Annotated in this window: 75 protein-coding genes (1 of these 75 running past the window's edge); 16 read left to right on the forward strand and 59 right to left on the reverse strand. The window is 54.1% G+C overall.

Translation table 11 applies throughout. The features are described 5' to 3' along the window. The first annotated feature begins 294 nt into the window (after positions 1 to 294). The gene (locus FHW76_RS13555; protein WP_008807065.1) at positions 295 to 849 is read left to right on the forward strand and encodes a gamma carbonic anhydrase family protein; all 555 of its coding nucleotides are present in this window, start codon (positions 295 to 297) and stop codon (positions 847 to 849) included. Here FHW76_RS13555 and FHW76_RS13560 read toward each other — a convergent pair. From FHW76_RS13560 to dprA, 6 genes are read right to left on the reverse strand one after another with little or no spacing between them, the layout of a single operon-like run. After that, positions 825 to 1,082, reverse strand: a complete 258-nt coding sequence (locus FHW76_RS13560; protein ID WP_008807064.1) for a DUF1488 domain-containing protein — start codon at positions 1,080 to 1,082, stop codon at positions 825 to 827. The two genes, FHW76_RS13555 and FHW76_RS13560, sit on opposite strands and share 25 nt — an antisense overlap. Beyond that, the gene (gene aroE / locus FHW76_RS13565; protein ID WP_008807063.1) at positions 1,079 to 1,897 is read right to left on the reverse strand and encodes a shikimate dehydrogenase; all 819 of its coding nucleotides are present in this window, start codon (positions 1,895 to 1,897) and stop codon (positions 1,079 to 1,081) included. Before aroE ends, FHW76_RS13560 begins: the two co-directional genes overlap by 4 nt. 3 nt (positions 1,898 to 1,900) lie before the next feature. Beyond that, entirely contained in the window at positions 1,901 to 2,473 is a 573-nt protein-coding gene (gene tsaC / locus FHW76_RS13570) for an L-threonylcarbamoyladenylate synthase type 1 TsaC (protein WP_008807062.1), read from the reverse strand. Positions 2,474 to 2,477: 4 nt separating this feature from the next. Next, positions 2,478 to 3,020, reverse strand: a complete 543-nt coding sequence (locus tag FHW76_RS13575) for a type I DNA topoisomerase (protein ID WP_004145330.1) — start codon at positions 3,018 to 3,020, stop codon at positions 2,478 to 2,480. 26 nt (positions 3,021 to 3,046) lie between these two features. After that, entirely contained in the window at positions 3,047 to 3,520 is a 474-nt protein-coding gene (gene smg / locus FHW76_RS13580; RefSeq protein ID WP_008807060.1) for a DUF494 family protein Smg, read from the reverse strand. Next, positions 3,492 to 4,616 (reverse strand): DNA-protecting protein DprA, encoded by a 1,125-nt coding sequence (gene dprA, locus FHW76_RS13585; protein WP_012967155.1) that lies wholly within the window; start codon positions 4,614 to 4,616, stop codon positions 3,492 to 3,494. Before dprA ends, smg begins: the two co-directional genes overlap by 29 nt. A 128-nt stretch (positions 4,617 to 4,744) precedes the next feature. Between dprA and def the strand changes: the two genes are divergently transcribed. The 5 genes from def to mscL all read left to right on the forward strand — a co-directional run bounded on the left by def (position 4,745) and on the right by mscL (position 9,508). Next, complete coding sequence (def, locus tag FHW76_RS13590; protein WP_008807058.1) at positions 4,745 to 5,254, forward strand: peptide deformylase; 510 nt, start codon at positions 4,745 to 4,747, stop codon at positions 5,252 to 5,254. Positions 5,255 to 5,268: 14 nt separating this feature from the next. Continuing rightward, positions 5,269 to 6,216 carry a methionyl-tRNA formyltransferase gene (gene fmt / locus FHW76_RS13595; RefSeq protein ID WP_008807057.1) on the forward strand — a complete coding sequence of 316 codons (948 nt, stop codon included), beginning with the start codon at positions 5,269 to 5,271 and terminating at the stop codon, positions 6,214 to 6,216. Positions 6,217 to 6,268: 52 nt separating this feature from the next. After that, positions 6,269 to 7,564 (forward strand): 16S rRNA (cytosine(967)-C(5))-methyltransferase RsmB, encoded by a 1,296-nt coding sequence (gene rsmB / locus FHW76_RS13600; protein ID WP_008807056.1) that lies wholly within the window; start codon positions 6,269 to 6,271, stop codon positions 7,562 to 7,564. A gap of 13 nt (positions 7,565 to 7,577) precedes the next feature. Then, positions 7,578 to 8,954, forward strand: coding sequence for a Trk system potassium transporter TrkA (gene trkA, locus FHW76_RS13605; RefSeq protein WP_008807055.1), 1,377 nt, complete (start codon positions 7,578 to 7,580; stop codon positions 8,952 to 8,954). A 140-nt stretch (positions 8,955 to 9,094) separates the two neighbouring features. Then, positions 9,095 to 9,508: a large-conductance mechanosensitive channel protein MscL gene (gene mscL, locus FHW76_RS13610; RefSeq protein ID WP_004145325.1), complete on the forward strand. Its 414-nt coding sequence runs from the start codon at positions 9,095 to 9,097 to the stop codon at positions 9,506 to 9,508. Here the strand turns inward: mscL and FHW76_RS13615 are convergent. The 31 genes from FHW76_RS13615 to rpsJ all read right to left on the reverse strand — a co-directional run bounded on the left by FHW76_RS13615 (position 9,444) and on the right by rpsJ (position 24,342). After that, a complete protein-coding gene (locus FHW76_RS13615) occupies positions 9,444 to 9,722 on the reverse strand; it encodes an alternative ribosome-rescue factor A (protein WP_008807054.1) in 279 nt (92 codons plus the stop codon). The two genes, mscL and FHW76_RS13615, sit on opposite strands and share 65 nt — an antisense overlap. A 57-nt stretch (positions 9,723 to 9,779) precedes the next feature. Next, the gene (gene zntR, locus FHW76_RS13620; RefSeq protein WP_008807053.1) at positions 9,780 to 10,205 is read right to left on the reverse strand and encodes a Zn(2+)-responsive transcriptional regulator; all 426 of its coding nucleotides are present in this window, start codon (positions 10,203 to 10,205) and stop codon (positions 9,780 to 9,782) included. A 2-nt stretch (positions 10,206 to 10,207) separates the two neighbouring features. Then, a complete protein-coding gene (locus tag FHW76_RS13625; RefSeq protein ID WP_008807052.1) occupies positions 10,208 to 10,576 on the reverse strand; it encodes a DUF1992 domain-containing protein in 369 nt (122 codons plus the stop codon). A 108-nt stretch (positions 10,577 to 10,684) separates the two neighbouring features. Beyond that, positions 10,685 to 11,071 carry a 50S ribosomal protein L17 gene (gene rplQ / locus FHW76_RS13630; RefSeq protein ID WP_002919206.1) on the reverse strand — a complete coding sequence of 129 codons (387 nt, stop codon included), beginning with the start codon at positions 11,069 to 11,071 and terminating at the stop codon, positions 10,685 to 10,687. A 40-nt stretch (positions 11,072 to 11,111) separates the two neighbouring features. Further along, positions 11,112 to 12,101, reverse strand: a complete 990-nt coding sequence (locus FHW76_RS13635; protein ID WP_002919219.1) for a DNA-directed RNA polymerase subunit alpha — start codon at positions 12,099 to 12,101, stop codon at positions 11,112 to 11,114. 25 nt (positions 12,102 to 12,126) lie between these two features. Beyond that, positions 12,127 to 12,747 carry a 30S ribosomal protein S4 gene (rpsD, locus tag FHW76_RS13640; protein ID WP_002919224.1) on the reverse strand — a complete coding sequence of 207 codons (621 nt, stop codon included), beginning with the start codon at positions 12,745 to 12,747 and terminating at the stop codon, positions 12,127 to 12,129. Between the two features lie 33 nt (positions 12,748 to 12,780). Beyond that, complete coding sequence (gene rpsK, locus FHW76_RS13645; protein WP_004388621.1) at positions 12,781 to 13,170, reverse strand: 30S ribosomal protein S11; 390 nt, start codon at positions 13,168 to 13,170, stop codon at positions 12,781 to 12,783. Between the two features lie 16 nt (positions 13,171 to 13,186). Next, positions 13,187 to 13,543, reverse strand: a complete 357-nt coding sequence (rpsM, locus tag FHW76_RS13650; RefSeq protein WP_002919259.1) for a 30S ribosomal protein S13 — start codon at positions 13,541 to 13,543, stop codon at positions 13,187 to 13,189. A gap of 146 nt (positions 13,544 to 13,689) precedes the next feature. Next, entirely contained in the window at positions 13,690 to 13,806 is a 117-nt protein-coding gene (gene rpmJ / locus FHW76_RS13655) for a 50S ribosomal protein L36 (RefSeq protein WP_000868187.1), read from the reverse strand. A gap of 33 nt (positions 13,807 to 13,839) precedes the next feature. After that, positions 13,840 to 15,171, reverse strand: coding sequence for a preprotein translocase subunit SecY (gene secY / locus FHW76_RS13660; RefSeq protein WP_008807050.1), 1,332 nt, complete (start codon positions 15,169 to 15,171; stop codon positions 13,840 to 13,842). A 7-nt stretch (positions 15,172 to 15,178) separates the two neighbouring features. After that, positions 15,179 to 15,613 (reverse strand): 50S ribosomal protein L15, encoded by a 435-nt coding sequence (rplO, locus tag FHW76_RS13665; protein WP_002919516.1) that lies wholly within the window; start codon positions 15,611 to 15,613, stop codon positions 15,179 to 15,181. Between the two features lie 3 nt (positions 15,614 to 15,616). After that, a complete protein-coding gene (gene rpmD, locus FHW76_RS13670) occupies positions 15,617 to 15,796 on the reverse strand; it encodes a 50S ribosomal protein L30 (RefSeq protein WP_001140434.1) in 180 nt (59 codons plus the stop codon). 3 nt (positions 15,797 to 15,799) lie between these two features. Next, positions 15,800 to 16,303, reverse strand: a complete 504-nt coding sequence (gene rpsE, locus FHW76_RS13675; RefSeq protein ID WP_000940121.1) for a 30S ribosomal protein S5 — start codon at positions 16,301 to 16,303, stop codon at positions 15,800 to 15,802. Positions 16,304 to 16,317: 14 nt separating this feature from the next. Next, positions 16,318 to 16,671 (reverse strand): 50S ribosomal protein L18, encoded by a 354-nt coding sequence (gene rplR / locus FHW76_RS13680; protein WP_006817270.1) that lies wholly within the window; start codon positions 16,669 to 16,671, stop codon positions 16,318 to 16,320. Between the two features lie 9 nt (positions 16,672 to 16,680). Then, positions 16,681 to 17,214 (reverse strand): 50S ribosomal protein L6, encoded by a 534-nt coding sequence (gene rplF, locus FHW76_RS13685; protein WP_008807049.1) that lies wholly within the window; start codon positions 17,212 to 17,214, stop codon positions 16,681 to 16,683. Positions 17,215 to 17,226: 12 nt separating this feature from the next. Beyond that, positions 17,227 to 17,619 (reverse strand): 30S ribosomal protein S8, encoded by a 393-nt coding sequence (gene rpsH / locus FHW76_RS13690; protein WP_008807048.1) that lies wholly within the window; start codon positions 17,617 to 17,619, stop codon positions 17,227 to 17,229. A gap of 33 nt (positions 17,620 to 17,652) precedes the next feature. Further along, complete coding sequence (rpsN, locus tag FHW76_RS13695) at positions 17,653 to 17,958, reverse strand: 30S ribosomal protein S14 (protein ID WP_002919667.1); 306 nt, start codon at positions 17,956 to 17,958, stop codon at positions 17,653 to 17,655. Between the two features lie 14 nt (positions 17,959 to 17,972). Next, positions 17,973 to 18,512, reverse strand: coding sequence for a 50S ribosomal protein L5 (rplE, locus tag FHW76_RS13700; RefSeq protein WP_003031123.1), 540 nt, complete (start codon positions 18,510 to 18,512; stop codon positions 17,973 to 17,975). Positions 18,513 to 18,526: 14 nt separating this feature from the next. Further along, a complete protein-coding gene (gene rplX, locus FHW76_RS13705; protein WP_003031122.1) occupies positions 18,527 to 18,841 on the reverse strand; it encodes a 50S ribosomal protein L24 in 315 nt (104 codons plus the stop codon). 10 nt (positions 18,842 to 18,851) lie between these two features. Beyond that, positions 18,852 to 19,223 carry a 50S ribosomal protein L14 gene (rplN, locus tag FHW76_RS13710; RefSeq protein WP_002919748.1) on the reverse strand — a complete coding sequence of 124 codons (372 nt, stop codon included), beginning with the start codon at positions 19,221 to 19,223 and terminating at the stop codon, positions 18,852 to 18,854. Between the two features lie 165 nt (positions 19,224 to 19,388). Continuing rightward, entirely contained in the window at positions 19,389 to 19,643 is a 255-nt protein-coding gene (rpsQ, locus tag FHW76_RS13715; protein WP_004106347.1) for a 30S ribosomal protein S17, read from the reverse strand. Beyond that, positions 19,643 to 19,834 carry a 50S ribosomal protein L29 gene (gene rpmC / locus FHW76_RS13720; RefSeq protein WP_002919754.1) on the reverse strand — a complete coding sequence of 64 codons (192 nt, stop codon included), beginning with the start codon at positions 19,832 to 19,834 and terminating at the stop codon, positions 19,643 to 19,645. The genes rpsQ and rpmC overlap by 1 nt, the downstream gene beginning before the upstream one ends. After that, positions 19,834 to 20,244: a 50S ribosomal protein L16 gene (gene rplP / locus FHW76_RS13725; RefSeq protein ID WP_002919759.1), complete on the reverse strand. Its 411-nt coding sequence runs from the start codon at positions 20,242 to 20,244 to the stop codon at positions 19,834 to 19,836. Before rplP ends, rpmC begins: the two co-directional genes overlap by 1 nt. Before the next feature lie 12 nt (positions 20,245 to 20,256). Further along, on the reverse strand, positions 20,257 to 20,955 hold the full coding sequence (rpsC, locus tag FHW76_RS13730; protein WP_002919766.1) for a 30S ribosomal protein S3: 699 nt from the start codon (positions 20,953 to 20,955) through the stop codon (positions 20,257 to 20,259). 17 nt (positions 20,956 to 20,972) lie between these two features. Next, complete coding sequence (gene rplV, locus FHW76_RS13735; RefSeq protein WP_002919773.1) at positions 20,973 to 21,305, reverse strand: 50S ribosomal protein L22; 333 nt, start codon at positions 21,303 to 21,305, stop codon at positions 20,973 to 20,975. Between the two features lie 14 nt (positions 21,306 to 21,319). After that, positions 21,320 to 21,598, reverse strand: coding sequence for a 30S ribosomal protein S19 (gene rpsS, locus FHW76_RS13740; protein ID WP_001138115.1), 279 nt, complete (start codon positions 21,596 to 21,598; stop codon positions 21,320 to 21,322). Positions 21,599 to 21,614: 16 nt separating this feature from the next. Beyond that, positions 21,615 to 22,436 (reverse strand): 50S ribosomal protein L2, encoded by an 822-nt coding sequence (gene rplB, locus FHW76_RS13745; protein ID WP_002919786.1) that lies wholly within the window; start codon positions 22,434 to 22,436, stop codon positions 21,615 to 21,617. A 17-nt stretch (positions 22,437 to 22,453) separates the two neighbouring features. Continuing rightward, entirely contained in the window at positions 22,454 to 22,756 is a 303-nt protein-coding gene (gene rplW / locus FHW76_RS13750) for a 50S ribosomal protein L23 (RefSeq protein ID WP_000617546.1), read from the reverse strand. Continuing rightward, entirely contained in the window at positions 22,753 to 23,358 is a 606-nt protein-coding gene (gene rplD, locus FHW76_RS13755; RefSeq protein WP_002919794.1) for a 50S ribosomal protein L4, read from the reverse strand. Before rplD ends, rplW begins: the two co-directional genes overlap by 4 nt. 10 nt (positions 23,359 to 23,368) lie before the next feature. Further along, positions 23,369 to 23,998, reverse strand: a complete 630-nt coding sequence (gene rplC / locus FHW76_RS13760) for a 50S ribosomal protein L3 (RefSeq protein ID WP_002919796.1) — start codon at positions 23,996 to 23,998, stop codon at positions 23,369 to 23,371. Positions 23,999 to 24,030: 32 nt separating this feature from the next. Beyond that, positions 24,031 to 24,342 (reverse strand): 30S ribosomal protein S10, encoded by a 312-nt coding sequence (gene rpsJ / locus FHW76_RS13765; protein WP_001181005.1) that lies wholly within the window; start codon positions 24,340 to 24,342, stop codon positions 24,031 to 24,033. Positions 24,343 to 24,723: 381 nt separating this feature from the next. On the opposite strand from rpsJ, the gene FHW76_RS13770 reads away from it, so the two are divergent. Next, a complete protein-coding gene (locus tag FHW76_RS13770) occupies positions 24,724 to 25,209 on the forward strand; it encodes an A24 family peptidase (protein WP_087732043.1) in 486 nt (161 codons plus the stop codon). Here the strand turns inward: FHW76_RS13770 and bfr are convergent. From bfr to fkpA, 11 genes are all read right to left on the reverse strand, one after another. Next, positions 25,193 to 25,669, reverse strand: a complete 477-nt coding sequence (gene bfr, locus FHW76_RS13775; RefSeq protein WP_004206792.1) for a bacterioferritin — start codon at positions 25,667 to 25,669, stop codon at positions 25,193 to 25,195. The genes FHW76_RS13770 and bfr overlap by 17 nt on opposite strands. A gap of 73 nt (positions 25,670 to 25,742) precedes the next feature. Further along, entirely contained in the window at positions 25,743 to 25,937 is a 195-nt protein-coding gene (gene bfd / locus FHW76_RS13780; protein WP_004152415.1) for a bacterioferritin-associated ferredoxin, read from the reverse strand. Positions 25,938 to 26,116: 179 nt separating this feature from the next. Beyond that, positions 26,117 to 27,301, reverse strand: coding sequence for an elongation factor Tu (gene tuf, locus FHW76_RS13785; protein ID WP_012540432.1), 1,185 nt, complete (start codon positions 27,299 to 27,301; stop codon positions 26,117 to 26,119). Positions 27,302 to 27,370: 69 nt separating this feature from the next. Next, positions 27,371 to 29,485, reverse strand: coding sequence for an elongation factor G (gene fusA, locus FHW76_RS13790; protein ID WP_008807045.1), 2,115 nt, complete (start codon positions 29,483 to 29,485; stop codon positions 27,371 to 27,373). 96 nt (positions 29,486 to 29,581) lie between these two features. After that, on the reverse strand, positions 29,582 to 30,052 hold the full coding sequence (gene rpsG, locus FHW76_RS13795; RefSeq protein WP_008807044.1) for a 30S ribosomal protein S7: 471 nt from the start codon (positions 30,050 to 30,052) through the stop codon (positions 29,582 to 29,584). A gap of 96 nt (positions 30,053 to 30,148) precedes the next feature. After that, complete coding sequence (rpsL, locus tag FHW76_RS13800; RefSeq protein WP_002920115.1) at positions 30,149 to 30,523, reverse strand: 30S ribosomal protein S12; 375 nt, start codon at positions 30,521 to 30,523, stop codon at positions 30,149 to 30,151. Positions 30,524 to 30,647: 124 nt separating this feature from the next. Beyond that, the gene (gene tusB / locus FHW76_RS13805; RefSeq protein WP_008807043.1) at positions 30,648 to 30,935 is read right to left on the reverse strand and encodes a sulfurtransferase complex subunit TusB; all 288 of its coding nucleotides are present in this window, start codon (positions 30,933 to 30,935) and stop codon (positions 30,648 to 30,650) included. Positions 30,936 to 30,942: 7 nt separating this feature from the next. After that, positions 30,943 to 31,302 carry a sulfurtransferase complex subunit TusC gene (gene tusC / locus FHW76_RS13810; protein ID WP_012540431.1) on the reverse strand — a complete coding sequence of 120 codons (360 nt, stop codon included), beginning with the start codon at positions 31,300 to 31,302 and terminating at the stop codon, positions 30,943 to 30,945. Further along, positions 31,302 to 31,688, reverse strand: a complete 387-nt coding sequence (gene tusD, locus FHW76_RS13815) for a sulfurtransferase complex subunit TusD (protein ID WP_008807041.1) — start codon at positions 31,686 to 31,688, stop codon at positions 31,302 to 31,304. Before tusD ends, tusC begins: the two co-directional genes overlap by 1 nt. Then, positions 31,688 to 32,410: a transcriptional regulator gene (locus FHW76_RS13820; RefSeq protein ID WP_002920130.1), complete on the reverse strand. Its 723-nt coding sequence runs from the start codon at positions 32,408 to 32,410 to the stop codon at positions 31,688 to 31,690. The genes tusD and FHW76_RS13820 overlap by 1 nt, the downstream gene beginning before the upstream one ends. A gap of 168 nt (positions 32,411 to 32,578) precedes the next feature. Then, on the reverse strand, positions 32,579 to 33,409 hold the full coding sequence (gene fkpA, locus FHW76_RS13825; RefSeq protein WP_012540430.1) for an FKBP-type peptidyl-prolyl cis-trans isomerase: 831 nt from the start codon (positions 33,407 to 33,409) through the stop codon (positions 32,579 to 32,581). A 222-nt stretch (positions 33,410 to 33,631) separates the two neighbouring features. On the opposite strand from fkpA, the gene FHW76_RS13830 reads away from it, so the two are divergent. Then, a complete protein-coding gene (locus FHW76_RS13830; protein WP_002920136.1) occupies positions 33,632 to 33,850 on the forward strand; it encodes a protein SlyX in 219 nt (72 codons plus the stop codon). Between the two features lie 58 nt (positions 33,851 to 33,908). Here FHW76_RS13830 and slyD read toward each other — a convergent pair whose 3' ends face one another. The 4 genes from slyD to kefG form a co-directional block, all read right to left on the reverse strand. Continuing rightward, positions 33,909 to 34,499 (reverse strand): peptidylprolyl isomerase, encoded by a 591-nt coding sequence (slyD, locus tag FHW76_RS13835; protein WP_008807039.1) that lies wholly within the window; start codon positions 34,497 to 34,499, stop codon positions 33,909 to 33,911. Between the two features lie 93 nt (positions 34,500 to 34,592). Beyond that, entirely contained in the window at positions 34,593 to 34,793 is a 201-nt protein-coding gene (locus FHW76_RS13840) for a YheV family putative zinc ribbon protein (protein WP_002920143.1), read from the reverse strand. Between the two features lie 11 nt (positions 34,794 to 34,804). After that, positions 34,805 to 36,610: a glutathione-regulated potassium-efflux system protein KefB gene (gene kefB, locus FHW76_RS13845; RefSeq protein ID WP_023323333.1), complete on the reverse strand. Its 1,806-nt coding sequence runs from the start codon at positions 36,608 to 36,610 to the stop codon at positions 34,805 to 34,807. Further along, the gene (gene kefG, locus FHW76_RS13850) at positions 36,597 to 37,160 is read right to left on the reverse strand and encodes a glutathione-regulated potassium-efflux system ancillary protein KefG (protein ID WP_008807037.1); all 564 of its coding nucleotides are present in this window, start codon (positions 37,158 to 37,160) and stop codon (positions 36,597 to 36,599) included. The genes kefB and kefG overlap by 14 nt, the downstream gene beginning before the upstream one ends. A gap of 173 nt (positions 37,161 to 37,333) precedes the next feature. On the opposite strand from kefG, the gene FHW76_RS13855 reads away from it, so the two are divergent. The 4 genes from FHW76_RS13855 (at position 37,334) to FHW76_RS13870 (ending at position 41,583) form a co-directional block, all read left to right on the forward strand. Beyond that, on the forward strand, positions 37,334 to 39,238 hold the full coding sequence (locus FHW76_RS13855) for an ABC transporter ATP-binding protein (protein WP_008807036.1): 1,905 nt from the start codon (positions 37,334 to 37,336) through the stop codon (positions 39,236 to 39,238). A gap of 225 nt (positions 39,239 to 39,463) precedes the next feature. Further along, positions 39,464 to 40,462 (forward strand): hydrolase, encoded by a 999-nt coding sequence (locus FHW76_RS13860; RefSeq protein WP_162499952.1) that lies wholly within the window; start codon positions 39,464 to 39,466, stop codon positions 40,460 to 40,462. Further along, positions 40,459 to 40,677, forward strand: coding sequence for a YheU family protein (locus tag FHW76_RS13865; protein WP_002920151.1), 219 nt, complete (start codon positions 40,459 to 40,461; stop codon positions 40,675 to 40,677). The genes FHW76_RS13860 and FHW76_RS13865 overlap by 4 nt, the downstream gene beginning before the upstream one ends. 36 nt (positions 40,678 to 40,713) lie before the next feature. Continuing rightward, positions 40,714 to 41,583: a phosphoribulokinase gene (locus FHW76_RS13870; protein ID WP_032740264.1), complete on the forward strand. Its 870-nt coding sequence runs from the start codon at positions 40,714 to 40,716 to the stop codon at positions 41,581 to 41,583. A 55-nt stretch (positions 41,584 to 41,638) separates the two neighbouring features. Here FHW76_RS13870 and FHW76_RS13875 read toward each other — a convergent pair whose 3' ends face one another. Beyond that, positions 41,639 to 42,043 (reverse strand): OsmC family protein, encoded by a 405-nt coding sequence (locus FHW76_RS13875; RefSeq protein ID WP_004202200.1) that lies wholly within the window; start codon positions 42,041 to 42,043, stop codon positions 41,639 to 41,641. A gap of 306 nt (positions 42,044 to 42,349) precedes the next feature. Here FHW76_RS13875 and crp point away from each other — a divergent pair, with 306 nt between their 5' ends. After that, positions 42,350 to 42,982 (forward strand): cAMP-activated global transcriptional regulator CRP, encoded by a 633-nt coding sequence (gene crp / locus FHW76_RS13880; protein ID WP_000242758.1) that lies wholly within the window; start codon positions 42,350 to 42,352, stop codon positions 42,980 to 42,982. Between the two features lie 51 nt (positions 42,983 to 43,033). Continuing rightward, entirely contained in the window at positions 43,034 to 45,112 is a 2,079-nt protein-coding gene (locus FHW76_RS13885; RefSeq protein WP_012540426.1) for a YccS/YhfK family putative transporter, read from the forward strand. Here FHW76_RS13885 and FHW76_RS13890 read toward each other — a convergent pair. From FHW76_RS13890 to ppiA, 5 genes are all read right to left on the reverse strand, one after another. Next, positions 45,102 to 46,322 carry an aspartate aminotransferase family protein gene (locus FHW76_RS13890; protein WP_040968920.1) on the reverse strand — a complete coding sequence of 407 codons (1,221 nt, stop codon included), beginning with the start codon at positions 46,320 to 46,322 and terminating at the stop codon, positions 45,102 to 45,104. The genes FHW76_RS13885 and FHW76_RS13890 overlap by 11 nt on opposite strands. 90 nt (positions 46,323 to 46,412) lie before the next feature. Beyond that, positions 46,413 to 46,976 (reverse strand): aminodeoxychorismate synthase component 2, encoded by a 564-nt coding sequence (gene pabA / locus FHW76_RS13895; RefSeq protein WP_012540425.1) that lies wholly within the window; start codon positions 46,974 to 46,976, stop codon positions 46,413 to 46,415. 32 nt (positions 46,977 to 47,008) lie between these two features. After that, positions 47,009 to 47,611 carry a putative adenosine monophosphate-protein transferase Fic gene (locus FHW76_RS13900; protein WP_012540424.1) on the reverse strand — a complete coding sequence of 201 codons (603 nt, stop codon included), beginning with the start codon at positions 47,609 to 47,611 and terminating at the stop codon, positions 47,009 to 47,011. Beyond that, positions 47,601 to 47,768, reverse strand: a complete 168-nt coding sequence (locus FHW76_RS13905; protein WP_012540423.1) for a YhfG family protein — start codon at positions 47,766 to 47,768, stop codon at positions 47,601 to 47,603. Before FHW76_RS13905 ends, FHW76_RS13900 begins: the two co-directional genes overlap by 11 nt. Positions 47,769 to 47,874: 106 nt before the next feature. Beyond that, positions 47,875 to 48,444, reverse strand: a complete 570-nt coding sequence (ppiA, locus tag FHW76_RS13910) for a peptidylprolyl isomerase A (RefSeq protein ID WP_002920238.1) — start codon at positions 48,442 to 48,444, stop codon at positions 47,875 to 47,877. Positions 48,445 to 48,721: 277 nt separating this feature from the next. Between ppiA and tsgA the strand changes: the two genes are divergently transcribed. Continuing rightward, on the forward strand, positions 48,722 to 49,909 hold the full coding sequence (tsgA, locus tag FHW76_RS13915) for an MFS transporter TsgA (protein ID WP_002920240.1): 1,188 nt from the start codon (positions 48,722 to 48,724) through the stop codon (positions 49,907 to 49,909). On the opposite strand, the gene FHW76_RS13920 is transcribed toward tsgA, so the two are convergent. After that, positions 49,906 to 51,228: a cytosine deaminase gene (locus FHW76_RS13920; protein WP_183476781.1), complete on the reverse strand. Its 1,323-nt coding sequence runs from the start codon at positions 51,226 to 51,228 to the stop codon at positions 49,906 to 49,908. The genes tsgA and FHW76_RS13920 overlap by 4 nt on opposite strands. Positions 51,229 to 51,466: 238 nt before the next feature. Here FHW76_RS13920 and nirB point away from each other — a divergent pair, with 238 nt between their 5' ends. Next, positions 51,467 to 52,538, forward strand: the 5' portion of a protein-coding gene (gene nirB / locus FHW76_RS13925) for a nitrite reductase large subunit NirB (protein ID WP_008807025.1). The gene runs 1,472 nt beyond the window's last position; the window shows 1,072 of its 2,544 coding nt (coding positions 1–1,072); the start codon lies at positions 51,467 to 51,469; its stop codon lies beyond the right edge, outside the window.

Raw genomic sequence — 52,538 nt, forward strand, 5'->3', positions numbered from 1 at the left:
GGCGTATATTACGCTTTCCTCTTTCAGAGTCAACCCTGAATTTCAGGATTTTTCTCTTCAACCGAACCGGCTGTTTGTGTGAAGTGATTCACATCTGCCGTGTCAGTGGGAGCGCATTATAGGGATCCCATTTTTTTGCACAAGCCTTTTTTCGATCTTTTTTTCTGAATGGTGATTTTTCACCCTTTTCGTCGCGTAATTGCACGATTTGCTCAATTTTCACCGTTTTCAGGGGTTGCACAGGGAGATAAAAGCCACCAAAGTCTTCTTACATTCCGGTATTTTGAGGTCTATATGTCTGCTCAGCTGCGCCCCTATAAAGCATTTTTCCCACAAATCGGTCTTCGCGTCATGATTGACGCATCCAGCGTTGTCATCGGTGATGTCAGAATTGCCGATGATGTCAGCGTCTGGCCTCTGGTGGCCATTCGCGGCGACGTCAACTATGTATCGATAGGTCAACGCAGCAATATTCAGGACGGTAGCGTTCTCCATGTGACCCATAAGTCCTCTTATAAGCCGGAGGGAAATCCGCTGATCATTGGTGAGGATGTAACTGTTGGTCATAAAGTGATGCTGCACGGCTGCACTATCGGCAACCGCGTGCTGGTTGGTATGGGTTCGATCTTATTAGATGGTGTCGTCGTTGGCGATGACGTCATGATTGGTGCAGGCAGTTTGGTACCGCAGAACAAACAACTGGAAAGCGGCTACCTTTACTTTGGCAATCCGGTCAAACAGATCCGCCCCCTGACGGAGACGGAACGGGAAGGACTGAAGTATTCAGCAAATAACTATGTGAAATGGAAAAATGAATACCTGGATCAGGATAACCAGATCCAGCCCTGAGCATCTTCCTGACCATCGCGGATCAATGCTTCCACCTCTTCCTCTAGATCCCAACGATGTTCCTGGAAGGCGGCCAGCCACTGCGCTGGCCCCTCTGCACCAAAACGCTGCTGCAGGCTCTGTCCTGAAATTGCGCAGGTTAATTGCATCCCATTGACCAGCACAGGAAAAACCACACCCTGCCGTTCGGCATCCCATGATTCCCGGTCAGGAAACTGAATCGCCTGATTCATGCATTCAGTTCCTGCTGCAGCGTTTCGATGACCGGAGCGATAGCCGGCAGGACGCCGTGCCATAGCAGAACAGCATGGGCGGCTTGCGCCACCAGCATTCCCAGCCCATCAGCACAGTGGACTGCGCCATACTGCTGGCACCAGTGAAGAAACGGTGTTGGCCCTTTCTGGTAAAACATGTCATAGCAATACACGTCAGCGTGGACAACAGATGCCGGGATAGCCGGTACATCACCGTCTATTCCACTGGACGTCGCATTGATGATCAGATCGAATGTTTCCCCGGATAAGGTATCCATCTCTCTTGCGCTGACGCTACCGGTATGGGCGAAGAGAGTGGCTAACTCATGGGCACGAGAATAGGTTCGATTCACGATCGTGACGGCACATCCCAGCGACAGAAGCGGCAAAAGAACCCCGCGTGATGCGCCACCAGCACCTACCAGCAGGATCCGCTGGCGCGGCTTAATGAACCCCAGGCGTTCCAGATCGCTCAGGAGGCCAATACCGTCGGTGTTGTCCCCCAGTAAACGGCCATCTTCCAGGCGTTTCAGGGTGTTTACTGCTCCCGCCAGCGCAGCGCGTTCTGTCAGCTCGTCCGCGCGCGCAAAAGCTTCCTCTTTAAAAGGAACGGTGACGTTGGCCCCCTTTCCTCCTTCTGCAAAGAACTGATTCAGAGAAGAGACAAAATCGTCCAGTGGCGCCAGCACACGTCCATAAGGATGAGTAATCCCTAACTGGCGGGCAAACAGCTGATGAATAGAAGGCGACTTGCTGTGCGCGATCGGATTACCAAAAACGGCATAGGTTTCCATGGTTCACCCCTGGCGGAACAGTTTACCCGTCAGGGCATCACGGATTTCAGATGGATTTTGCCGTCCACCCGTGGCGCCATCCACAACCGGGAAGCTGTCACCAAACTGAGCATGAACCTCTGCGGTGGTACGACACGGTGGTTGCCCGGTGAGATTGGCGCTCGTCGAGACCAGCGGTTTCCCGTAAGCTTCGCACAATTCAATCACCAGCGGATGGTTGGTCACGCGTACGGCCAGCGAATCAAAACGCCCCGTCAGCCAGCGCGGCGTTTCAGGACGCGCCGGGAATACAAACGTCACCGGTCCCGGCCAGCAGGAAAAGATAGCGTCCCGCTGCGAGTCACTTAACCGTGAATCATCAACATAAGGCTTCAACTGCTCAAAGCTGGCGGCGATAAGGATCAATCCCTTGTCAACAGGACGCTGCTTCAGCTCCAGCAGACGCATGACGGCCGTTTCGCTGTCTGGATCGCAGCCAACGCCAAAAACGGCTTCTGTGGGGTAGGCGATGACATGTTCATTTTTCAGTACCGCCACGGCATGGGCGACGGTTTCTGAGGGCAGGTTATTGTTCACTGATTTATTCCGCCGGGATCGGCTTTCCACATTGTTTACTGGCACAGAAGCGTCTGAGCCCCTGCGCCGTCTTCTTTTCAATTAACAGCGGGTAATGGCATTCAGGGCATTCGCCCGCTACCGGTTTAAAATTGATAACGAACTGGCAATCAGGGTAGCGATCGCAGGAATGAAAGGTTTTACCGAAACGAGAGCGACGCTGGACCAGATGCCCTTGTCCGCATTGCGGACAGGCGATAGCGGTCTCATCGGGTTTATCAATCAGCTCGGTATGCTCGCATTCGGGATAGCGACTGCAGCCGATAAACATACCAAAGCGCCCCTGGCGTAACACCATGACAGCGCCGCAAGATGGGCACTCCTGTCCCTCCAGCACCTTAACGATATGACCGTCCGCCTGACTTTTCAGGGGACGGATATAGTCACAGTCCGGATAATGCGAACAGCCGAGAAACGGGCCATGTTTCCCGGAACGGATCACCAGTTCAGCCCCGCACTGCGGGCAGGGCTCATTTTTACGCACCGAAAACAGTGCTGATTTGGTCATAACAACTCGATGTTGCTGCAAAAAGATTAATGCAGCATACCTTCATTTACTTCGAAGAGTAATTCTTCCATTTGCTGATAGGCGTTTTCACAGCCCGGAATGTTGAACAGTACCATCAGGATGACCCATTTCAGGTCTTCCAGTTCAAATTCTGCTGTATCCAGCGCCAGGACGCGCTCTATCACCATTTCTCGCGTTTCGAGGTTCAACACCTGAATCTGCTCGAGGAAGAGTAAAAATCCCCGGCAACTGGCATCCAGACGCTGGCACTCCTCTTCGGTATACACCCGAAGCGACAGCGGGTCGGAAGCGAGCTGCATGGGTTCAACGAGACCTTCCTGATAATCAGCCAGTTTCTCGAGCCACATTAACGCGTTATAGATATCTTCCCGCTCAAAGCCTGCATCGGTAAGATCCCGCGTCAGTTTGTCCTGATCCACGCGCATTTCTGCTTCGTTATGGATGTAAGTTTCAAACAAATACATGAGTACGTCGAACATGGCTTGCCCTCCTTAATCGGACATAGCCGCCGGGTACAGCTGCGATCCAGCCTGCTAACTCCAGTTCAAGTAGCTGAGCTACGGTTACTGGCACAGATTGGCCGGCACGTTCAGCGACAACGTCAACAGGTGTTACCTCATCTCCTACGTTAGCCAGGAGCTCCGGAAATGGCAATGCTACAGACGGCTGATCGGCGCAATTATTTATCGAATCAGACGTATCAGTAAGCCAGGCCAGCTCGTTTTGCCAGTACTCCACGATATCCTCTGGCGAGGTCACCGGTACCGCGCCTTGCTTGATTAACCAGTGCGGACCTTCAGATCCCGGATTACCAATCGGGCCAGGCAGGGCGAACACATCTCTTCCCTGCTCCAGGGCGCAACGGACGGTGACCAGCGATCCGCTTCGCAACGCCGCCTCAATCACCAGCACGCCCAAACTTAAGCCGCTGATAATACGGTTACGTCGGGGAAAATGAGCGGGAAGCGGCGGCGTAATGAGTGGAAATTCAGAGACCAGCGTACCGCCATTGTCGATGATCTGTTGGGCGAGGTTTGCATGGCGCCGCGGATAAACCTGTTCCAGCCCGTTGCCCAGCACCGCGATGGTTTTCCCCTCCGCGGCCAGCGCGCCGCGGTGCGCAACGCCATCAATGCCTAACGCCAGCCCACTGGTGATGGTGATCCCTCTACGCGCCAGCGTTTCGCTGAACAGTTTTCCCCAGCGGGCGCCATACCAGGAGTGCAAACGGCTGCCAATAACGGCAAGCTGCGCGCTGTGAAGCAGGGCGGGGTCGCCACTGACCAGCAACGCGCCGGGGTAATCAGCGATAGCCCTTAGCCGCAACGGATAGCGCGGATCGTCAGCCCGTAACAGATGATGATCCGGGTGTTCCAGCCAGCGCTGCGTCTCGTCAAGCTCTCGCTCGTCAAACCGTAAAAATGGCTTCACCTGCGCCGCGGTCATCCCAACGGCATGTAGCGCTTCACTATCCACGAAAGCGGCTGCGCATAACCGCTGCGCAATATCCAGCATCCTGTCGCCATACAAATTATTGACCTTCATCAGCCGCAGCCAAATCTCGTCGGGCGTCATCCTTACCCCCTGCCATAAGCGGCATTGACAATCTTTGCGATTGGACAGTGAGACTGTCAATTGCAGGGGGTTTTGTCTAGAATAGAGCTAATAATCTTATCAACTCCTGAATACGACTCTGGAACTTTATGGCAGTTTTGCAAGTGTTACATATTCCGGACGAGCGCCTTCGCAAAGTCGCCGAGCCGGTCAAAGAAGTGAATGCGGAAATTCAACGTATCGTCGATGATATGTTCGACACCATGTACGCCGAGGAAGGCATCGGTCTGGCCGCAACCCAGGTCGATATCCATCAGCGCATCATCGTGATCGATGTGTCGGAAAATCGTGAAGAGCGGCTGGTGTTAATCAACCCGGAGCTACTGGAAAAAGACGGCGAAACCGGTATTGAAGAAGGCTGCTTGTCCATTCCGGAACAGCGTGCTCTGGTACCCCGTGCGGAAAAAGTGAAGATCCGTGCGCTGGATCGCGACGGTAAGCCGTTTGAGCTGGAGGCCGATGGCCTGCTGGCGATCTGTATCCAGCATGAAATGGATCACCTGGTTGGCAAACTGTTTATTGACTATCTGTCACCGCTCAAACAACAGCGCATTCGTCAGAAGGTTGAGAAACTGGATCGTTTACGTTCCCGTGCCTGATAACAAGGAATACCGTGTCACATTCACTACGTATCATTTTCGCCGGCACCCCCGATTTTGCAGCGCGTCATCTTGACGCGTTGTTGTCGTCTGAACATCAGATCGTTGGCGTGTTTACTCAGCCAGACCGTCCCGCGGGACGCGGCAAAAAATTGATGCCGAGCCCGGTAAAAGTGCTGGCTGAAGCCCATGACGTCCCCGTATTCCAGCCATCGTCTCTTCGTCCGCAGGAGAACCAACAGCTCGTCGCCGATTTAGGCGCCGATATCATGGTGGTGGTGGCGTATGGTCTGATCCTGCCAAAAGCGGTGCTTGAGATGCCGCGTCTGGGCTGCATCAACGTTCATGGCTCCCTGCTGCCGCGCTGGCGTGGCGCCGCGCCGATCCAGCGTTCGCTGTGGGCGGGCGATAGCGAAACCGGCGTGACCATCATGCAGATGGACGTCGGCCTTGATACGGGTGACATGCTGTATAAGCTTTCCTGCCCCATTACCGCTGAGGATACCAGCGGCAGCCTGTACGATAAGCTGGCCGGCCTCGGCCCACAGGGACTGCTGACAACCTTAGCGCAACTGGCAAACGGAACGGCACAGCCTGAAGTCCAGGACGAGTCACTCGTCAGTTATGCCGAGAAGCTGAGTAAAGAAGAGGCCCGCATCGACTGGTCGCTTTCCGCTGCACAGCTGGAACGTTGCATCCGGGCGTTTAATCCTTGGCCAATGAGCTGGCTGGAGATTGACGGGCAGCCAGTCAAAGTCTGGCGGGCATCGGTTATTGCCGAAGCCACGCACGCCGAGCCGGGAACAATAGTGGCAGCAACCAAGCAGGGTATTCAGGTCGCCACGGGTGATGGGATCCTCAGTCTGGAATCACTACAGCCAGCGGGTAAAAAAGCGATGAGCTCGCAGGACTTACTCAATTCCCGCCGGGAGTGGTTCATCCCTGGTACCCGTCTCGCCTGACGGTTGTCTCTTTAAAAGCCCGGGTTAGCCGGGCATTTTTATTTTTGCGCTTATGAAAAACAAAATAAACTTACGCAGTCTGGCCGCCCAGGCTATCGAGCAAGTGGTAGAACAAGGTCAGTCTTTGAGCAACGTTCTGCCCCCTCTGCAGCAGAAAGTCAGCGATAAAGACAAAGCGCTGTTGCAGGAGCTGTGCTTTGGCGTATTGCGTACGCTCAGTCAGCTTGAGTGGCTTATCAACAAGCTGATGGCGCGTCCGATGACCGGCAAACAGCGCACCGTGCATTTTCTGATCATGGTTGGGCTTTATCAGTTGCTCTATACCCGTATTCCTCCGCATGCCGCACTGGCGGAAACGGTAGAAGGCGCGGTGGCCATTAAACGCCCGCAGCTTAAAGGGCTGATCAACGGCGTGCTACGCCAGTTCCAGCGCCAGCAGGAAGCGTTATTAGTCGAATTTGCTGAGCATGAAAACCGCTATCTTCATCCCAAATGGCTGCTGAAACGCCTGCAGCAGGCCTGGCCGCAGCAGTGGCAGGAGATCGTCGATGCGAACAACCAGCGCCCGCCGATGTGGCTGCGCGTTAACCGCAACCATCATTCCCGGGATGAATGGCTTGCTCTGCTTAAAGAGGCCGGCTTAGAGGGCTTCACCCATCCTGACTATCCCGACGCCGTGCGTCTGGCCACCCCTGCCCCAGTCCATGCGTTGCCAGGTTTTGCCGAAGGCTGGGTCACCGTCCAGGATGCCTCGGCCCAGGGCTGTATGCGCTACCTGCTGCCGGAAAATGGCGAACGCATTCTCGATCTTTGCGCCGCACCGGGCGGCAAGACGACGCATATTCTGGAGGTTGCCCCGCAGGCTCAGGTCATGGCGGTGGATATTGATGAACAGCGTCTGTCACGCGTCTATGACAACCTGAAACGGCTGGGCATGAAAGCCGAAGTCAAACAGGGCGATGGTCGCTTCCCTGAGCAGTGGTGTGGCAACGAACAGTTCGATCGTATTCTGCTGGATGCCCCCTGCTCCGCCACCGGCGTCATTCGCCGCCATCCGGATATCAAATGGCTGCGCCGGGATCGGGATATCGCCGAGTTAGCCCAGCTGCAGGCCGAGATCCTGAATGCCACCTGGGAGCACCTGAAACCAGGCGGTACGCTGGTTTACGCTACCTGTTCTATTCTGCCGGAAGAGAATAGTCAGCAAATTTCCGCCTTCCTCGCACGAACCCCGGATGCTGAACTTCATGCAACCGGTACGCCGGCGAGCCCCGGGCAGCAAAATCTGCCGGGCCCGGAAGAAGGTGATGGCTTCTTTTACGCTAAGCTAATCAAACGTCGGAATTAATGGGTCACTGCAGATGAAGATTATTATTCTGGGCGCCGGCCAGGTCGGCGGCACGCTGGCGGAAAACCTTGTCGGCGAGAACAATGATATTACGCTGGTTGATACCAATGGCGACCGTCTGCGCAGCCTGCAGGATAAGTTCGACCTGCGTGTCGTCCAGGGACATGGCTCTCACCCTCGCGTACTGCGCGAGGCGGGGGCCGATGATGCCGATATGCTGGTAGCGGTCACCAGTTCGGATGAAACCAATATGGTGGCCTGTCAGGTCGCCTACTCATTATTCAATACCCCAAACCGTATTGCGCGTATTCGTGCGCCAGATTACGTTCGTGATGCGGATAAGCTCTTCAATTCTGAAGCGGTGCCTATCGATCACTTAATCGCTCCGGAACAGCTGGTCATCGACAATATTCACCGGCTGATCGAATATCCCGGCGCGCTGCAGGTCGTGAACTTCGCCGAAGGGAAAGTCAGCCTCGCCGTAGTAAAAGCCTATTACGGTGGTCCGCTGGTAGGGAATGCGTTGTCCACCATGCGGGAGCATATGCCGCATATCGATACGCGTGTGGCCGCTATTTTCCGCCACGATCGTCCTATTCGCCCACAGGGTTCGACGATTGTGGAAGCCGGCGATGAAGTATTCTTTATTGCCGCCTCGCAGCATATTCGCGCGGTCATGAGCGAACTGCAGCGACTGGAAAAGCCGTATAAGCGTATTATGCTGGTCGGCGGGGGCAATATTGGCGCGGGTCTGGCCCATAAGCTGGAAAAAGATTACAGCGTCAAGCTTATCGAACGTAATCAGCAGCGAGCCGCTGAGCTTGCGGAAAAGCTGCAGCATACAATCGTCTTCTACGGTGATGCATCGGACCAGGAGCTGCTGGCTGAAGAGCATATTGACCAGGTGGACCTGTTTATTGCCGTCACTAACGACGATGAAGCAAACATTATGTCGGCGATGCTGGCAAAGCGAATGGGCGCGAAAAAAGTGATGGTGCTGATCCAGCGCAGAGCCTACGTGGATCTGGTCCAGGGCAGTGTCATTGATATCGCGATATCACCTCAACAGGCCACAATTTCCGCACTCCTCAGCCATGTTCGTAAAGCCGATATTGTCGGCGTCTCCTCCCTTCGCCGCGGTGTTGCCGAAGCGATTGAGGCCGTGGCGCACGGTGATGAGAGCACCTCCCGGGTGGTCGGGCGTTCGATCGATGAGATCAAGCTGCCGCCAGGTACGATCATCGGCGCCGTTGTGCGGGGCAACGACGTAATGATCGCGAATAATAATCTGCGGATCGAGCAGGGCGATCATGTGATCATGTTTTTGACCGATAAGAAGTTTATTTCCGATGTAGAAAGGCTGTTCCAGCCAAGTCCTTTCTTCCTGTAATTCCCAGGGCGCCGAACAGGCGCCTTTTTATTATCCCTTATTATTCAAAGGTTAATATTTTGCGGTAACTATCTACTGGGAATGGCAAATGAAAATACATTTGTTAAACTTACAACGTCAGCTGGCACAAGGAGAATAAAATGAGTTTTTTAAAAGAGTTTCGCGAATTCGCGATGCGCGGGAACGTTGTCGATTTGGCAGTGGGTGTGATCATCGGTGCAGCATTCGGTAAAATTGTTTCATCGCTGGTCGCAGATATTATTATGCCACCACTCGGCCTGTTGATTGGCGGGATCGATTTTAAACAGTTTGCCGTCACGCTACGTGATGCCCAGGGCGATGTCCCGGCTGTCGTGATGCATTATGGGGTATTCATTCAGAACGTTTTCGATTTCATCATCGTCGCGTTTGCCATCTTCATGGCGATTAAACTGATGAATAAGTTAAATCGTAAGAAAGAAGAGGCTCCGGCGGCGCCGCCAGCTCCTTCTAAAGAAGAAGTCCTGCTGAGCGAAATTCGCGATCTGCTGAAAGAGCAAAACAACCGTTCTTAATCAGCACCGAAAGCAGAAGGCCAGTGGTAAAAAAGCGATTCGCTTGCTTGCCACTGGCCTCCCGGTCAATCCTTCCTGCATGTTTATCTTTACGTTGATAGCTTCCTTTCCCTTTCTTGTTTTTCTCTACACGCTGCCTGAATAACGGATCGTGGAGAAGTGCCTCAATGGCGTTATCTTTAATTTGCCCTTTAGTATGCTGATAGCGACTCATATAAACTCCAGTGCATGTGTGAATTCCGCGCGAGTGTAGATCCGCGCGATGAAAAAATCAACGTCCCGTACCGCCATTGCTGGCGCCTTGTTCAAGGGCCTCAAGGATCGAACAATAAACACTACTGTGCGCAGTCCCACAGCAGGCATCATTAAGCCGCTGCAGAGAGCGACGCATCGTCTGCAACTCTTTGATCCGCGCCTCGACTTCGCTTAATCGCGCCTGAACGATCCCTTTCGATTCCTGGCAGGTATGGTGCTCCGGATCGATACGGATCGACAATAATTCGCGGATCGCTTCCAGAGTGAAGCCCAGCTGACGGGCATAGCGAATAAAGCGTAGCCGCTGAAGATCGTTATCCGAGTAAAGACGAAATCCTCCCTCGGTGCGCACGTCATGATCCATCATTTGCTGTTTCTCATAATAACGGATGGTATCTGGCGTGACGTCAGCCAGCTTAGCCAGCTCACCAATACGATACATATTTACTCCTGGTTCATTCTTTGTAGCAAAGCCTCGGCATACTCACCGCGTAAAAAGTCGGTACTCAGACCAGCCTGACGAAGCTTCAGTTCGAGCAAGGCAAGCCGTTTGCTCAGTTCAGCATGACGAGGATCGTCCTGGCGGACGCCCTTCAGTAAATCAGCCAGTGCCACCGCTTCTCTTCGCTGCTCCAGCTCCGGGGGAAGGCATCCAGCATTCTTCAGAAGGCGATAACCTGCCCGCAGCTCCGCCGGCACATGCGAATCGTCATCGAGAGTCAGCGGTTCGCCGCTGCCGGGTAAGTTATCGAACTCACCTTTAGTTTGGGCATCGAGGATATGGCGTTCCGCCCACTGATCCAGTAACCACATTCTACGGCTCCGGGGGATGAACAAAAAGAGTACAGATAGTGTAGTGAAGTGGGGATGCGGTAGATATAAAAAAACCCGCCGGGGCGGGTTTTTTTACGTTACTACAGATTACTCTGCAGCAGCTTCTGCTTTCGGCTCAGCACGATCAACCAGCTCGATGTATGCCATCGGCGCGTTGTCGCCTGCACGGAAGCCACACTTCAGAATGCGAGTGTAACCACCGGCGCGGCTCGCGAAACGCGGGCCCAGCTCGTTAAACAGTTTTGCCACGATCTCGTTATCACGAGTGCGGGCGAATGCCAGACGACGATTAGCAACGCTATCAGTCTTGGCAAGAGTAATCAGCGGCTCAACTACGCGACGCAGTTCTTTCGCTTTCGGCAGGGTCGTCTTGATGATTTCATGACGAACCAGCGAACCTGCCATGTTACGGAACATAGCCTGGCGATGGCTGCTGTTGCGGTTCAGTTGACGACCACTCTTACGATGGCGCATGACCTTATCCTTCTCAGTAAAACCTTAACCTGTGATCCGGTTACTCGTCAGCAATGCTTGCTGGTGGCCAGTTTTCCAGGCGCATGCCCAGAGACAGTCCACGGGAAGCCAGCACGTCTTTAATCTCAGTAAGAGATTTTTTACCCAGGTTCGGCGTTTTCAGCAACTCAACCTCGGTACGCTGTACCAGATCACCGATATAGTGGATAGCTTCTGCCTTGAGGCAGTTAGCAGAGCGGACAGTCAATTCCAGATCGTCAACAGGGCGCAGCAGGATCGGATCGAACTCTGGTTTCTCTTCTTTCACTTCTGGCTGACGTACATCACGTAAGTCAACAAAAGCTTCCAGTTGTTCAGCCAGAATGGTTGCCGCACGACGAATCGCCTCTTCAGGATCGATTGTGCCGTTGGTTTCCATTTCGATGACCAGCTTGTCCAGGTCGGTACGCTGTTCTACACGCGCAGCTTCAACATTGTAGGCAATACGCTCTACAGGGCTGTAGCAGGCGTCGACCAGCAGACGGCCGATTGGGCGCTCATCTTCTTCCGAATGAATTCGGGCAGAAGCCGGCACATAACCGCGACCGCGCTGAACTTTGATACGCATGCTAATAGCAGCGTTCTCATCAGTCAGGTGGCAAATCACGTGCTGCGGCTTGACGATTTCGACATCACCGTCGTGGGTAATGTCGGCTGCAGTCACAGGGCCAATGCCAGATTTATTCAAAGTAAGGATGACTTCATCTTTACCCTGAACTCTCACCGCCAGCCCTTTCAGGTTGAGCAGGATTTCAAGGATGTCTTCCTGAACGCCTTCTTTGGTGCTGTACTCGTGCAGTACACCATCAATCTCAACCTCGGTCACCGCGCAACCCGGCATCGATGAGAGCAGAATACGGCGCAGTGCGTTACCCAGAGTATGGCCGAAGCCACGCTCTAAAGGCTCAAGGGTCACCTTGGCGTGCGTCGAACTCACTTGCTCGATATCGACCAGGCGCGGTTTTAGAAACTCTGTCACAGAACCCTGCATTGTGTCCTCTCTTTGGTACTAAGCTTTACTTGGAGTAAAGCTCGACGATCAGGTGTTCGTTAATGTCCGCAGACAGATCAGAACGCTCCGGCTGACGCTTGAACGTACCTTCCATCTTGCCAGCATCAACTTCCAGCCAGGTTGGCTTTTCACGCTGCTCAGCCAGCTCCAGAGCGGCTTTCACGCGAGATTGCTTTTTCGCTTTCTCACGAATGCTGACAACGTCATTCGCTTTAACCTGATAAGAAGCGATGTTAACAACACGACCGTTTACCATAATCGCTTTGTGGCTAACCAGCTGGCGTGCTTCAGCACGAGTGGCGCCGAAGCCCATACGGTATACAACGTTGTCCAGACGACCTTCCAGCAGAGCCAACAGGTTTTCACCGGTGTTGCCTTTCAGACGTGCTGCTTCTTTATAGTAGTTACGGAACTGACGCTCCAGCACACCGTACATACGGCGAACTTTTTGCTTTTCACGCAACTGCACACCATAGTCAGACAGACGCGGTTTACGCGCACCGTGCTGGCCAGGAGCTTGTTCAATTTTACACTTGGTATCGATCGCGCGAACGCCAGACTTAAGGAATAAGTCGGTGCCCTCACGACGGCTCAGCTTGAGCTTAGGACCCAAATATCTTGCCATTTTCTTTCTCCAACTAACCTGGAAAACGTAGCGTTATACGCGACGTTTTTTCGGCGGACGACAACCGTTATGAGGGATCGGAGTCACATCAGTAATATTAGTGATGCGGAAACCAGCGGCGTTCAGTGCACGAATGGTAGATTCGCGACCCGGACCCGGACCTTTGACCATAACTTCCAGATTCTTGATGCCGTATTCTTTTACGGCTTCTGCGCAACGCTCTGCTGCAACCTGAGCTGCAAACGGAGTGGATTTGCGAGAACCACGGAAACCGGAACCACCGGCTGTTGCCCAACCCAGTGCGTTACCCTGACGATCAGTGATAGTAACGATGGTGTTGTTAAAAGAAGCATGGATATGAGCCACGCCATCAGAGACTTGTTTTCTTACACGCTTACGTGCACGAACTGGTGCCTTTGCCATTATTCAATCACCCCGATTATTTCTTGATCGGTTTACGCGGACCCTTACGGGTACGTGCGTTGGTCTTGGTACGCTGACCGCGAACCGGAAGACCACGACGATGGCGTAAACCACGGTAGCAACCAAGGTCCATCAGACGCTTGATGCTCAGGGTGATTTCACGGCGCAGATCACCTTCAACGACAAATTTACCTACTGCTTCACGCAGAATATCAATTTGTTCTTCAGACAGCTCACTGATCTTAACATTTTCAGCGATGCCCGTTTCAGCGCAGATAGCTTTAGAACGGGTTTTGCCGATACCGAAAATAGCGGTTAAAGCGATTACGGTATGTTTGTGATCAGGAATGTTAATGCCTGCTATACGGGCCACTATGCACTCCTACTATTTAATATGTACGTACCATGCTGAAAAGCCCGTTTTCAGGATACTCAAATGGAAACGTACAGACATACAAAAGATTGGCTGGCTAATCTAGCCAGCTCAATCCAACTTTGCAAGAAAAATATGCGAATAAATCAGCCTTGGCGCTGTTTATGCTTCGGCTCGGCACTGCAAATCACACGGATGACGCCATCACGCTTAACGATTTTGCAGTTACGGCATAATTTCTTGACGGAAGCACGAACTTTCATTTTTACTCTCCGTAACTTCTCGGGCGACCAGTTTTAACGGCCGTAGCCTTTCAGGTTCGCCTTCTTCAATGCAGACTCATACTGACTGGACATCATCAGAGTTTGCACTTGAGCCATAAAGTCCATAATCACGACAACAACGATAAGCAGCGATGTCCCACCGAAGTAGAACGGCACTTTCATCGCGTCACGCATGAACTCCGGGATCAGGCAGATAAAAGTAATATACAACGCACCAACCAGAGTCAGGCGAGTCATCACTTTATCGATATACTTCGCCGTTTGCTCTCCCGGACGAATTCCTGGTACAAATGCACCGGACTTCTTCAGGTTATCTGCTGTTTCACGCGGGTTGAAAACCAACGCCGTGTAGAAGAAACAGAAGAAGATGATTGCAGACGCATAGAGTAACACATAAAGCGGTTGCCCAGGCTGCAAATACAGCGAAATTGTTGTCAGCCAGTTCCAACCAGTACCACCCCCGAACCATGACGTGATGGTTGCCGGGAACAGTATAATACTGGAAGCGAAGATTGCCGGGATTACCCCCGCCATATTCACTTTCAGCGGTAAATGTGTGCTCTGTGCAGCATAGACACGACGACCCTGCTGCCGTTTCGCGTAGTTTACCACAATGCGGCGTTGACCACGTTCAACGAATACAACAAAGAAGGTCACTGCAAATACTAATACTGCAACCAACAGCAACAGGAGGAAGTGCAGGTCGCCTTGACGCGCTTGCTCGATAGTATGGGCGATGGCCGGCGGGAGTCCCGCAACGATCCCGGCGAAGATCAGGATCGAGATACCGTTACCGATACCGCGTTCAGTGATCTGTTCGCCGAGCCACATCAGGAACATAGTCCCTGTGACCAGACTTACAACAGCGGTGAAATAGAACGCAAAGCCTGGATTAATCACCAGGCCCTGCATACCAGGCATATTCGGCAGACCGGTAGCAATACCGATCGACTGGAATATCGCCAGCACCAGAGTACCGTAGCGGGTGTACTGGCTGATCTTACGACGACCAGACTCCCCTTCTTTCTTCAGCTCTGCCAGCGGTTGGTAAACCACCGTCAGCAGCTGCACGATGATAGATGCCGAGATATACGGCATAATCCCCAGTGCAAAGATAGAAGCACGGCTGAGAGCACCACCAGAGAACATGTTGAACATTTCAATGATGGTGCCTCGCTGTTGCTCAAGCAGTTTGGCAAGTACAGCGGCATCAATACCAGGGATCGGAATAAAAGAGCCAATACGGAACACTATCAGCGCACCGACCACAAACAGAAGTCTGCGTTTCAGTTCGCCAAGGCCACCTTTGGCACTTTGAAAATCTAATCCCGGTTGTTTAGCCATCTGCTACTTATTCCTCAATTTTACCGCCAGCAGCTTCGATAGCAGCACGAGCACCTTTAGTCACACGCAGGCCACGAACAGTTACCGGACGAGTTACCTCACCAGACAGGATCACTTTCGCGAACTCGATCTGGACACCGATAATGTTTGCCGCTTTCAGCGCGTTCAGGTCTACTACATCGCCTTCTACGTGAGCCAGATCGGAGAGACGGATCTCTGCGGTGATCATCGCTTTACGAGAAGTGAAGCCGAATTTCGGCAGACGACGGTACAGAGGCATCTGACCACCCTCGAAACCGCGACGTACGCCACCGCCAGAACGAGACTTCTGACCTTTGTGACCACGACCACCGGTTTTACCGAGGCCAGAACCGATACCACGACCCAAGCGTTTACCCGCCTTTTTGGAGCCTTCGGCCGGAGACAGAGTATTTAAACGCATCTCTTACTCCTCAACTTTAACCATGAAGGAAACCGCGTTGACCATACCACGAACAGCAGGAGTATCCTCGCGCTCTACGGTGTGACCAATACGACGCAGACCCAGGCCAAGCAGTGTTGCCTTGTGTTTCGGCAGACGACCGATTGCACTGCGGGTTTGAGTAATTTTAATAGTCTTTGCCATGGTTTATTTCCCCAGAATTTCTTCAACGGATTTACCACGCTTGGCAGCGACCATTTCTGGAGAATTCATATTTTCCAGGCCATCAATAGTTGCACGAACCACGTTGATCGGGTTGGTGGAACCGTATGCTTTAGCCAGAACGTTATGAACCCCAGCAACTTCCAGAACGGCGCGCATTGCACCACCGGCGATGATACCGGTACCTTCGGAAGCTGGCTGCATGAATACACGAGAACCCGTGTGAACACCTTTAACCGGGTGTTGCAGGGTGCCGTTGTTCAGCGCGACGTTAATCATGTTGCGACGGGCTTTTTCCATCGCTTTCTGGATCGCTGCTGGAACTTCACGCGCTTTACCGTAACCAAAACCAACGCGACCGTTACCATCACCAACTACAGTCAGAGCTGTGAAGGAGAAAATACGACCACCTTTAACGGTTTTAGATACGCGGTTTACCGCGATCAGCTTTTCCTGCAGTTCGCCAGCTTGTTTTTCGATGTGAGCCATCTTACACCTCTACCTTAGAACTGAAGGCCAGCTTCACGGGCAGCATCTGCCAGTGCCTGGACACGACCATGATATTGGAACCCGGAACGGTCAAAGGAAACATCTTTGATGCCTTTTTCCAGAGCGCGTTCAGCAACAGCTTTACCCACAGCTGCAGCCGCGTCTTTGTTACCGGTGTACTTCAGTTGTTCAGAGATAGCTTTTTCTACAGTAGAAGCAGCTACCAGAACTTCAGAACCATTCGGAGCAATTACCTGTGCGTAAATATGACGCGGGGTACGATGTACCACCAGGCGAGTTGCACCCAGCTCCTGGAGCTTGCGGCGTGCGCGGGTCGCACGACGGATACGAGCAGATTTCTTATCCATAGTGTTACCTTACTTCTTCTTAGCCTCTTTGGTACGCACGACTTCGTCGGCGTAACGAACACCCTTGCCTTTATAAGGCTCAGGACGACGGTAGGCGCGCAGATCTGCTGCAACCTGGCCGATCACCTGCTTATCAGCGCCTTTCAGCACGATTTCAGTTTGAGTCGGACATTCTGCAGTGATACCGGCCGGCAGCTTATGTTCAACAGGATGAGAGAAACCTAAAGCCAGGTTTACTACATCCCCTTTAACCGCTGCACGATAGCCTACACCAACCAGCTGAAGCTTTTTAGTGAAGCCTTCGGTAACACCGATAACCATTGAGTTCAGCAGGGCACGCGCGGTACCAGCCTGAGCCCATCCGTCTACGTAACCATCACGCGGACCGAAGGTCAGAGCATTATCTGCATGTTTAACTTCAACAGCATCGTTGAGAGTACGAGTCAGCTCGCCATTTTTACCTTTGATCGTAATAACCTGACCGTTGACTTTAACATCAACGCCGGCAGGAACAACGACCGGTGCTTTAGCAACACGAGACATTTTTTCCTCCGATTAGGCTACGTAGCAGATAATTTCGCCACCAAGACCAGCCTGGCGCGCTGCACGATCAGTCATAACACCTTTAGAGGTAGAAACAACTGCGATACCCAGACCCGCCATAACTTTCGGCAGCTCATCTTTACGTTTGTAGATGCGCAGACCTGGGCGGCTGACACGCTGAATGCTTTCTACAACAGCTTTACCCTGGAAATACTTAAGAGTCAGTTCCAGTTCCGGCTTGATGTCGCCTTCAACTTTAAAATCTTCAATAAAGCCTTCTTCCTTCAGCACGTTGGCAATTGCCACTTTCAGCTTGGAGGAAGGCATGGTGACCGCAGCTTTATTCGCGGCCTGACCGTTACGGATACGGGTCAGCATATCCGCGATCGGATCTTGCATGCTCATCTGTCTTTACTCCCGTGATTCAATTGGTGACAATTACCAGCTAGCCTTTTTCAGACCCGGGATTTCACCGCGCATAGCGGCTTCACGGACCTTAATACGGCTCAACCCGAACTTCCGCAGGAAACCATGCGGACGACCTGTTTGACGGCAGCGATTACGCTGACGAGACGGGCTGGAATCACGCGGCAGAGTCTGCAGCTTGAGAACAGCGTTCCAACGATCTTCGTCGGTTGCGTTCACATCAGAGATGATAGCTTTCAGTTCAGCGCGTTTAGCGAAGAATTTATCAGCTAAAGCCACGCGCTTTACTTCGCGTGCTTTCATTGATTGCTTAGCCATTAAGTAACCCTACCTTACTTGCGGAACGGGAAGTCAAAGGCAGCCAGCAGAGCGCGGCCTTCTTCATCAGATTTCGCAGTAGTGGTAATGGTAATATCCAAACCACGAACGCGGTCGACTTTATCGTAGTCGATTTCTGGGAAGATGATCTGCTCACGGACACCCATGCTGTAGTTACCACGGCCGTCGAAAGACTTAGCGGACAAGCCACGGAAGTCACGGATACGCGGTACAGCAATAGTGATCAGGCGCTCAAAGAACTCCCACATGCGCTCGCCGCGCAGAGTTACTTTACAGCCGATCGGATAGCCCTGACGGATTTTGAAGCCTGCAACTGATTTGCGTGCTTTGGTGATCAGCGGTTTTTGACCGGAGATTGCTGTCAGGTCAGCTGCTGCGTTATCCAGCAGTTTCTTGTCAGCGATCGCTTCACCAACACCCATGTTCAGGGTGATCTTCTCGACCCGAGGGACTTGCATGACAGAATTGTAGTTAAACTCAGTCATGAGTTTAGCGACTACTTCGTCTTTGTAGTAATCATGCAGTTTCGCCATCGTACTACTCCAAATTACTTGATAGTTTCGCTATTAGATTTGAAGAAACGGACTTTTTTGCCGTCTTCGAATCTAAAGCCTACACGGTCAGCCTTGCCGGTTGCCGCGTTGAAGATAGCAAGGTTAGAGATCTGAATAGCTGCTTCTTTCTCTACAATGCCGCCTGGTTGGTTCAGGGCCGGAACCGGCTTCTGATGTTTCTTAACCAGGTTGATACCTTCAACAATGACCTTGCCGGAAGACAGGACATTTTTTACTTTACCGCGTTTACCTTTATCTTTACCGGTTAACACGATAACTTCGTCATCACGACGGATTTTAGCTGCCATGATTCGCTCCTTAGAGTACTTCTGGTGCCAGAGAGATAATTTTCATGAACTTCTCGGTACGAAGTTCACGAGTTACCGGCCCAAAAATACGCGTACCGATAGGCTGCTCGCTGTTATTGTTCAGAATAACGCATGCATTACCATCGAAGCGAATGACAGAACCGTCCGGGCGACGAACACCCTTCTTGGTGCGCACCACTACCGCCTTCAGCACATCACCTTTTTTGACCTTACCACGCGGAATTGCTTCCTTGATGGTGATCTTGATGATGTCGCCTACGCCTGCGTAGCGACGGTGCGAGCCACCCAGAACCTTGATACACATTACGCGACGTGCACCGGAGTTGTCGGCGACGTTCAGCATAGTCTGTTCTTGGATCATTTTAGTGCTCCGCTAATGTCAACTACTACTGAGACCCGAAAATTAGGGTCGTTAAAAAGCCCCATATCGAGGGCGCGGCATTATAACACCACAAACCAGATATGGGTAGAAAAAATAAACGGCTCATCGCTGAGCCGTTTATCCGTATCGAGAATGCGTACTCTATTACAGAACCGCTTTCTCTACAACGCGAACCAGCGTCCAGGACTTAGTCTTGGACAGCGGACGGCATTCGCGGATTTCAACCACGTCACCGATACCGCATTCGTTGTTCTCGTCATGTACGTGCAGTTTGGTCGTACGTTTGATGAATTTGCCGTATACCGGGTGTTTCACCATACGTTCGATAGCAACAACAATGGATTTCTCCATTTTGTCGCTAACTACGCGACCTTGCAGAGTACGGATTTTATCGGTCATTACGCACCCGCCTTCTGAGTCAGTAAAGTCTTAACGCGTGCAACATCACGACGCACTTGCTTCAGCAGATGAGTCTGTTGCAGCTGGCCACTTGCAGCCTGCATACGCAGGTTGAACTGCTCACGCAGCAGGTTCAGCAGCTCAGCGTTCAGCTCTTCAACGCTTTTTTCACGCAGCTCTTTTGCTTTCATTACATCACCGTCTTAGTTACAAAGGTGGTTTTGATCGGCAGTTTCGCTGCTGCCAGGCCGAATGCTTCACGGGCCAGCTCTTCCGGTACACCGTCCATTTCATACAGGACTTTACCCGGCTGAATCAAGGCAACCCAGTACTCCACGTTACCTTTACCTTTACCCATACGAACTTCCAGCGGCTTCTCGGTGATCGGTTTGTCCGGGAATACACGGATCCAGATCTTACCTTGACGCTTAACTGCACGGGTCATAGCACGACGTGCTGCTTCGATCTGACGGGCAGTCAGACGACCACGGCCAACAGCTTTCAGACCGAAAGTGCCGAAGCTAACATCCGTACCCTGCGCCAGACCACGGTTGCGGCCTTTGTGCACTTTACGGAATTTTGTACGCTTTGGTTGTAACATCAGCGACGCTCCTTATTTACGGCCTTTACGCTGCTGCTTTTTAGGTTGAGCAGCCGGTTCCGGTTGTTCAACAGCAGCCATACCACCCAGGATCTCACCTTTGAAGATCCATACCTTAACGCCGATTACACCGTAAGTGGTGTGCGCTTCAGAGGTGTTGTAGTCGATGTCAGCACGCAGAGTGTGCAGCGGTACGCGACCTTCACGGTACCATTCGGTACGTGCGATTTCCGCGCCGCCCAGACGGCCGCTAACTTCAACTTTGATACCTTTAGCGCCCAGACGCATTGCGTTCTGTACAGCACGCTTCATCGCACGACGGAACATAACGCGACGTTCCAGCTGAGAAGTGATGCTGTCAGCAACCAATTTAGCGTCCAGTTCAGGCTTACGAACTTCGGCAATATTGATCTGTGCAGGTACGCCAGCGATATCCGCTACGACCTTGCGCAGTTTTTCTACGTCTTCGCCTTTCTTACCGATAACGATACCCGGGCGAGCAGTGTGAATGGTCACACGGATGCTCTTAGCCGGACGCTCGATAACGATGCGAGATACAGACGCTTTAGCCAGTTCTTTTGTCAGGAACTGACGTACTTTAAAATCGCTGTCCAGGTTGTCAGCGAATTCTTTGGTGTTCGCGAACCAGGTAGAGTTCCATGGTTTGACAATACCCAGGCGAATACCATTAGGATGTACTTTCTGACCCATTGCTAGTCTCCAGAGTCTCAGCGATCGGACACAACCACAGTGATGTGGCTGGTGCGCTTCAGGATGCGATCTGCACGACCTTTAGCACGCGGCATAATGCGCTTCATGCTCGGGCCTTCGTCTACGAAAATTTTCGCAACTTTCAGATCATCAATGTCAGCGCCATCGTTGTGTTCAGCGTTAGCAATGGCAGATTCCAGTACCTTCTTGACCAGTACAGCAGCTTTTTTGTTGGTGTAGGTCAGAATATCCAGGGCCTGCGACACTTTCTTACCGCGAATCAGGTCAGCTACGAGGCGAACCTTCTGAGCAGAAGAACGAGCATGGCGATGTTGAGCTAAAGTTTCCATCTCTTCCTCCTACCTTATTTCTTCTTCGCTTTTTTATCAGCAGCGTGGCCGCGATAAGTACGAGTCGGTGCGAATTCACCCAGTTTGTGACCAACCATTTCGTCGGAAACAAAGACTGGAACGTGCTGACGACCATTATGGACAGCGATGGTCAAACCGATCATGTTAGGAAAGATCGTTGAACGACGGGACCAAGTGCGCAGGGGCTTCTTGTCTCCGCTTTCCACCGCTTTCTCTACCTTCTTCAGCAAGTGCAGGTCAATAAAAGGACCTTTCTTGAGAGAACGTGGCATGGCTTATCCTCTAAAATTATTTGCTACGGCGACGTACGATGAATTTATCAGTACGCTTGTTGCTGCGGGTCTTCTTACCTTTGGTCTGCAGGCCCCACGGGGATACCGGGTGCTTACCAAAGTTACGACCTTCACCACCACCATGTGGGTGGTCTACTGGGTTCATCGCAGTACCGCGAACGGTAGGACGAACACCACGCCAGCGTGCAGCACCTGCTTTACCCAGAACGCGCAGCATATGCTCAGCATTGCCAACTTCGCCCAGAGTAGCGCGGCAGTCTGCTTCGACTTTACGCATTTCACCAGAACGCAGACGCAGGGTGACATAAGCACCATCACGAGCAACGATCTGAACGTAAGTACCAGCGGAACGTGCCAGCTGACCGCCTTTACCTGGTTTCATTTCTACGTTATGAACGGTAGAACCAACCGGGATATTGCGCATCGGCAGGGTGTTGCCTGCTTTGATTGCAGCATCAACGCCAGACTGAATCTGGTCACCAGCTTTCAGGCCTTTCGGGGCCAGGATGTAACGGCGCTCGCCGTCTTTGTACAGAACCAGCGCGATGTTCGCGGAGCGGTTCGGATCGTACTCAAGACGTTCAACAACTGCCGGGATACCATCTTTGTTGCGTTTGAAGTCAACAATACGGTAAGCCTGCTTGTGGCCACCACCGATATGACGGGTGGTGATACGGCCATTGTTGTTACGACCACCGGATTTGCTGTTTTTTTCCAGCAACGGAGCAAAAGGTTTGCCCTTGTGCAGCTCTGGGTTAACCACTTTAACGACGTGGCGACGACCCGGAGATGTCGGTTTACATTTAACAACTGCCATTGTATTACTCCTCCGACTTACTCAGCGCCGCCAACGAAGTCCAGATTCTGGCCTTCCTTCAGGGTGACGTAAGCTTTTTTCCAGTCGCTACGACGACCGATACGCTGTCCGTGACGTTTAACTTTCCCTTTAACTACCAGGGTGTTAACGACTTCGACTTCGACTTCAAACAGTTTCTGCACAGCAGCTTTGATTTCTGCTTTGGTCGCGTCTTTAGCAACTTTGAGAACGATGGTGTTTGTTTTTTCCATCGCAGTAGACGCTTTTTCAGAAACGTGCGGTGCGCGCAGCACCTTCAGCAGACGTTCTTCACGAATCATGCCAGCATCTCCTCAACTTGCTTAACAGCATCAGCAGTCATTACGACTTTGTCGAAGGCGATCAGGCTAACCGGGTCGATACCGTTCGCATCACGTACGTCAACCTTGTGCAGGTTACGTGCGGCCAGGAACAGGTTCTCGTCCAGCTCACCGGTGATGATCAGCACATCTTCCAGAGCCATGTCTTTCAGTTTCTGTGCCAGCAGCTTAGTTTTCGGCGCTTCAACAGAGAACTTCTCGACAACGATCAGACGATCCTGACGTACCAGTTCGGACAGAATGCTTTTCAGCGCGCCGCGGTACATCTTCTTGTTAACTTTTTGACTGTGGTCCTGCGGACGAGCAGCGAAGGTCACGCCACCGGAACGCCAGATCGGGCTCTTGATAGAACCAGAACGCGCACGGCCGGTACCTTTCTGGCGCCACGGTTTTTTACCGGAGCCAGTGATTTCAGCACGAGTCTTCTGAGCACGAGTGCCCTGACGCGCACCAGCTGCATAAGCAACAACAACCTGGTGAACCAGCGCTTCGTTGAAATCACGACCGAAGGTAGTTTCGGAAACAGTCAGCGCGCTCTGCGCGTCTTTCAATACTAATTCCATTGCTATCTCCTCACGCCTTCACAGCTGGTTTAACGATCAGGTCGCTACCGGTAGCACCCGGGACAGCACCTTTAACCAGCAGCAGGTTGCGCTCAGCGTCAACACGTACTACGTCCAGGCTCTGAACGGTTACACGCTCATTACCCAGCTGACCTGCCATTTTCTTGCCTTTGAACACTTTGCCCGGAGTCTGGTTCTGACCGATAGAACCCGGAACGCGGTGAGACAAGGAGTTACCGTGAGTAGCGTCCTGGGTACGGAAGTTCCAGCGCTTAACGGTACCAGCAAAACCTTTACCTTTAGAGGTACCGGTTACGTCAACTTTTTTAACGTCAGCAAACAGTTCAACGCTAATGTTCTGACCTACGGTGAATTCTTCGCCGTCAGCAAGACGGAATTCCCACAGACCACGGCCAGCTTCAACGCCAGCTTTAGCGAAGTGACCCGCTTCCGGCTTGGTTACACGGTTAGCTTTTTTAGCACCGGTGGTAACCTGGATTGCGCGGTAGCCATCGTTAGCCAGGTCTTTAACCTGAGTAACGCGGTTTGCTTCAACTTCGATTACGGTTACTGGGATAGATACGCCATCTTCAGTGAAGATGCGGGTCATGCCCACTTTTTTACCGACTAAACCAATCATTGTTTCAACCTCTCAATCGCTCGATGACCTGATTAACCCAGGCTGATCTGCACGTCTACACCGGCAGCCAGATCCAGACGCATCAGAGCATCAACGGTTTTTTCAGTTGGCTCAACGATGTCAACCAGACGCTTGTGAGTGCGAATCTCGTACTGATCGCGCGCGTCTTTGTTGACGTGCGGGGAGATCAGAACGGTAAAGCGCTCTTTGCGGGTCGGCAGCGGGATCGGACCACGGACTTGCGCACCAGTGCGCTTAGCAGTCTCGACGATTTCCGCGGTTGATTGATCGATCAGACGATGATCAAACGCTTTAAGGCGGATACGGATTCTTTGGTTCTGCATGAGACCAGAGCTCCAATTATTTTATAGACGAAATGATTACTCCTCATACCCATTACGATTGATGGGAGAGTGTAACCGTTCTTACATAGTCCCCCGATTGGGGACATTGTTTGATAGCAAAAAGCACTATCAGGGTTCATATCGAACCGGCTGTCAACTTTGACAGGCCCGCGCATTATACGCAAATTCTGGCACGACGCAAGCGCTGTTTAGAAAATCATCACCGGGATTTGCGCGTCTTGGCGATAGTGCGCTGTGCAAGCGCCGTAACGCTGCCAATAAATCCGCAAAGCGCCATCCACTCTCGAAAATTGCATTTTGCCCTGCGCCGAGCCGATAAGCATAGTGAGGCCATGTTCATTGCTCATCACGGGGTAACCTATGCTCGCCGCCCTCCCCTTCTTACTGTGCTATAGCGGATTGACGCTAGCATTATGTCAGCAGGACCTGCGTTACGGCTTGCTGCCAGACCGTTTCAGCTGTCCCCTGCTATGGAGCGGCTTGCTTTTTTATCTCTGTCTGGCGCCGCATCAGCTCAACGAGGCTGTCTGGGGAGCACTAGCCGGCTATCTCTCGTTTGCCGCCCTTTATTGGCTATACCGCAGGGTCCGTGGGCATGAAGGATTAGGCTATGGCGATATAAAATATCTCGCCGCCCTTGGGGCCTGGCATGGCTGGCGAATGCTGCCGCAGCTGGTGCTGGTAGCGTCATTGCTCGCTGGCATGACGTGGGTGATATTGGGACTGTCCGCCAGGTGCGGCGGCAACAGAAAATGGGAAAAGAATAACCCGCTGCCATTTGGGCCATTTCTGGCGGCAGCAGGTTTCTGGTGCGGGTGGCAAACGCTGGCTAATCTGACACTTTGATCTGCGACTGCAGGTAATTTTGCAGGCCAATTTTGCCAATGAGATCGAGTTCGGTTTCCAGCCAGTCGATATGGCCTTCTTCATCCGCCAGGATCTCAATCATCATATCGCGGCTGACATAGTCATGTACGCTGTCGGCATAGGCGATCGCTTCACGCAGGTTTTGCGCGCCTTCCAGCTCCAGGCGTAAATCTGACTGCAGCATCTCTTCCACATCTTCACCGATGCCAAGTTTGCCGAGATCCTGCAGATTAGGAATGCCTTCGAGGAAAAGAATACGCTCGATGTACTTATCGGCGTGCTTCATTTCATCAATTGATTCGTGGTACTCAATATCGTTGAGGCGCATCAGACCCCAGTTTTTGAACATTCTCGCATGGAGAAAGTACTGATTGATTGCGACCAGCTCATTTCCCAATAATTTATTGAGATAACTTATGATTTTGACATCACCTTTCATTATATAGTCCCTCCGCTTCCACTTATTGAAGCGTAGTCCGGCCTATAGGGATGTCAAAAGAGAAGCGCGGACTTCAGGCGATTTCTTTGAATTCCGGCATGGTGGTTAATTCATCTTCCATCACTTCACGTGCAGCTCGAACACACTTACCGCATTGATTTCCAACGGGAACAAACTTACGTAATTGCTGAAAAGATTGCGGTTGAAACTGGCGAACAACCTGGCGAATTTTTTTATCGCTAACGCCATTGCACAAACAAACGTACATATAAACTCCCGTTCAATTTATGCACAAATATTAAATGAGAATAGTTATGATTACAATAGACCATTTGCGCATTATCCGCCGCAGCGCACGTTATGAATGGTGTGTTGTACACGTTATTTCGCGGAACTGCGCGCAGCAAAAAGGGCGCCGAAGCGCCCTTTTTATTCGAAGCTAACGAATTAGCCCAGAACTTTAGCTACAACGCCCGCGCCAACGGTACGGCCGCCTTCACGGATTGCGAAACGCAGACCGTCGTCCATCGCGATCGGGTGGATCAGGGTAACAACCATTTTGATGTTGTCGCCCGGCATAACCATCTCTACGCCTTCCGGCAGTTCGATGGTGCCAGTCACGTCAGTAGTACGGAAGTAGAACTGCGGACGGTAGCCTTTGAAGAACGGAGTATGACGGCCGCCTTCGTCTTTGGACAGGATGTACACTTCAGATTCGAACTTGGTGTGCGGCTTGATGCTGCCCGGCTTAGCCAGTACCTGACCACGTTCGATTTCTTCACGTTTGATACCACGCAGCAGAACACCAACGTTCTCACCAGCACGGCCTTCGTCCAGCAGTTTGCGGAACATTTCAACGCCAGTACAGGTGGTTTTCGCGGTGTCTTTGATACCAACGATTTCAACTTCTTCACCGACTTTGATGATACCGCGCTCTACACGACCGGTAACAACGGTACCACGACCGGAGATGGAGAATACGTCTTCGATCGGCAGCAGGAACGGCTTGTCAATCGCACGCTCTGGTTCCGGGATATAGGTATCCAGGTGGCCAGCCAGTTCGATGATTTTCGCTTCCCACTCTGCGTCGCCTTCCAGCGCTTTCAGAGCAGAACCACGAACGATCGGAGTGTCGTCGCCCGGGAAATCGTACTGAGACAGCAGTTCACGAACTTCCATCTCAACCAGTTCCAGCAGCTCTTCGTCATCAACCATGTCGCATTTGTTCAGGAACACGATGATGTACGGAACGCCTACCTGACGACCCAGCAGGATGTGCTCACGAGTCTGCGGCATCGGGCCGTCAGTCGCAGCAACAACCAGGATCGCGCCGTCCATCTGCGCAGCACCGGTGATCATGTTTTTAACATAGTCGGCGTGGCCCGGGCAGTCTACGTGCGCGTAGTGGCGAGTCGGGGTGTCATATTCAACGTGAGAGGTGTTGATGGTGATACCACGAGCTTTTTCTTCCGGTGCGTTATCGATCTGGTCGAATGCACGAGCAGAACCACCGTAGGTTTTAGCCAGAACGGTAGTGATGGCAGCAGTCAGGGTAGTTTTACCATGGTCAACGTGGCCGATAGTACCAACGTTGACGTGCGGTTTTGTACGTTCAAATTTTTCTTTAGACACGGCTATATTCCTTACTATAGTGCTCTCCCCTTCGGAGAGAGCACGGGACTTAGGTTTTAATCCTGTGGATTATTTACCACGGGCTTCAATAACGGCCTGAGCAACGTTGTTCGGCGCATCATCATACTTCAGGAATTCCATGGTGTATGATGCACGACCTTTGGTCAGAGAACGCAGCTGAGTTGCATAACCGAACATTTCGGACAGCGGTACTTCAGCGTGGATCTTAACGCCGGTTACTTCGGATTCCTGACCGCGCAGCATACCGCGACGACGGCTCAAGTCACCGATAACATCACCAGTGTTCTCTTCCGGAGTTTCTACTTCAACCTTCATGATCGGCTCAAGCAGAACTGGTTTTGCTTTCTTAAAGCCTTCTTTAAAGGCAATAGACGCAGCCAGTTTAAACGCCAGCTCAGAGGAGTCAACGTCGTGGTAAGAACCGAAGTGCAGACGGATACCCATATCAACTACCGGGTAACCTGCCAGCGGACCAGCTTTCAGCTGTTCCTGGATGCCTTTATCAACGGCCGGGATGTATTCGCCAGGAATTACACCACCTTTGATGTCGTTGATGAACTCGTAACCTTTCGGGTTAGAGCCCGGCTCCAGCGGGTACATGTCGATCACAACGTGACCGTACTGACCACGACCACCAGACTGCTTGGCGTGTTTACCTTCGATATCGGTAACTTTCGCGCGAATCGCTTCACGGTAAGCAACCTGAGGTTTACCGACGTTCGCTTCAACGTTGAATTCACGCTTCATACGGTCAACGATGATGTCGAGGTGCAGCTCACCCATACCGGCGATGATGGTCTGGTTAGACTCTTCGTCAGTCCATACGCGGAATGACGGGTCTTCTTTAGCCAGACGACCCAGAGCCAGACCCATTTTTTCCTGGTCAGCTTTGGTTTTCGGCTCAACGGCGATGGAGATTACCGGCTCAGGGAATTCCATACGCTCCAGAATGATCGGCGCATCCGGGTCACACAGGGTGTCACCAGTGGTTACGTCTTTCAGACCGATAGCAGCAGCGATGTCGCCCGCGCGAACTTCTTTGATCTCTTCACGTTTGTTAGCGTGCATCTGTACGATACGACCGAAACGCTCACGTGCAGCTTTCACGGAGTTCAGTACGGTATCACCAGAGTTAACCACACCGGAGTACACACGGAAGAAGGTCAGGTTACCAACAAACGGGTCGGTAGCGATTTTGAACGCCAGTGCAGAGAACGGCTCTTCGTCGCTTGCGTGACGCTCAGCCGGGGTATCTTTACCGTCGTCCAGAATACCGTTGATTGCCGGAACATCAACCGGGGATGGCAGGTAATCAATTACCGCATCCAGCATCGCCTGAACACCTTTGTTCTTGAACGCAGAACCGCAGGTTACCAGGATGATTTCGTTGTTCAGAACACGCTGACGCAGAGCTTTTTTGATCTCTTCTTCAGTCAGTTCTTCACCACCCAGGTATTTCTCCATCAGCTCTTCGGAAGCTTCCGCAGCGGACTCGATCAGGTTCTGGTGCCATTCGTCAGCCAGGTCCTGCATGTCAGCCGGGATATCTTCGTATTCGAAGGTAACGCCCTGGTCTGCATCGTTCCAGTTGATGGCTTTCATTTTCACCAGGTCAACAACACCGGTGAAACCTTCTTCAGCACCAATCGCCAGCTGCAGCGGAACCGGGTTCGCGCCCAGACGGGTTTTGATCTGACCAACAACTTTCAGGAAGTTCGCACCCATGCGGTCCATTTTGTTAACGAACGCAATGCGCGGAACTTTATATTTGTTTGCCTGACGCCATACGGTTTCAGACTGTGGCTGAACACCACCAACTGCGCAGTAAACCATTACCGCACCATCAAGAACACGCATGGAACGTTCTACTTCGATAGTGAAGTCAACGTGCCCCGGGGTGTCGATGATGTTTACACGGTGCGGTTCATACTGCTTAGCCATACCAGACCAGAATGCAGTAGTCGCAGCGGAAGTGATGGTGATACCACGTTCCTGCTCCTGCTCCATCCAGTCCATGGTAGCGGCGCCGTCATGAACTTCACCGATTTTGTGGTTTACACCGGTGTAGAACAGAATACGTTCGGTAGTAGTGGTTTTACCGGCGTCGATGTGCGCACTGATACCGATGTTACGGTAGCGTGCGATGGGTGTTGTACGAGCCATTTGATTCCTCGTTTATTTCTTTAGGCGTTCAGTTAAGTTATCCAGAGCGGGCGACTCATCTGAAGCGCCCGCCTGGTGACTATGACTCCGAAGGGATTACCAACGGTAGTGTGCGAACGCCTTGTTGGCTTCGGCCATACGGTGAACGTCTTCACGTTTCTTAACTGCAGTACCTTTGTTGTCTGCAGCATCAGTGAGTTCGTTCGCCAGGCGCAGAGCCATGGATTTATCACCGCGTTTACGAGCAGCTTCAACGATCCAACGCATTGCCAGAGCATTACGACGAACCGGACGAACTTCAACTGGAACCTGATAAGTAGAACCACCAACGCGGCGAGACTTAACTTCTACAGTCGGGCGCACGTTGTCGAGAGCGACTTCGAAAGCTTCCAGTTCATTTTTACCAGAGCGCTGAGCCAGGGTCTCCAGCGCGCTGTATACGATTGCTTCTGCAGTAGATTTTTTACCATCTACCATCAGGATATTGACAAATTTAGCCAGCAGTTCTGATCCGAACTTCGGATCCGGCAGAATTTTACGCTGACCAATGACGCGACGACGTGGCATGGAAATACTCCGTTGTTAATTCAGGATTGTCCAAAACTCTAAGAGTTTAGTATGACATTAAGGTAAATCAGTTTGGCCTTACTTAACGGAGAACCATTAAGCCTTAGGACGCTTCACGCCGTACTTGGAGCGAGCCTGCTTACGGTCTTTAACGCCGGAGCAGTCAAGCGCACCACGAACGGTGTGGTAACGAACACCCGGAAGGTCTTTAACACGACCGCCACGGATCAGGATCACGGAGTGCTCCTGCAGGTTGTGACCTTCACCACCGATGTAGGAGGTGACTTCGAAACCGTTAGTCAGACGCACACGGCAAACTTTACGCAGTGCGGAGTTCGGTTTCTTAGGAGTGGTGGTATATACGCGAGTACATACGCCACGTTTCTGCGGGCAGGCTTCCAGCGCAGGCACGTTGCTCTTTGCAACTTTGCGTGCGCGTGGTTTGCGTACCAGCTGGTTAATTGTTGCCATTAAATAGCTCCTGGTTTTAGCTTTTGCTTCGTAAACACGTAATAAATCGCCTCATATAATATGAGGACGCAGAATTTTAGGGCGGTGCCGAAAAGGTGTCAAGAAATATACAACGATCCCGCCATCACCAGGCCAGCTGACCGGCATGTTTTACCGTGAGTCTGACGAAATCAGTATAGCTAACCCTACCGACACTGTCCGCAATTTGACCAGCCAGCCCGCGGGCGTCAACGTCGTCTTGCAGCACATAGAGGGTTATGGGGGCGGATTGCAGGATCTCAAGGAAGCGACCACCGGCGATGGCCGCCGTGACGCCATCAGACAGCAATAACAGATCGTCACCGTGATCCATCACGCGAAGCATTGCTGCGATATCGGCATGCCAGGGAGAAACACTGAGCGTATGGAGCATGGGGACCTCAGAAACGCAAAATCACATCAAATTCATGCAGACGGGCGCGCAGGGCATCCGGCGCCAGGCATTCGACATCCACCACCCACGGAGTAGCGGGGTCCAGACCGCGCTCCCGCGCGGAGTCGGCACACAGCCAGCACTGATCGATATCATACAGTGACAGCAGTTTAAAGGTGGCTATGTAGTCGCGAGCCAGCACTGCACCCGGCCGTTGATCGGGCAGCAGTTGAAAAACGCCGTCGCCTACAAAGAACACGCCAATCTCGTCGGTGAGCGCGGAGGTTGCTAATAAGGCATCGAGCCCTTCCCTGCCGGCGGCGCTGCCGTGCGGCGCGGAGGAAAAAATAAAAGCCACACGTTTCATCAGAACTGCACCATCCGATCGCAAGTGAGCGCGGCTTCCGCCAGCGCGCCGAGCCCGCTCAGCGTGAAGCCGGGTTGCAAATTGTGGCTGGCCAGCGCGAGCTGTTGCGCCTCACGCTCGTCCGTTACGCCTCGACGCAAGGCAGCCGCCACGCAGATGTGTAGTGCCACACCTTGTTCATCGTGCAATGATTGCCACGCGCGCACCAGATCGAACTCATCGCTGGCGGGCGCCGTCAGTTGGTTAGCGTTGAGCACGCCTTCGCGATAGAAAAAAACGCATGCCAGTTCATGACCTTCCTGCAATACGGCCTGGGCAAACTGCCAGGCGCTGCTCGCCTGCTGGGTCCCATAGGCAGGGCCAGTCACCGTGAGGGCAAAACGCATTACTTATCCAGCCCCTGGAAATCGCCGCTCTTGAACTGGCGGATATAGAGGTAGACGGTATGCTTGGAGATATTCAGACGATCGGCCACCTGGTTAATGGCGTCTTTGATATCGAAGATCCCTTTTTCGTAGAGATTCAGCACGATTTGGCGGTTTTTCGCATTATTAGACACGCTGCGATCGGCGTTCACCTCTTCAATGGTGAATTCCAGCGTCTGCGCGACCAGATCGTCAACCGAGGAAGCAAAGTTCACCGGTGAGTTGACCTCCGGCGTTTCTGGCGGAATAAAGGTGCTCATGATCTGTGAAAAAGGCACATCCAGATTCATGTTGATGCACAGCAGACCGATCACCCGATGATCGCGATTGCGAATGGCTATCGTCACCGACTTCATCAGTACGCCGCTTTTGGCGCGGGTGAAGTAGCATTTGGAAACGCTGCTATCGGCGCCCGTCATATCGTGCAGCATGCGCAGCGCAAGATCGGTAATCGGTGAACCGATTTGGCGGCCGGTATGTTCACCATTGGCGATACGGATGGCAGAGCATTTAAGATCCTGCAAAGAATGCAGCACGATTTCACAGTGCGAACCGATGAGCATCGCCAACCCGTCCACCACCGCTTCATAAGATTTAAGAATATCGAAATCGGTCTGGTCAAAGGGACGTTGATCCAGCAGGTCAAGCTCGCTGGTTTCGTTGGTTAAAAGCGACCTGGACATGAAAAAAAGCACTCCTTTTCAGGAGCCTGTCGTTATTGTCAGGGCAGGCTCATCATCATTATTAAGCTATCTAAAGTAATACAGCGCCTGAGGATCTTTCCAGTTTTAATTATATCTGCGCTCAATAAAAAAGCCGCCGCCTCTGACGAGACGGCGGCCTGAACCCGATTACTTCTTAGCGTCAGCATTCGCGTCTGCGGCTTTCGCGTCGCCAGCGGCTTCCGGCTGTGCATCCGCCTTAGGCGCCGGTTTGATATCCAGCAGTTCTACGTCAAAGACCAGCGTAGAGTTGGCCGGGATCCCCGGAACGCCGGTTTTGCCGTAAGCCAGATCCGGTGGAATGACCAGCTTGATTTTACCGCCTTTCTTGATGTTCTTCAGGCCTTCCGTCCAGCCCGGGATCACGCCGTCCAGGCGGAAAGAGAGCGGCTCACCGCGGGTATAAGAGTTATCAAACTCTTTACCGTCGATCAGGGTGCCTTTGTAGTTAACCACCACGGTGTCGCTGTCTTTCGGCGCATCACCAGTGCCTTCTTTCTCGACTTTATACAGCAGGCCAGTTTTCGAGGTTTTCACGCCCTTCTCTTTAGCAAAGCTATCGCGGAAGGTTTTGCCTTTGGCTTCGTTCTCAGTCGCGTCTTTTTCCATTTTCTGCTGAGCCGCGGTCTTCACGCGCGTTTCAAAGGCCTGCAGAGTCTGTTCGATCTCCTGGTCGGACAGCTTGCTCTTATCGGCAAACGCGTCCTGTACGCCGGCGATCAACTGGGCTTTGTCCAGCTTAATGCCCAGCTTTTCTTGTTCTTTCAGGGAGTTTTCCATGTAACGCCCGAGAGACGCGCCCAGTGCATAGGCGGATTTCTGATCGTCATTTTTAAATGCCGATTTACTCTCAGCCGCTGGGGCTGCCTTCGCCGCCGCATCTGCAGCAAAGGTCAGCGGTGCATTCAGGGCGACGGCCATTGTGGTCGCCAGCAGCGTTACTTTAAACAGTGATTTCATCCATTTCTCCAGGGCCGGGGCCTCTCACCCCAGGGTTATCGTAAAAAGCAAAAAACGTACTATAGAACGTTGCCGTTAAAATCTACATACGGACGTTCCTGAATATCGCCTCTTTTAGGACTATTTTTGTATGAATAAGTTTCCTGTCAGACGCAGCGATGCTGCGCGAAAAGAGAAACTTAAGTAGAATCCGCTCGCAGGATCAGACTAAAGAGGTTACCCATGCACGATAGCACATTAGAAACGCGCCTTGCAGAGCTGGAAAGCCGGCTGGCGTTTCAGGAAATCACCATCGAAGACCTCAATAAAACCGTGACCGCCCACGAGATAGAGATGGCGAAGATGCGGGAGCATATGCGTCTGATGATCGAGAAACTGAAGGCGACCCAACCGTCCCATATCGCCTCTCAGGCAGAAGAGACGCCGCCTCCCCATTATTGAGACGTAAAAAAAGCGGGTTTCCCCGCTTTTTTTGGCTATCCGCGCGAACGCGACGCCATTAGTGGCAACCGCAACCGCCGTTACCGCAACCACCTTTGCCGTGTTCATGGTCGTGACCATGATCGTGGCCGTGGCCGCCGCAGCAACCGTCATGACCATGGTCATGATCGTGATCGTGGCCATGAGCGCCATGCACGTGACCATGCTCCAGCTCTTCAGCCGTTGCTTCACGAATAGCGACAACTTCCACATTGAACTTCAGGTTCTGGCCAGCCAGCATGTGGTTGCCATCAACCACAACGTGGTCGTCTTCAACTTCAGTGATTTCTACCGGTACTGGACCCTGATCGGTTTCCGCCAGGAAGCGCATACCAACCTGCAGTTCATCAACGCCCATAAAGACGTCTTTCGGTACACGCTGCACCAGGTTTTCGTCATACTGGCCGTAAGCGTCGTTAGCGCCGACAGCTACGTCAAATTTGTCGCCCACTTCGTGGCCATCCAGCGCGTTTTCCAGGCCGGAAATCAGGGAGCCGTGACCGTGCAGGTAATCCAGCGGCGCGCTTACCGGAGACTCATCAACCAACACACCGTCTTCTGTACGTACCTGATAGGCCAGGCTGACCACCAGGTCTTTTGCTACTTTCATGATATCTCCTGAGATGGGAAGAATAGTGGCGCAGATTGTAGCGGAATTCTGCAGCCGTGTACCCTCTAGCTTAAAAAAAGCCGACGGATAACGCTAGTCGGGATGAAAAATGCCAATCACCTGCTCCTCTTTGCGTACATGCTCACGGGCCTCTTTATCCGCCTCACGCATTTGGTGACCACACTTAACGCATTCAACGACATCGACATTATTCTCACGCCACATCGCCAGCGAATCCTGCGCCTGGCACGCCGGACATTTCGCCCCGGCAATAAAACGTTTACGCACTGCCATATGATTTACCTTTATTCAAACTCGTCCCAGCCGTCCAGCTGCCGACTTTCTTTCTGCATTTCACGCTGAAAAATCTCTTCCAGTTCGCGTCGGGCTTCCCGCACGCGAGATACCTGTACCGTATCAGTATGCACTGGCATTAACTCGCGCAGCATTCGCATATCGAGCCGTCGGAAGTGCAGTTGCGCGCGCTGGGCCTGGTGAGGATGCATCCCCAGGGTGATGAGCGCTTTGCGCCCCAGTTCCAGTGCACTGGAGAAGGTTTCACGAGAAAACTGCGTCACACCGGCCTGCAGCAGCTCATGCGCCTCAACGCGACCGCGTGCGCGGGCCAGAATATGCAGATGTGGAAAGTGTTGTTGACACATTTCCACCAGCCGCATGGTGTCTTCCGGCTCATTACAGGTGATGACGATCGACTGCGCCTCTTCCGCTCCCGCCGAGCGCAGCAGCTCCAGCTGGGTAGCGTCGCCAAAATAGACTTTGTAGCCATAGTTTCGCATCAGATTCACCGCGCTGATGTCCCGCTCCAGCACTGTAATACGCATCTTATTGGCCATCAGCAGGCGACCGATAACCTGACCAAAGCGACCAAACCCGACAATAATCACCTGCGGCTTGTCATCCTCCACCCACGGCGCCTCATCGGTATCATCTGCCGGATTCAGCCGTCGCGACAATAGCTTATCTATCCCCTTCATCAGCAGCGGCGTCGTCATCATCGACAACGTCACCGCCACCAGCAGCAGCGCCATCTGGTCATGCTGGAACAACCGCTGAGAGGCGGGCAGCGAAAAGAGGACAAACGCGAACTCACCGCCCTGGCTTAATACGCCCGCAAACTGCATCCGCTCTGAACTTCGCAGGCCATAGAAGCGGGCCAGGAGATAGAGCACCAGCATTTTTACCGCCACCAGCACCGCCACGCTCACCGCCACCCACAGCAGATGGGTATACAGCACGCCAAGGTTCAGCGCCATGCCGACGGAGATAAAGAACAGCCCGAGCAGCAGCCCCTTGAACGGATCGATAGCGATTTCCAGTTCGTGGCGATACTCGCTTTCCGCCAGCAGCACGCCGGCGATAAAGGTACCCAGCGCCATCGACAACCCCAGCGCCTCCATAAACAGCGCCGACCCAAGGACCAGCAGTAGCGTGGCGGCAGTAAACACTTCCCTGACCCCCGAGCTGGCGATAAAGCGGAACACCGGCCGCAGCAGATAGCGTCCGCCAATCAGCATCCCGGCAAAGGCCAGGACCTTCATACCGACCGTCAGCCAGTTAACATGCTCATCCGCGGAACCGGCCAGCAGGGGAACCAGCGCCAGCGCCGGGATCACCGCCAGATCCTGAAACAGCAGCACCGAAAAGCCTAACTGCCCCGATTCGCTGCGGCTCATTCCCTTCTCACGCATCAGCTGCAGCGCCATGGCGGTGGAAGACATCGCCAGGCCGATCCCGCCGACCACCGCCGCCTGCCATGAAAACCCGGTCGTCATCAGCAGACCGCCAAGGATCGCCGCGCTGAGCATCACCTGCGCCGCGCCGACGCCGAAGATGGAGCTCCGCAGCCGCCATAGCTTGGCCGGATTAAGCTCCAGGCCGATGATAAACATCAGAAACACCACACCGAGCTCAGAGAAATGGAGAATTTCATCCACATCGCTGATAAACCCAAGTCCCCACGGGCCAATCGCAATCCCGGCCAGCAGATAGCCCAGCACCGCGCCAATACCCAATCTTGAGGCCAGAGGTACGGCAATAACGGCGGCGAACAAAAAAAGAACGCCCGCCAGCAGCAAATCAGATCCCGCCATGTATACCTCCGGCGGTAAGGGGATTGGCCAGCCAGTCCCGGTAGGCTCGAGCGCGGCTACGCAATTCCTCTGGCTGTTGCCGCCGGGCCCAGTAGACAATAATGGGGCTCATCCAGTGCATACGGCACATGCCGGCGGTCAGTTCAAAAGGACGTAAAATATCGTTCATCGGATAGCGATTGGCATCGCGACGGTAGGCGCTCTCAGGTTCGCCGGTGGTGATCACACTACGCCAGTACTTTCCCGCCAGTTCGTTTCCTCCGGCACCGCTGGCGAAGCCGCGGCTTAACACACGATCCAACCACTCCTTGAGCAGCGCCGGACAGCTCCAGGTATATAAAGGATGCTGGAAAACAATCACCTCATGCTGGCGCAGCAGGTCCTGTTCATGAGCGATATCGATAAAAAAATCCGGATAGTGCGCGTAAAGATCGTGCACGGTGACGTTCGGCAACTGTAAGGCCGGCTCTAATAAAACCCGGTTGGCCACGGAATCATGAGATTCTGGGTGGGCATACAGCAGCAACACTTTCGCTGTCTGAGACATCATTCCCCTCCCGTAGGTCTTCTGGCGGCCTGCGCAGCCCCGGTGTTCTGACACCGCCAGAATGACTTTGTGTATCGTCTTCGTTTTGGGCTACCATGGCGGCCCGGTGAAGCGATTCGCTTCCACACTACATTATCATAATGACAAATTAACATAGTCTGAACATACGGCGCCTTATGATTGTTTTCTCCTCGTTACAAATTCGTCGCGGCGTACGCGTCCTGCTGGACAACGCCACCGCTACCATCAACCCTGGCCAAAAGGTCGGTCTGGTGGGCAAAAACGGCTGCGGGAAATCGACGCTGCTATCGCTTTTGAAAAACGAGATAAGCGCTGACGGCGGCAGTATGACCTTTCCAGGCAGCTGGCAGCTGGCATGGGTGAATCAGGAAACCCCGGCGCTGCCTCAGCCGGCTATCGATTATGTTATTGATGGCGATCGTGAATACCGCCAGCTGGAAGCCGCGCTCCAGCAGGCAAATGAGCGCAACGACGGCCATGCCATCGCCACGGTCCACGGCAAGCTGGACGCCATCGACGCCTGGACCATCCGTTCGCGCGCTGCCAGCCTGCTGCACGGTCTGGGATTCAGCAACGAACAGCTGGAGCGGCCAGTCAGCGATTTTTCCGGCGGCTGGCGTATGCGCCTTAACCTCGCCCAGGCGCTGATTTGCCGCTCCGATCTGCTGCTGCTCGATGAACCGACTAACCACCTCGACCTCGATGCCGTCATCTGGCTCGAAAAATGGCTTAAGGGTTACACAGGTACGCTGATCCTGATCTCCCACGATCGCGATTTTCTCGATCCTATCGTCGACAAAATTATCCATATCGAACAGCAGACGATGTTTGAGTACACCGGTAACTACAGCTCGTTCGAAGTGCAGCGCGCTACCCGTCTCTCTCAGCAGCAGGCGATGTACGAAAGCCAGCAGCAGCGCGTTGCGCATCTACAAAGCTATATCGACCGCTTCCGCGCTAAGGCCACCAAGGCCAAGCAGGCGCAAAGCCGTATCAAAATGCTCGAACGGATGGAGCTTATCGCCCCGGCGCACGTGGATAACCCGTTCCACTTCAGCTTCCGCCAGCCGGAGAGTCTGCCTAACCCGTTACTGAAAATGGAGAAAGTCAGCGCCGGTTACGGCGAGCGTATTATCCTCGACTCCATCAAGCTCAATCTGGTGCCGGGCTCGCGCATCGGCCTGCTGGGCCGCAACGGCGCCGGGAAGTCGACTCTGATTAAGCTGCTGGCGGGTGAACTCCAGCCGGTGAGCGGCGAGATCGGTCTCGCAAAAGGTATCAAGCTCGGCTACTTCGCCCAGCATCAACTGGAGTTCCTGCGTGCCGATGAGTCGCCGCTGCAGCACCTGGCGCGCCTGGCCCCGCAGGAACTGGAGCAGAAACTGCGTGATTATCTGGGCGGCTTTGGTTTCCAGGGCGATAAGGTCAGCGAAGAGACCCGCCGCTTCTCTGGTGGAGAAAAAGCGCGACTGGTACTGGCCCTGATCGTCTGGCAGCGCCCTAACCTGCTGCTGCTCGATGAACCGACCAACCACCTTGACCTCGATATGCGTCAGGCCTTAACCGAAGCGCTGATCGACTTTGAAGGGGCGCTGGTTGTCGTGTCGCACGATCGTCACCTGATCCGTTCCACCACCGACGATCTGTACCTCGTCCATGACGGTAAAGTCGAGCCGTTCGACGGCGATCTGGAAGATTATCAGCAGTGGCTCAGCGATTCGCAAAAACAGGAATCACAGAGCAGCGACGCGCCAAAAGAGAGCGGCAACAGCGCCCAGGCGCGCAAGGACCAGAAGCGTCGGGAAGCGGAACTGCGCAGCCAGACCCAACCGCTGCGCAAAGAGATCGCCCGTCTGGAAAAAGAGATGGACAAGCTCAACGCGCAGTTGGCCAGTGCGGAAGAAAAACTTGGCGACAGTGAGCTTTATGACGCCTCACGTAAAGCCGAACTAACCGAATGCCTGCAGCAGCAGGCCAGCGCGAAGTCCGGGCTGGAGGAGTGTGAAATGGCCTGGCTGGAGGCCCAGGAGCAGCTGGAGCAGATGCTTCAGGAAGGCTAATATTGACTTCCTCATCCTGCCTGCGCGTACGATGCCGCTGGCAGGGTGGGTTTCTGCCCTCTCCATGGCCTGCCATCAGTGACATCAATGATTTGTTTTTGCTGTAACCTGGCGTCGCTGGCCACAAGACCACATATTGGCTAACCCCTGTGCGCCCTGCGCGGTATAGTCATCATCACGTTTATTAATTGTTCTGGTGCTATGGTTGAAATCATCCCCACAGACATGACGCCCCCCGAAAACGATTCGCGTGAGTTCCATCCGATGCGCGGCGTGGGCAATCGTCATCTGCAAACCATGCTGCCGCGGCTGATCCGCCGTAAATTGCGCTTTACCCCGCACTGGCAGCGCCTTGAGCTGCCGGACGGCGATTTTGTCGATCTGGCCTGGAGCGAAGACCCGCATCAGGCGCGCCATAAGCCGCGCCTCGTCGTCTTTCATGGTCTCGAAGGAAGCCTGCACAGCCCGTACGCCCATGGTCTGATCCACGCGGCGATGCAGCGCGACTGGCTGGGCGTGGTTATGCATTTCCGCGGCTGCAGCGGCGAACCTAACCGCAATAACCGCATCTATCACTCCGGCGAAACAGAAGATGGCACCTGGTTTCTGCACTGGCTACAGCGCGAGTTTGGTCCCGCGCCGACTGCGGCCGTCGGCTATTCACTAGGCGGCAATATGCTGGGCTGCCTGCTGGCAGAAGAAGGCGACCGCTGCCCGCTGGATGCGGCGGTGATCGTCTCCGCGCCTTTTATGCTGGAAGCCTGCAGCTATCATATGGATAAGGGCTTCTCGCGGGTTTATCAGCGCTATCTGCTCAATCTGTTAAAAGCCAATGCCTCACGCAAGCTGAAAGCGTATCCTGGCTCACTGCCTGTCGATTTACGCCAGCTTAAAGGGATGCGCCGCATCCGGGAATTTGACGATATGATCACCGCCAAAATCCATGGTTTCGCCGATGCGCTGGATTATTACCGGCAATGCAGCGCCATGCCGCGGCTCAGCGATATCACTAAGCCAACGCTCATCATTCACGCGAAAGACGATCCATTTATGGATCACCACTCCATACCGCCGCAGGAGCAACTGCCGGCGAACGTTGAGTATCAATTAACTGAGCAAGGCGGCCACGTTGGTTTCGTCGGCGGCACCCTGCGTAAGCCGGAGATGTGGCTGGAAAGACGCATCCCGGACTGGTTAAACCGTTGGCTGGAGGTCGCCGTATGATTATTCCCTGGCAGGATCTGGATCCCGAAACGCTGGATAACCTGATTGAAAGCTTTGTGTTACGTGAAGGCACCGATTATGGTGAACATGAACGTTCACTTGCCGATAAAGTCGCCGATGTAAAACAGCAGTTGAAACGCGGAGAGGCGGTCCTTGTGTGGTCGGAACTGCATGAGACGGTCAATATTATGCCGCGCGCGCTGTTTAACGGCTAAGGCGACGCCACTACATCGTTTAACCAGGGAGTTGTTATGTCTGCCAAACATCCGGTGATCGCCGTCACGGGCTCCAGCGGCGCGGGCACTACCACCACCAGCCTTGCCTTTCGCAAAATCTTCGCGCAGCTAAACCTGCACGCCGCGGAGGTGGAAGGCGATAGCTTTCATCGCTACACCCGCCCGGAAATGGACATGGCGATCCGCAAGGCGCGGGATCAGGGCAAACATATCAGCTACTTTGGCCCGGAGGCGAACGACTTTGGCCTGCTGGAGCAGACCTTTATCGACTATGGCCGCCACGGAAAAGGCCAGTCGCGGAAATACCTGCATACCTATGACGAAGCCGTACCGTGGAATCAGGTGCCAGGGACTTTCACCCCCTGGCAGCCGCTGCCGGAGCCGACAGACGTACTGTTCTATGAGGGGCTGCACGGCGGGGTTGTCACGCCGCATCATGATGTCGCCAGCCATGTCGACCTGCTGGTCGGCGTAGTGCCTATCGTTAACCTCGAGTGGATCCAAAAGCTTATTCGCGACACCAGCGAGCGCGGCCACTCCCGGGAGGCGGTGATGGACTCAGTCGTCCGCTCGATGGAAGACTACATCAACTTCATTACCCCGCAATTTTCCCGCACCCATATCAACTTTCAGCGCGTGCCGACGGTAGACACTTCCAACCCGTTTGCCGCGAAAACTATTCCCTCGCTGGACGAGAGCTTTGTGGTGATCCATTTCCGTAACCTGCAGAATATCGACTTCCCCTGGCTGCTGGCGATGCTGCAGGGGTCGTTTATCTCGCACATGAACACGCTGGTGGTGCCGGGCGGTAAAATGGGGCTGGCGATGGAGCTTATCATGACGCCGCTGGTCGAGCGCCTGATGGAAGGCCGCAAGATCGGCTAACAGAAAAAACCCCGGCCAGGCCGGGGTTGAGATGCTTCACAACGGCAGGCGAAGACTACGCCTCGATCACTTCATAGGAGTGGGTGATCTTCACCGCTTTTTCCAGCATCAGCGCCACCGAGCAGTATTTCTCTGCCGACAGATCCACCGCCCGGGAGACCGCGGCATCTTTCAGCGCCTTACCGGTGACGATAAAGTGCAGATTAATATGCGTAAACAGACGCGGCGCCTCTTCGCGGCGCTCCGACGTCAGCTTCACTTCGCAGTTGGTCACCTCATGGCGACCTTTTTGCAGAATAGAAACCACATCGATCGCACTGCAACCGCCCGCCGCCATCAGCACCATCTCCATCGGGCTGGGTGCCTTATCCCCGGAGTTGCCATCCATCAGAATCTGGTGTCCTGACGCGGACTCCCCGATAAAGGTTAACCCTTCAACCCATTTCACACGCGCTTGCATAAAATTTAACTCCAGTATCGCAATTTTCCTGTCAGATTACGCGCACATAACAATTCTCGCAACGGAAGGCGACCTGCGTCATGCTGAAGCGAGACACCAGGAGACATGCGGCGAAAGCTATGCTAAAACAGTCTGGATGCTACAGTATTACATTGATGTACTGCATGTATGCAGAGGAGTTCACATTACGGGCTGTCGAAAAATCATCAGCCAGCTTCCCAGGTATAGGGAAACAATACGATTGCATGCCCGGACGCCGTGTAGTGTCGGCGCCCGGAGATAGCTTATAACAGAGGATAACCGCGCATGGTGCTTGGCAAACCGCAAACAGACCCTACCCTTGAATGGTTCTTGTCTCATTGCCACATTCATAAGTACCCATCAAAGAGCACGCTGATCCACCAGGGTGAAAAAGCAGAAACGCTGTACTACATCGTTAAAGGCTCCGTGGCTGTACTCATCAAGGATGAAGAAGGTAAAGAGATGATCCTCTCCTACCTCAACCAGGGCGATTTCATCGGTGAATTAGGCCTGTTTGAAGAGGGTCAGGAGCGTAGCGCCTGGGTACGGGCGAAAACCGCATGTGAAGTGGCCGAAATCTCTTATAAGAAATTCCGTCAGCTGATCCAGGTTAACCCGGACATTCTGATGCGCCTCTCTTCGCAAATGGCTCGCCGTCTGCAGGTCACGTCTGAGAAAGTGGGCAACCTCGCCTTCCTCGACGTGACGGGCCGTATCGCCCAGACGCTGCTGAACCTGGCGAAGCAACCCGATGCCATGACCCACCCGGACGGTATGCAAATTAAAATTACCCGTCAGGAAATTGGTCAGATCGTCGGCTGCTCTCGTGAAACGGTTGGCCGTATTTTGAAAATGCTGGAAGATCAGAACCTGATTTCCGCACACGGTAAAACTATCGTCGTCTACGGCACCCGTTAAGTTGCTAAGCGGCGTATTGCTCCTGCAGTACGCCGTTCTTGTTTTTCCCTCATGTGGCGCAGGCTGATTTACCACCCGGAAGTCAACTATGCACTGCGGCAAACGCTGGTGCTGTGTCTGCCTGTGGCCATCGGTCTTCTGCTCGGCCATCTCCAGCAGGGGCTGTTGTTTTCCTTAGTGCCCGCCTGCTGCAACATTGCCGGTCTTGATACCCCACATAAGCGCTTTTTCAAACGTCTGATTATCGGCGGCTGTCTGTTTGCCGGATGCAGTCTGGTGGTGCAGTTGCTGCTCGCTCAGGCCATTCCCCTGCCGCTTATTCTCAGCGGCCTGGCGCTATTGCTCGGCGTCACCGCGGAGATCAGTTCGCTGCACGCGCGCCTGCTGCCCGCGTCGCTGATCGCCGCTATCTTTACCCTGAGCCTGGCGGGCAATATGCCCATCTGGGAACCACTGCTGATCTACGCTTTCGGTACGCTGTGGTACGGCGTGTTTAACTGGCTCTGGTTCTGGCTGTGGCGCGAACAGCCGCTGCGGGAGTCGCTCAGCCTGCTTTACCGGGAACTGGCTGACTATTGTGAAGCCAAATACAGTCTGTTGACCCAGCATACCGATCCGTCGACCGCCCTGCCGCCGCTGCTCACCCGCCAGCAGAAGGTAGTCGACCTGATTACCCAGTGCTATCAGCAGATGCATATGCTGGCCGCCAACCAACGCAACGACCACAAGCGTCTGCTGCGGGCGTTCCAGGTTGGGCTGGATCTACAGGAACATATTTCGGTTAGCCTGCATCAGCCAGAAGAGGTACAAAAGCTGGTGGAACGCAGCCATGCCGAAGCGGTGATCCGCTGGAATGCGCAAACCGTCGCTGCCCGCCTGCGCGTGCTGGCGGATGATATTCTCTATCATCGCTTTCCGCAGCGTTTTCAGATGGATAAACAGATTGAGGCTCTGGAAAAGATCGCCCGCCAGCATCCGGACAACCCGGTCGGTCAGTTCTGCGCCTGGCACTTTAGCCGTATCGCCCGGGTGCTGCATACCCAGCGCCCCCTGTATGCCCGGGATCTGATGGCCGACAAAGAGCGTCGTTTACCGCTGTTTCCCGCGCTAAAGAACTATCTGTCGCTGAAATCACCCGCACTGCGCAATGCCGCGCGCATCAGCGTCATGCTGAGCGTCGCCAGCCTGATGGGCAACGCCCTGCATTTGCCGAAGCCCTACTGGATCCTGATGACGGTGCTCTTCGTCACGCAAAACGGCTACGGCGCCACGCGGGTGCGAATTGTTCACCGGGCGGCGGGAACGCTCGCCGGCCTGGTCATCGCCGGGCTAACCTTGCACTTTCACGTTCCGGAGAGCTATACCCTGAGTGGCATGCTGCTGATTACCCTGCTCAGCTATCTGATCATCCGTAAACACTATGGCTGGGCGATGGTAGGCTTTACGGTGACGGCGGTGTATACCCTGCAACTGCTGACGCTCAACGGCGAACAGTTTATTGTCGCCCGGCTTATCGACACGCTTATCGGCTGCCTGATCGCCTTCGGCGGGATGGTCTGGCTGTGGCCGCAGTGGCAGAGCGGCCTGCTGAAAAAAAACGCCCACGATGCGCTGGAGGCCGACCAGCAGGCGATTCGCCTGATCCTCAGCGCCGATCCAAAAGCCCCCGCGCTGGCCTATCAACGCATGCGCGTCAACCAGGCGCATAACGCGCTCTACAACTCCCTGAATCAGGCGATGCAGGAGCCCGGTTTTAATACCCACTACCTGGAAGATATGAAGCTGTGGGTGACGCACAGTCAGTTTATCGTCGAACACATCAACGCTATGACCACCCTGGCCCGGGAGCATACGATGCTCACCCCGGATCTTGCCCAGCGCTATCTCGAATCTTGTGAGATTGCCTTGCAACGCTGCCAGCAGCGGCTGGACAGCGATGGTCCCGGCAGCGCAGGGGATGCCAATATTCTGGAGTCGCCGGAAACAGAGGTGCCGAACGGTCCGTTAAGTACCCTGGAGCAGCACCTGCAACGCATTCTGGGCCATCTGAACACCATGCATACCATATCGTCAGTAGCATGGCGTCAGCGGCCGCATCATGGCATCTGGCTGCGGAAAATCAGCCGTTAATCACCTTTGCCACTGCCTGGGCAAAACGCGCCATCCCCTCGGCAATATCCTGCTCGTCGATGATCAGCGAGGGAACAAAACGCATCACGTCCGGCCCGGCGTTGAGCACCATGACGCCGGCTTGCGCAGCGGCATAGAGGAAATCACGCGCGCGGCCCTTGTGCTGCGGCTTGAGTTCGGCGCCAATCAGCAGGCCCATCCCGCGAATATCACTGAACAGATCAAATTCAGCATCCAGCTGCTGCAGGTGTTTGACGAACAGTTCGCGCTTCGCGCTCACGCCATCCAGCACCGCCGGGGTATTGATTAGATCGAAGGCGGCGTTGGCGACCGCGCAGGCCAGCGGGTTGCCGCCGTAGGTTGAGCCATGGGAACCCGCATGGAAGGCGCTGGCGATCTCATGGGTGGTCAGCATGGCGCTGACCGGGAAGCCGCCGCCGAGCGCTTTGGCGCTGGTCAGAATATCCGGCGTCACACCGTAATGCATATAGGCGAACAGCGATCCGGTACGCCCCATACCGCACTGCACTTCATCAAAGACTAACAGCGCCTGGTGCTGATCGCACAGCTCACGCAGCCCCTGCAGGAAGGCCGGCGTCGCTGCCGTCACGCCGCCTTCGCCCTGAATCGGCTCCACCACCACTGCGCAAGTGTGGTCATCCATCACCGCTTTTACCGCCTGCAGGTCGTTGAAGGGAATATGGACAATATCCGCCGGTTTCGGGCCGAAACCATCGGAGTACTTCGGCTGCCCACCGACGGAAACGGTAAACAGGGAGCGGCCATGGAAGGCATTATGGAAGGCAATGATTTTGGTTTTATACGGGCTATGGCGGGTCACCGCATAGTGACGCGCCAGCTTAAAGGCCGTTTCATTGGCTTCCGTACCGGAGTTCATAAACACCACGCGCTCGGCGAAGGTGGCCTCGACAAGTTTACGTCCCAGACGCAGCGCTGGCTCATTGGTAAAGACGTTGCTGGTGTGCCACAGCGTTTCGCCCTGCTCGTGGAGCGCCGCCACCAGCGCCGGGTGGCAATGGCCGAGCGCCGTCACCGCGATACCGCCGGCAAAATCAACATACTCTTTGCCCTGCTGATCCCAGACGCGGCTGCCTTTCCCTTTCACCGGGATGAATTCTGCTGGTGCATAAATCGGCAAAATAACTTCATCGAATGTGGCGCGGGTGATTGCCGGTTGTTCAGTTGCCATGTCTTGCCCATCCCTCTTCGTTATGCAGATGTAATCATGAAAATATAATCACAAAATATGCATAAAAAATCAGTCAATGGCAACTGAAAATCACCGCTTCAGAAAGTTTTCCAGCAATTGATGGCCCTGCTCGCTGAGGATGCTTTCCGGATGAAACTGCACGCCCTCAAGATCCCAGGCGCGGTGGCGGATCCCCATAATCTCAGCGCTGGCGCTGCGGGCGGTGACGATAAACTCGGGCGGGAGCGTCGGCGGGTCAATCACCAGCGAGTGATAACGGGTCACCGTCAGGGGATTATTCAGCCCCTGAAACACCCCTTCGCCGTTATGCTCAATAAGCGAGGTTTTACCATGCATCACCTGTGCCGCCCGTACGATGGTCGCGCCAAACGCCTGGGCTATCGCCTGGTGCCCGAGACAGACGCCCAGTAGCGGCGTTTTCCCCGCATAGTGGCGGATAACCGCGAGGGAAATCCCCGCCTCATTCGGCGTGCAGGGGCCTGGCGAGATCACGATTTTCTCCGGCGCCAGCGCCGCTATCTCCTCCAGCGTCAACGCATCATTGCGCCTGACCAGTACTTCCGCACCCAGTTCGCAGAAGTACTGATACAGATTCCAGGTGAAAGAGTCATAGTTATCGATAAGCAGGATCATAGCGGCTCCGGAACAATCAAAACCGGGCTATTCTACTCAGATTCCCGCGCTTCGCTTACCACTTTGCGAAAGATCGCCACCAGCGGAGCCGGATCGCCCATCGCGCTCTGCTGGCAGGCCGCGCTCCAGCCGGCGGGGTCGACGTCACGCCAGTCAAGCAGGTAGCCGGCATGTATTGCCAGCTGTTCAAAGAAAATGCGCTGGGTCAGGCCATTGCCAAGACGAAAAGGGTGCAGCACATTAATTTCGCCATAGAACCAGCTCAGGCGTTCAATAAAGATCTCGCGCGGCAGGCCATTGAGATAATCCTCCTGCTCAAGGGCCTGCATCAGGGCGTTCCCCTCCTCCTCGATCCGGGCAAAGTGGCAGAACGGCGTATCGCCCAGGTAGAGGTTCACTTCACGTAACCGGCCGGCCCAGTCAAACAGATCCTGATACAGCTGATGATGAATCGCGCACAGATAGGGTAAGCCGCGCACCCGCGGCCCCAGCGGCAAGGTTGCCGCCCGCAACGCCGTCATCTCAAAGGCGGCCTGTTGCAGATTTTTAGCCTGCCGGATGCCGAGGCGGTTGCGCAGGACATTCAGCGCCGGGTAGAGGTAAGGATCGCGTTCATCGCCGAATTTATCGCTCATACTCCCTCCGCAGCGTCGCCAGACGCGCCAGCGCCTCTTCGGCAGTCAACGTAACCAGCGGCACCGTCACGCCTTCAAGGCGACGACTGGCCTGAAAATTGGTATTGCGTGTCTGTTCCCAGAGTCGGGATTTTTGCTTTTCGGTGAGTGGACGCATCGTCGCCCCCCTTATCGTCCCCTGTGTGCCACAAGTATAAGCAGCAATTTCAGGTTATGCCGGGAGGCAACCGGGCGCGGCGATAGCACACCGCGCCGTGGAAGGATTAGGGCAGCACTTTCGCAGAGAGGATAACAACCGGTTTGGTCGGCACATTCTGGTATGGGCCGACGTTATGGGTCTGGACCTGGGAGATCTTATCCGCGACGTCCATACCTTTCACTACCTTGCCAAACACCGCATAGCCAAAGTCGCGCTGACCATGGTCAAGGAAGGCGTTATCCGCCACGTTGATGAAGAACTGGCTGGTGGCGCTATCCTGGTCGGCGGTACGCGCCATCGCGATGGTACCGCGGGTGTTGCGCAGGCCGTTGTCTGCTTCATTCTTAATCGGCGGGTTAGGCTGTTTCTGCTGCATCTGCTCGTTAAAGCCGCCGCCCTGCACCATGAAACCCGGGATCACGCGGTGGAAGGTGGTGTTGTTGTAGAAGCCGCTGTTGACGTACTTCAGGAAGTTATCCACGGAAATCGGGGCTTTCTGACTGTTTAACTCAAGCTCAATGTTCCCTGCCGAGGTGGTCAGCAGCACATGCGGATCGCCCTTTGCCGCCATGGCCGGGGAGAACGCTGAAATGGCGAAAACGGCAGCCATCGCCGCCAGTGTTGATTTGAGCATGGAAATTCCTTAACGGAGCAGAATAAAAGCGAGTGCCTTGATTCTAAAGAGCCTTTGCATCCTGGGCCAGCCTTTTACCAAATTTTACTTAGCTGTAATAATTGTAACCGCGCAAACGTTCTCCTGTGCGGCGAATAAAGTGTGATGCATGTCACATTAAACCATGCAAAAGATAACCACTTTCACAATAAACATTTGATTACATCACCTGAACGAATAAAATCTGTCCGCCCGGCGCAGCGTCAACGCGCTTTACCTTTCTATTCACAGGCCAGTCATGACTAACAGCAACCGTATTAAGCTCACATGGATCAGCTTCTTCTCCTACGCCCTGACCGGCGCGTTGGTGATCGTCACCGGGATGGTGATGGGTAACATTGCGGATTATTTCCATCTGCCCGTTTCCAGTATGAGCAACACCTTTACCTTTCTGAACGCCGGTATTCTGATCTCTATCTTCCTCAATGCCTGGCTGATGGAAATCGTGCCGCTGAAAACTCAGCTGCGCTTTGGCTTTATTCTGATGGTGCTGGCGGTGGCCGGCCTGATGCTCAGCCACAGCCTGGCGCTGTTTTCCGCGTCGATGTTCGTTCTCGGGCTGGTGAGCGGGATCACCATGTCGATCGGGACCTTCCTGATCACCCATATGTATGAAGGCCGTCAGCGCGGAGCGCGTCTGCTGTTTACCGACTCCTTCTTTAGCATGGCGGGAATGATTTTCCCGATGGTCGCCGCCGTCCTGCTGGCGCGCAGCATCGAGTGGTACTGGGTCTACGCCTGTATTGGTCTGGTGTATGTCGCCATTTTCGTCCTGACTTTCGGCTGTGATTTTCCGGTGTTGGGCAAAAAAGCGCAGAGCGAAAACAGCCAGCCGGTAGTGAAAGAGAAGTGGGGCATCGGCGTGCTGTTCCTCTCCGTTGCGGCGCTGTGCTACATCCTCGGTCAGCTGGGCTTTATCTCCTGGGTACCGGAATATGCGAAGAGCCTGGGCATGAGCCTCGGGGATGCCGGTAAACTGGTGAGCGATTTCTGGATGTCCTACATGATCGGCATGTGGTCATTCAGCTTCATCCTGCGCTTCTTCGACCTGCAGCGTATCTTAACCGTCCTCGCCGGGCTCGCGACGGTGCTGATGTACCTGTTTATCAATGGTTCCCCGGAGCATATGCCGTGGTTTATTCTGACCCTGGGCTTCTTCTCCAGCGCCATCTACACCTCGATCATTACGCTCGGCTCGCAGCAGACGCGGGTCGCTTCGCCGAAGCTGGTGAACTTTATCCTCACCTGCGGCACCATCGGCACCATGCTCACTTTCGTGGTCACCGGCCCGATTGTGGCTGCCAGCGGTCCACTGGCAGCGCTGCACACCGCTAACGGCCTCTATGCCGTGGTATTCGTGATGTGCTTTATCCTCGGCTTCGTCTCCCGTCACCGCCAGAACAACGCTCAGGCGGCGTCTCACTAAGCCTTCGGCCCCTTTGCGTCCGCAAGGGGGCTGTTCCTCATAAAAGAGAGCTCCTCGCCACCGCGGTCGGTCTGGATCCAGGTTTGCGCCAGCTGGGTGGTCGCGATCACCCTTCCCTGACGAATTGACCAGCGCACAGGCACCTGGCAGCGGACGGCCTCAAAGCCATTCTCCGCCGGGAGAATGATCAGGTTAGCCGGGTTGCCGCTGACAATGCCGTAATCCTCCAGGCCAAACGTGCGGGCGCTGTTGGCGGTGATAAGCTTCAGACCGTCGTTGATCTGCTGGTAGCCCATCAGCTGGCAGACGTGCAGGCCCATATGCAGGACCTGCAGCATATTGCCGGTCCCCAGCGGGTACCACGGGTCAAAGACGTCATCATGACCAAAGCACACGTTGATCCCCGCCGCCATCAGCTCCTTCACCCGGGTAATCCCCCGTCGCTTAGGGTAGTCATCAAACCGGCCCTGCAGATGAATATTCACCAGCGGATTGGCGACAAAGTTGATACCGGAGAGCTTAAGCAGGCGGAACAGGCGCGAGGTATAAGCGCCATTATAGGAGTGCATGGCGGTGGTATGGCTGGCCGTCACCCGCGCCCCTATCCCCGCCTTTAACGCCAGCGCGGCAACGGTTTCAACAAAGCGCGACTGTTCATCGTCAATTTCATCGCAGTGAATATCCAGCGGGCGATCATATTTTTGCGCCAGCCGGAAGGCGATATGCAGCGACTCCACCCCATATTCACGGGTGAACTCAAAATGCGGGATGGCCCCAACGACGTCCGCCCCCAGCTTGAGGGCCTCCTCCAGCAGCGCCTCGCCATTGGGGTAAGAGAGGATCCCCTCCTGTGGAAAAGCAACTATCTGCAACTCGACCCATGGCGCCACCTCCCGTTTGACCTCCAGCATCGCCTTCAGCGCCGTTAACGTGGGATCGGAGACGTCGACATGAGTGCGGACAAACTGCACGCCATTGGCGATCTGCCACTTCAGGGTTTTCCACGCCCGGGCTTTGACGTCCTCATGGCTGAGCAACGCTTTTCGCTCCGCCCAGCGCTCAATCCCCTCGAACAGGGTGCCGGACTGGTTCCAGTGCGGCTCGCCGGCCGTCTGGGTAGTATCCAGGTGGATATGCGGCTCAATAAAAGGCGGGATCGTCAGCCCGCCGCGAGCGTTCAACACCTCGTAGCTTTCGTCGCGCGCCTCGCCCATCGGCGTGATCTCGCCAAAGCGGCCCTTATCAATCGCTATTTGCCACAGGCCGTCGCGGTCTGCCAGGCGTACGTTCTGAATTAACCAAAGCGGCGCTGCTGTCATATCACCTTCTCCATTCAATATGGCTAGTTTTCTGCCCAACCCCAATCGCGGCCCATCCAATTCTTGTACACAAAATCAGCAAAAAGGAAAAGCCAGCGTTTTCCATAACTTAGAAAAATACAGACAAATCAATTATATACCCATTAAGTGGTAGGCGAAGTTGTCATTGATTTGCATCAATAAGCCTGATGGCTGAATCGTTAAGGTAGGCGGTAATAGAAAAGAAATCGAGGCAAAAATGAGCAAAGTCAGAATCGCTATCATCGGTAACGGCATGGTTGGCCATCGCTTTATCGAAGAGCTTCTCGATAAGGCGCCTGCCGGACAGTTCGACATTACCGTGTTCTGTGAAGAACCGCGTATCGCCTACGACCGTGTCCACCTGTCGTCTTATTTCTCCCACCATACCGCAGAAGAGCTGTCGCTGGTGCGCGAAGGTTTCTATGAGAAACACGGCGTCAAGGTGCTGGTCGGCGAACGGGCCATCACCATCAACCGCCAGGAGAAGGTGATCCATTCCAGCGCCGGGCGCACCGTGTTCTACGACAAGCTGATTATGGCGACCGGCTCGTATCCCTGGATCCCGCCGATTAAAGGCGCGGAAACTCAGGATTGCTTCGTCTATCGCACCATTGAAGATCTTAACGCGATTGAATCCTGCGCCCGTCGCAGCAAACGCGGCGCGGTGGTCGGCGGTGGCCTGCTAGGCCTGGAAGCCGCAGGCGCCCTGAAAAACCTCGGCGTGGAAACCCACGTGATCGAGTTCGCGCCGATGCTGATGGCCGAGCAGCTCGACCAGATGGGCGGCGAGCAGCTGCGGCGCAAAATTGAAAGCATGGGCGTGAAAGTTCACACCAGTAAAAATACCAAAGAGATCGTCCAGCAGGGCACCGAGGCTCGTAAAACCATGCACTTCGCCGACGGTAGCGAGCTGCAGGTCGATTTCATCGTCTTCTCAACCGGGATCCGCCCGCGCGATAAGCTGGCCACCCAGTGCGGGCTGGCGGTCGCCCAGCGCGGCGGCATCATGGTCAACGATAGCTGCCAGACCTCCGACCCGGACATCTACGCCATCGGGGAATGCGCCAGCTGGAACAACCGCGTGTATGGCCTCGTCGCCCCGGGTTATAAAATGGCCCAGGTGGCCGTCGACCATCTCCTCGGCAGTGAAAACAGCTTCACCGGCGCCGACCTCAGCGCCAAGCTGAAGCTGCTGGGTGTGGACGTGGGCGGGATCGGCGATGCCCACGGCCGTACGCCGGGCGCCCGCAGCTACGTCTATCTCGACGAAAGCAAAGAAGTTTATAAGC

This window comes from Klebsiella sp. RC2 (assembly GCF_014192815.1).
In the GTDB taxonomy this organism is placed as follows: domain Bacteria; phylum Pseudomonadota; class Gammaproteobacteria; order Enterobacterales; family Enterobacteriaceae; genus Klebsiella; species Klebsiella variicola.

Bases quoted from the DNA above. Each gene is read 5' to 3' on its own strand.
- rpsS (WP_001138115.1), bottom strand. From the start codon at position 21,598: ATGCCACGTTCTCTCAAGAAAGGTCCTTTTATTGACCTGCACTTGCTG.
- rpsC (WP_002919766.1), bottom strand. From the start codon at position 20,955: ATGGGTCAGAAAGTACATCCTAATGGTATTCGCCTGGGTATTGTCAAA.
- tusB (WP_008807043.1), bottom strand. From the start codon at position 30,935: ATGCTCCATACGCTCAGTGTTTCTCCCTGGCATGCCGATATCGCAGCA.
- smg (WP_008807060.1), bottom strand. From the start codon at position 3,520: ATGTTCGACGTACTCATGTATTTGTTTGAAACTTACATCCATAACGAA.
- def (WP_008807058.1), top strand. From the start codon at position 4,745: ATGGCAGTTTTGCAAGTGTTACATATTCCGGACGAGCGCCTTCGCAAA.
- rpsD (WP_002919224.1), bottom strand. From the start codon at position 12,747: ATGGCAAGATATTTGGGTCCTAAGCTCAAGCTGAGCCGTCGTGAGGGC.
- rplX (WP_003031122.1), bottom strand. From the start codon at position 18,841: ATGGCAGCTAAAATCCGTCGTGATGACGAAGTTATCGTGTTAACCGGT.
- rpmC (WP_002919754.1), bottom strand. From the start codon at position 19,834: ATGAAAGCAAAAGAGCTGCGTGAAAAAAGCGTTGAAGAGCTGAACGCT.
- rpsH (WP_008807048.1), bottom strand. From the start codon at position 17,619: ATGAGCATGCAAGATCCGATCGCGGATATGCTGACCCGTATCCGTAAC.
- FHW76_RS13830 (WP_002920136.1), top strand. From the start codon at position 33,632: ATGCACGATAGCACATTAGAAACGCGCCTTGCAGAGCTGGAAAGCCGG.
- dprA (WP_012967155.1), bottom strand. From the start codon at position 4,616: ATGACGCCCGACGAGATTTGGCTGCGGCTGATGAAGGTCAATAATTTG.
- rpsQ (WP_004106347.1), bottom strand. From the start codon at position 19,643: ATGACCGATAAAATCCGTACTCTGCAAGGTCGCGTAGTTAGCGACAAA.
- rplC (WP_002919796.1), bottom strand. From the start codon at position 23,998: ATGATTGGTTTAGTCGGTAAAAAAGTGGGCATGACCCGCATCTTCACT.
- kefG (WP_008807037.1), bottom strand. From the start codon at position 37,160: ATGATGTCTCAGACAGCGAAAGTGTTGCTGCTGTATGCCCACCCAGAA.
- FHW76_RS13625 (WP_008807052.1), bottom strand. From the start codon at position 10,576: ATGTGGTTACTGGATCAGTGGGCGGAACGCCATATCCTCGATGCCCAA.
- rplO (WP_002919516.1), bottom strand. From the start codon at position 15,613: ATGCGTTTAAATACTCTGTCTCCGGCCGAAGGCTCCAAAAAGGCGGGT.
- slyD (WP_008807039.1), bottom strand. From the start codon at position 34,499: ATGAAAGTAGCAAAAGACCTGGTGGTCAGCCTGGCCTATCAGGTACGT.
- FHW76_RS13900 (WP_012540424.1), bottom strand. From the start codon at position 47,611: ATGAGCGATAAATTCGGCGATGAACGCGATCCTTACCTCTACCCGGCG.
- FHW76_RS13820 (WP_002920130.1), bottom strand. From the start codon at position 32,410: ATGTCCAGGTCGCTTTTAACCAACGAAACCAGCGAGCTTGACCTGCTG.
- rplQ (WP_002919206.1), bottom strand. From the start codon at position 11,071: ATGCGCCATCGTAAGAGTGGTCGTCAACTGAACCGCAACAGCAGCCAT.
- rplD (WP_002919794.1), bottom strand. From the start codon at position 23,358: ATGGAATTAGTATTGAAAGACGCGCAGAGCGCGCTGACTGTTTCCGAA.
- rplE (WP_003031123.1), bottom strand. From the start codon at position 18,512: ATGGCGAAACTGCATGATTACTACAAAGACGAAGTAGTCGCTAAACTC.
- tusD (WP_008807041.1), bottom strand. From the start codon at position 31,688: ATGCGTTTTGCCCTCACGGTGACTGGCCCTGCCTATGGGACCCAGCAG.
- rplF (WP_008807049.1), bottom strand. From the start codon at position 17,214: ATGTCTCGTGTTGCTAAAGCACCGGTCGTTGTTCCTGCCGGCGTTGAT.
- mscL (WP_004145325.1), top strand. From the start codon at position 9,095: ATGAGTTTTTTAAAAGAGTTTCGCGAATTCGCGATGCGCGGGAACGTT.
- pabA (WP_012540425.1), bottom strand. From the start codon at position 46,976: ATGATCCTGCTTATCGATAACTATGACTCTTTCACCTGGAATCTGTAT.
- rplN (WP_002919748.1), bottom strand. From the start codon at position 19,223: ATGATCCAAGAACAGACTATGCTGAACGTCGCCGACAACTCCGGTGCA.
- zntR (WP_008807053.1), bottom strand. From the start codon at position 10,205: ATGTATCGTATTGGTGAGCTGGCTAAGCTGGCTGACGTCACGCCAGAT.
- rpsE (WP_000940121.1), bottom strand. From the start codon at position 16,303: ATGGCTCACATCGAAAAACAAGCTGGCGAACTGCAGGAAAAGCTGATC.
- FHW76_RS13905 (WP_012540423.1), bottom strand. From the start codon at position 47,768: ATGCGTCCACTCACCGAAAAGCAAAAATCCCGACTCTGGGAACAGACA.
- rplP (WP_002919759.1), bottom strand. From the start codon at position 20,244: ATGTTACAACCAAAGCGTACAAAATTCCGTAAAGTGCACAAAGGCCGC.
- bfd (WP_004152415.1), bottom strand. From the start codon at position 25,937: ATGTACGTTTGTTTGTGCAATGGCGTTAGCGATAAAAAAATTCGCCAG.
- FHW76_RS13555 (WP_008807065.1), top strand. From the start codon at position 295: ATGTCTGCTCAGCTGCGCCCCTATAAAGCATTTTTCCCACAAATCGGT.
- FHW76_RS13890 (WP_040968920.1), bottom strand. From the start codon at position 46,322: ATGGCAACTGAACAACCGGCAATCACCCGCGCCACATTCGATGAAGTT.
- rpsK (WP_004388621.1), bottom strand. From the start codon at position 13,170: ATGGCAAAGGCACCAGTTCGTGCACGTAAGCGTGTAAGAAAACAAGTC.
- FHW76_RS13575 (WP_004145330.1), bottom strand. From the start codon at position 3,020: ATGACCAAATCAGCACTGTTTTCGGTGCGTAAAAATGAGCCCTGCCCG.
- FHW76_RS13885 (WP_012540426.1), top strand. From the start codon at position 43,034: ATGTGGCGCAGGCTGATTTACCACCCGGAAGTCAACTATGCACTGCGG.
- trkA (WP_008807055.1), top strand. From the start codon at position 7,578: ATGAAGATTATTATTCTGGGCGCCGGCCAGGTCGGCGGCACGCTGGCG.
- FHW76_RS13560 (WP_008807064.1), bottom strand. From the start codon at position 1,082: ATGAATCAGGCGATTCAGTTTCCTGACCGGGAATCATGGGATGCCGAA.
- rpmJ (WP_000868187.1), bottom strand. From the start codon at position 13,806: ATGAAAGTTCGTGCTTCCGTCAAGAAATTATGCCGTAACTGCAAAATC.
- rpsN (WP_002919667.1), bottom strand. From the start codon at position 17,958: ATGGCTAAGCAATCAATGAAAGCACGCGAAGTAAAGCGCGTGGCTTTA.
- FHW76_RS13870 (WP_032740264.1), top strand. From the start codon at position 40,714: ATGTCTGCCAAACATCCGGTGATCGCCGTCACGGGCTCCAGCGGCGCG.
- kefB (WP_023323333.1), bottom strand. From the start codon at position 36,610: ATGGCGGGATCTGATTTGCTGCTGGCGGGCGTTCTTTTTTTGTTCGCC.
- rpmD (WP_001140434.1), bottom strand. From the start codon at position 15,796: ATGGCAAAGACTATTAAAATTACTCAAACCCGCAGTGCAATCGGTCGT.
- rplW (WP_000617546.1), bottom strand. From the start codon at position 22,756: ATGATTCGTGAAGAACGTCTGCTGAAGGTGCTGCGCGCACCGCACGTT.
- FHW76_RS13860 (WP_162499952.1), top strand. From the start codon at position 39,464: ATGACGCCCCCCGAAAACGATTCGCGTGAGTTCCATCCGATGCGCGGC.
- secY (WP_008807050.1), bottom strand. From the start codon at position 15,171: ATGGCTAAACAACCGGGATTAGATTTTCAAAGTGCCAAAGGTGGCCTT.
- aroE (WP_008807063.1), bottom strand. From the start codon at position 1,897: ATGGAAACCTATGCCGTTTTTGGTAATCCGATCGCGCACAGCAAGTCG.
- rpsL (WP_002920115.1), bottom strand. From the start codon at position 30,523: ATGGCAACAATTAACCAGCTGGTACGCAAACCACGCGCACGCAAAGTT.
- rplV (WP_002919773.1), bottom strand. From the start codon at position 21,305: ATGGAAACTTTAGCTCAACATCGCCATGCTCGTTCTTCTGCTCAGAAG.
- FHW76_RS13865 (WP_002920151.1), top strand. From the start codon at position 40,459: ATGATTATTCCCTGGCAGGATCTGGATCCCGAAACGCTGGATAACCTG.
- fkpA (WP_012540430.1), bottom strand. From the start codon at position 33,409: ATGAAATCACTGTTTAAAGTAACGCTGCTGGCGACCACAATGGCCGTC.
- FHW76_RS13615 (WP_008807054.1), bottom strand. From the start codon at position 9,722: ATGAGTCGCTATCAGCATACTAAAGGGCAAATTAAAGATAACGCCATT.
- FHW76_RS13855 (WP_008807036.1), top strand. From the start codon at position 37,334: ATGATTGTTTTCTCCTCGTTACAAATTCGTCGCGGCGTACGCGTCCTG.
- rpsJ (WP_001181005.1), bottom strand. From the start codon at position 24,342: ATGCAGAACCAAAGAATCCGTATCCGCCTTAAAGCGTTTGATCATCGT.
- FHW76_RS13635 (WP_002919219.1), bottom strand. From the start codon at position 12,101: ATGCAGGGTTCTGTGACAGAGTTTCTAAAACCGCGCCTGGTCGATATC.
- FHW76_RS13840 (WP_002920143.1), bottom strand. From the start codon at position 34,793: ATGGCAGTGCGTAAACGTTTTATTGCCGGGGCGAAATGTCCGGCGTGC.
- fusA (WP_008807045.1), bottom strand. From the start codon at position 29,485: ATGGCTCGTACAACACCCATCGCACGCTACCGTAACATCGGTATCAGT.
- rplR (WP_006817270.1), bottom strand. From the start codon at position 16,671: ATGGATAAGAAATCTGCTCGTATCCGTCGTGCGACCCGCGCACGCCGC.
- FHW76_RS13875 (WP_004202200.1), bottom strand. From the start codon at position 42,043: ATGCAAGCGCGTGTGAAATGGGTTGAAGGGTTAACCTTTATCGGGGAG.
- rsmB (WP_008807056.1), top strand. From the start codon at position 6,269: ATGAAAAACAAAATAAACTTACGCAGTCTGGCCGCCCAGGCTATCGAG.
- FHW76_RS13770 (WP_087732043.1), top strand. From the start codon at position 24,724: ATGCTCGCCGCCCTCCCCTTCTTACTGTGCTATAGCGGATTGACGCTA.
- FHW76_RS13920 (WP_183476781.1), bottom strand. From the start codon at position 51,228: ATGACAGCAGCGCCGCTTTGGTTAATTCAGAACGTACGCCTGGCAGAC.
- crp (WP_000242758.1), top strand. From the start codon at position 42,350: ATGGTGCTTGGCAAACCGCAAACAGACCCTACCCTTGAATGGTTCTTG.
- rpsG (WP_008807044.1), bottom strand. From the start codon at position 30,052: ATGCCACGTCGTCGCGTCATTGGTCAGCGTAAAATTCTGCCGGATCCG.
- tsgA (WP_002920240.1), top strand. From the start codon at position 48,722: ATGACTAACAGCAACCGTATTAAGCTCACATGGATCAGCTTCTTCTCC.
- ppiA (WP_002920238.1), bottom strand. From the start codon at position 48,444: ATGCTCAAATCAACACTGGCGGCGATGGCTGCCGTTTTCGCCATTTCA.
- rplB (WP_002919786.1), bottom strand. From the start codon at position 22,436: ATGGCAGTTGTTAAATGTAAACCGACATCTCCGGGTCGTCGCCACGTC.
- bfr (WP_004206792.1), bottom strand. From the start codon at position 25,669: ATGAAAGGTGATGTCAAAATCATAAGTTATCTCAATAAATTATTGGGA.
- tusC (WP_012540431.1), bottom strand. From the start codon at position 31,302: ATGAAACGTGTGGCTTTTATTTTTTCCTCCGCGCCGCACGGCAGCGCC.